The sequence below is a fragment of the Corallococcus aberystwythensis genome, assembly GCF_003612165.1.
Classification (GTDB): Bacteria; Myxococcota; Myxococcia; order Myxococcales; family Myxococcaceae; genus Corallococcus; species Corallococcus aberystwythensis.
On the sequence record NZ_RAWK01000024.1, the window covers coordinates 1 to 50,819 of the forward strand.

General features: G+C 66.9%; 34 protein-coding genes. 24 read left to right on the forward strand and 10 right to left on the reverse strand.

Annotation, left to right across the window (positions count from 1 at the left end):
• Positions 1-239: hypothetical protein (locus tag D7W81_RS05980; protein WP_147445355.1), on the forward strand; the 239-nt coding region annotated here is incomplete at its 5' end.
• Between the two features lie 159 nt (positions 240-398).
• On the forward strand, positions 399-1,160 hold the full coding sequence (locus tag D7W81_RS05985; protein ID WP_244226998.1) for a hypothetical protein: 762 nt from the start codon (positions 399-401) through the stop codon (positions 1,158-1,160).
• Positions 1,161-1,246: 86 nt separating this feature from the next.
• On the opposite strand, the gene D7W81_RS05990 is transcribed toward D7W81_RS05985, so the two are convergent.
• From D7W81_RS05990 to D7W81_RS06010, 7 genes are all read right to left on the reverse strand, one after another.
• On the reverse strand, positions 1,247-3,409 hold the full coding sequence (locus D7W81_RS05990) for a right-handed parallel beta-helix repeat-containing protein (protein WP_147445356.1): 2,163 nt from the start codon (positions 3,407-3,409) through the stop codon (positions 1,247-1,249).
• Positions 3,410-3,449: 40 nt separating this feature from the next.
• The gene (locus tag D7W81_RS05995) at positions 3,450-4,190 is read right to left on the reverse strand and encodes a phytanoyl-CoA dioxygenase family protein (protein ID WP_120554352.1); all 741 of its coding nucleotides are present in this window, start codon (positions 4,188-4,190) and stop codon (positions 3,450-3,452) included.
• Positions 4,191-4,218: 28 nt separating this feature from the next.
• Positions 4,219-5,328 carry an N-6 DNA methylase gene (locus D7W81_RS44365; protein WP_120554353.1) on the reverse strand — a complete coding sequence of 370 codons (1,110 nt, stop codon included), beginning with the start codon at positions 5,326-5,328 and terminating at the stop codon, positions 4,219-4,221.
• Positions 5,325-5,939, reverse strand: coding sequence for a hypothetical protein (locus tag D7W81_RS41830; RefSeq protein ID WP_147445357.1), 615 nt, complete (start codon positions 5,937-5,939; stop codon positions 5,325-5,327). The genes D7W81_RS44365 and D7W81_RS41830 overlap by 4 nt, the downstream gene beginning before the upstream one ends.
• Positions 5,940-6,277: 338 nt before the next feature.
• A complete protein-coding gene (locus D7W81_RS06005; RefSeq protein WP_208721186.1) occupies positions 6,278-8,185 on the reverse strand; it encodes an ORC-CDC6 family AAA ATPase in 1,908 nt (635 codons plus the stop codon).
• The gene (locus tag D7W81_RS41835) at positions 8,158-9,078 is read right to left on the reverse strand and encodes a phosphoribosyltransferase-like protein (RefSeq protein ID WP_147445358.1); all 921 of its coding nucleotides are present in this window, start codon (positions 9,076-9,078) and stop codon (positions 8,158-8,160) included. Before D7W81_RS41835 ends, D7W81_RS06005 begins: the two co-directional genes overlap by 28 nt.
• Before the next feature lie 23 nt (positions 9,079-9,101).
• Entirely contained in the window at positions 9,102-10,763 is a 1,662-nt protein-coding gene (locus tag D7W81_RS06010; protein WP_120554354.1) for an acyl-CoA dehydrogenase family protein, read from the reverse strand.
• 66 nt (positions 10,764-10,829) lie between these two features.
• On the opposite strand from D7W81_RS06010, the gene D7W81_RS06015 reads away from it, so the two are divergent.
• On the forward strand, positions 10,830-12,734 hold the full coding sequence (locus D7W81_RS06015; RefSeq protein WP_120554355.1) for a DUF8689 domain-containing protein: 1,905 nt from the start codon (positions 10,830-10,832) through the stop codon (positions 12,732-12,734).
• Here D7W81_RS06015 and D7W81_RS06020 read toward each other — a convergent pair.
• On the reverse strand, positions 12,683-13,522 hold the full coding sequence (locus D7W81_RS06020) for a WbqC family protein (RefSeq protein ID WP_120554356.1): 840 nt from the start codon (positions 13,520-13,522) through the stop codon (positions 12,683-12,685). The genes D7W81_RS06015 and D7W81_RS06020 overlap by 52 nt on opposite strands.
• Before the next feature lie 20 nt (positions 13,523-13,542).
• A complete protein-coding gene (locus tag D7W81_RS06025) occupies positions 13,543-14,352 on the reverse strand; it encodes a phytanoyl-CoA dioxygenase family protein (protein WP_244227002.1) in 810 nt (269 codons plus the stop codon).
• Between the two features lie 112 nt (positions 14,353-14,464).
• Between D7W81_RS06025 and D7W81_RS06030 the strand changes: the two genes are divergently transcribed.
• The 21 genes from D7W81_RS06030 to D7W81_RS06135 all read left to right on the forward strand — a co-directional run bounded on the left by D7W81_RS06030 (position 14,465) and on the right by D7W81_RS06135 (position 49,838).
• Complete coding sequence (locus tag D7W81_RS06030; protein ID WP_120554380.1) at positions 14,465-15,427, forward strand: alpha/beta fold hydrolase; 963 nt, start codon at positions 14,465-14,467, stop codon at positions 15,425-15,427.
• Between the two features lie 137 nt (positions 15,428-15,564).
• Complete coding sequence (locus tag D7W81_RS06035) at positions 15,565-17,535, forward strand: lamin tail domain-containing protein (RefSeq protein WP_120554357.1); 1,971 nt, start codon at positions 15,565-15,567, stop codon at positions 17,533-17,535.
• 86 nt (positions 17,536-17,621) lie between these two features.
• Positions 17,622-18,407 (forward strand): exodeoxyribonuclease III, encoded by a 786-nt coding sequence (locus D7W81_RS06040; RefSeq protein WP_120554358.1) that lies wholly within the window; start codon positions 17,622-17,624, stop codon positions 18,405-18,407.
• A gap of 28 nt (positions 18,408-18,435) precedes the next feature.
• A complete protein-coding gene (locus D7W81_RS06045; protein ID WP_120554359.1) occupies positions 18,436-19,215 on the forward strand; it encodes a lysophospholipid acyltransferase family protein in 780 nt (259 codons plus the stop codon).
• A 145-nt stretch (positions 19,216-19,360) separates the two neighbouring features.
• Positions 19,361-20,917: an ATPase domain-containing protein gene (locus tag D7W81_RS06050; protein ID WP_120554360.1), complete on the forward strand. Its 1,557-nt coding sequence runs from the start codon at positions 19,361-19,363 to the stop codon at positions 20,915-20,917.
• 2 nt (positions 20,918-20,919) lie between these two features.
• The gene (locus D7W81_RS06055; protein ID WP_120554381.1) at positions 20,920-21,288 is read left to right on the forward strand and encodes a response regulator; all 369 of its coding nucleotides are present in this window, start codon (positions 20,920-20,922) and stop codon (positions 21,286-21,288) included.
• A gap of 1,688 nt (positions 21,289-22,976) precedes the next feature.
• Positions 22,977-28,304 carry an RHS repeat-associated core domain-containing protein gene (locus D7W81_RS41840; RefSeq protein ID WP_158621462.1) on the forward strand — a complete coding sequence of 1,776 codons (5,328 nt, stop codon included), beginning with the start codon at positions 22,977-22,979 and terminating at the stop codon, positions 28,302-28,304.
• 7 nt (positions 28,305-28,311) lie between these two features.
• Positions 28,312-28,686 carry a hypothetical protein gene (locus D7W81_RS41845; RefSeq protein ID WP_147445360.1) on the forward strand — a complete coding sequence of 125 codons (375 nt, stop codon included), beginning with the start codon at positions 28,312-28,314 and terminating at the stop codon, positions 28,684-28,686.
• A 497-nt stretch (positions 28,687-29,183) separates the two neighbouring features.
• A complete protein-coding gene (locus D7W81_RS06075; protein WP_120554363.1) occupies positions 29,184-29,933 on the forward strand; it encodes a hypothetical protein in 750 nt (249 codons plus the stop codon).
• Positions 29,934-29,981: 48 nt separating this feature from the next.
• Positions 29,982-31,208: an ROK family transcriptional regulator gene (locus tag D7W81_RS06080; protein WP_120554364.1), complete on the forward strand. Its 1,227-nt coding sequence runs from the start codon at positions 29,982-29,984 to the stop codon at positions 31,206-31,208.
• Entirely contained in the window at positions 31,205-32,068 is an 864-nt protein-coding gene (locus D7W81_RS06085) for a glycoside hydrolase family 16 protein (RefSeq protein ID WP_120554365.1), read from the forward strand. Before D7W81_RS06080 ends, D7W81_RS06085 begins: the two co-directional genes overlap by 4 nt.
• Positions 32,065-33,708 (forward strand): ABC transporter substrate-binding protein, encoded by a 1,644-nt coding sequence (locus tag D7W81_RS06090; RefSeq protein WP_120554366.1) that lies wholly within the window; start codon positions 32,065-32,067, stop codon positions 33,706-33,708. Before D7W81_RS06085 ends, D7W81_RS06090 begins: the two co-directional genes overlap by 4 nt.
• A gap of 4 nt (positions 33,709-33,712) precedes the next feature.
• On the forward strand, positions 33,713-34,696 hold the full coding sequence (locus D7W81_RS06095) for an ABC transporter permease (protein ID WP_120554367.1): 984 nt from the start codon (positions 33,713-33,715) through the stop codon (positions 34,694-34,696).
• Entirely contained in the window at positions 34,689-36,452 is a 1,764-nt protein-coding gene (locus tag D7W81_RS06100) for a dipeptide/oligopeptide/nickel ABC transporter permease/ATP-binding protein (RefSeq protein ID WP_120554368.1), read from the forward strand. The genes D7W81_RS06095 and D7W81_RS06100 overlap by 8 nt, the downstream gene beginning before the upstream one ends.
• Positions 36,449-37,444, forward strand: coding sequence for an ABC transporter ATP-binding protein (locus D7W81_RS06105; RefSeq protein WP_120554369.1), 996 nt, complete (start codon positions 36,449-36,451; stop codon positions 37,442-37,444). Before D7W81_RS06100 ends, D7W81_RS06105 begins: the two co-directional genes overlap by 4 nt.
• The gene (locus D7W81_RS06110; protein ID WP_120554370.1) at positions 37,425-38,795 is read left to right on the forward strand and encodes a GH1 family beta-glucosidase; all 1,371 of its coding nucleotides are present in this window, start codon (positions 37,425-37,427) and stop codon (positions 38,793-38,795) included. Before D7W81_RS06105 ends, D7W81_RS06110 begins: the two co-directional genes overlap by 20 nt.
• The gene (locus tag D7W81_RS06115; RefSeq protein ID WP_120554371.1) at positions 38,792-42,109 is read left to right on the forward strand and encodes a glycoside hydrolase family 2 TIM barrel-domain containing protein; all 3,318 of its coding nucleotides are present in this window, start codon (positions 38,792-38,794) and stop codon (positions 42,107-42,109) included. Before D7W81_RS06110 ends, D7W81_RS06115 begins: the two co-directional genes overlap by 4 nt.
• Before the next feature lie 13 nt (positions 42,110-42,122).
• Positions 42,123-42,677, forward strand: coding sequence for a hypothetical protein (locus tag D7W81_RS06120; protein WP_208721187.1), 555 nt, complete (start codon positions 42,123-42,125; stop codon positions 42,675-42,677).
• Positions 42,674-43,345: a putative glycoside hydrolase gene (locus D7W81_RS06125; RefSeq protein WP_120554373.1), complete on the forward strand. Its 672-nt coding sequence runs from the start codon at positions 42,674-42,676 to the stop codon at positions 43,343-43,345. The genes D7W81_RS06120 and D7W81_RS06125 overlap by 4 nt, the downstream gene beginning before the upstream one ends.
• A gap of 321 nt (positions 43,346-43,666) precedes the next feature.
• A complete protein-coding gene (locus D7W81_RS06130) occupies positions 43,667-48,070 on the forward strand; it encodes a galactose-binding domain-containing protein (RefSeq protein ID WP_244227003.1) in 4,404 nt (1,467 codons plus the stop codon).
• Between the two features lie 100 nt (positions 48,071-48,170).
• Entirely contained in the window at positions 48,171-49,838 is a 1,668-nt protein-coding gene (locus tag D7W81_RS06135) for a M1 family aminopeptidase (protein ID WP_120554375.1), read from the forward strand.
• Between the two features lie 67 nt (positions 49,839-49,905).
• Here D7W81_RS06135 and D7W81_RS06140 read toward each other — a convergent pair whose 3' ends face one another.
• Entirely contained in the window at positions 49,906-50,553 is a 648-nt protein-coding gene (locus D7W81_RS06140; protein ID WP_120554376.1) for an SRPBCC family protein, read from the reverse strand.
• Positions 50,554-50,819 lie beyond the last annotated feature (266 nt).

Sequence of the window (50,819 nt, forward strand, 5' to 3'; positions counted from 1 at the left end):
GGGTGAAGGTGGGGGGGATGATGATCTGCCGGCAGATGCCGCCCACGGCGAAGGGCATCTGCTTCATCTCGCTGGAGGACGAGACGGGGATCGCGAACCTGGTGGTGCCCTCGGAGGTGTATGCGCGGTGCAGGCAGGAGATCCACGGCGCGCTGTTCCTCGTGGGGGAGGGGATGCTGGAGCGCTCGGGGAAGGTGACGAACGTGAAGACGCGCAGCGTGGTGTCCGTGCGGCAGTGAGGCATTGAGGTCCCGCGTCACATCTGCACGTCTGTTCCCGTACGCCGCCGGCACAGGGGTGTAGCGACCTGCAGGGGCATGGAACAACCCGTATTGCAGGCGATATAGGTTGCGTTTGTCCGGAGTGTAGTAGCGTGGATCAGAACGGGAGGGTTCTCAGTGCGCAACAGTCTTCGGTGGTTGGGGTCGCTGCTCGATCGCGTTGGCCTGTCGGAAGTGGTGGAGGAGGCGAGCGATTGGGTGCGGTACTACGCGCAGGGGAAGCCGCCCGTGAGCGAGCCGCAGTCGACCCGGGTCTCCCGGCCGGTCCACTCCGAGCCCCCGCGTGCGTCCATGCATGAGGTGATCGAGTCGCTGCGCAACGCGATGCCGGAGCGACAGGTGGACGCGACGGTGGTGGAGGTCCCTTTCGAGGGCCGCATGGAGCTGGCGCAGGCCGCTCGCCGCAAGACGGCGCCCAAGGCGAAGAAGGCCGCGGGCAAGAAGAGCGCTGCGGCGAAGAAGGCTCCGGCGGCGAAGAAGGCCGCCCCCGCGAAGAAGAAGAGTGCCGCGAAGAAGGCGCCCGCCGCCGCGAAGAAGGCGGCTTCGTCCGGAGGCGCGAGCGAGGACGCGGTGTCGGTGCTGGAAGCCGCGCTGCGAGGCCACGCGCGCCAGAAGGACCTGGTCTCCGCCGGCAAGGAGAAGGATCAGCTCCTGCGGTCGCTGATCCCCCTGTACCTGGCGAAGGCGCTGGACGTGGAGGTGACGTCCGGAACGACGTCGCGCTTCTGGAGCGGGCTGGGCGTGACGTACGCCGCCCCGAACGCGGCCAAGGCCCTGCGCCTGCATGCCGGCTACGCCCAGGACACCAAGAAGGGCAAGGCCATCACCGCCAAGGGCGTCCGCTACGTGGAAGACGCCCTTGCGCAGGCCGCGAAGTAGTCCAGCCAGACGCCTCAAGTCTTGAAGGACCACGGGCGCTCCCGGGATGACCCCCGGGAGCGCCCGCGTCGTATGGCGTCAGTGTTTCAGTACGCGAAGCACTGCGTGCCCGCGTCGTTGGGGAACGCCGGAGAGGGAATGGACGCGGGGTCCGCGCAGTAACCGTTGTGGTAGGCGACGTTGCAGGCCGTGCCGCTGTCGGGCTCCGTACTGCTCCCCGAGAAGGCGTTGGGATAGGAACCCCACACCGGGCAGCCATAGTCGCTGCAGTACGTGTGGATGCCGTTGTAGCAGGAGCCCAGCGTGGACTGATGCCCGGGCGACCCGGAGATGTCGATGGCGTGGCGGAAGTTGCGCAGCTGGTTTCCGTAGATCCAACTGTTGAGGGTGTTGGACGTCACCACGCCCATGTCCCCCGAAGCCGGAGACCCCTGGGAGTCGAAGATATTGAACCCCACGAAGCCCCAGTTGACCCGGTACAGCGTCATGCCCAGCTCATTCTTGTAGAAGCGGTTGTCCCGGACGTAGACATGGTCGATGAAGCCGCGCAGCGGGTCCGTCTGGGCGAAGTAGGACTGCGCCCAGTCGAACATGTGCTGCCGCAGGTCCAGCACGTGCTGGAAGCTCTGGAGCTCCGCGGGGTGGTAGCCCGTCAGTCGCTGGAAGGTGCAGTCATCCGCGTGGGCGTACTGGCTGCCGTCCGTCAGGAAGCCCAGCTTGAAGCCCGACACGAAGTTCTCCGTGTAGGTCGTGGACTGCGAATAGGGCAGGTGTCCGTCGGTGCTCATCCCGAAGAAGTTCTCAGCCGCGGTGGGGGTGCGGACCGCGACGTTCTTGAACACGTCCGTGTGACCGCCCACCACGTTGACCGCCACCTTCACGTCGCAGATGGAGTTGTGGTGGACCTGGGAGCGCGCGTTGGGGTTGCCCAGGAACTCGTACGGATGGACCGCGCAATAGCTCGGCGTGCCCCACTCCGTCGTCGGCGCCACGCTCACGCAGTAGGCGTTCTCGGGCCGCACGCCTCCGTCGTCCAGCTTGTCATCGGTGCCCGCGTCGCCTGTCTGGAACACGTCCGGCGCGGGGCATCCCGCATCAGGAGGCGGGGTGGTGCCATCCGCGTTGCAGGTCTGTGGACGGCAGTACTGCGCGTGCTTGCTGAAGAGCATGTTCTTCTCGAAGAGGCCGGGGCCGGTGGGGCACCCTCCTGCCGGCTTCGGCGTCAGGGTGAGCTTCAGCCCGGGCACCGTCTGACACTGCGGGTCTTCCTTGATGTAGACGGTGTTGAAGCCAAACGAGATGGCTCCACCCACGTGGGCGATCTTCAGGTGGTGCAGGTTGATGGGGGCGCCCGTGGTGTTGTTGGATTGCTGGACTCGCACGCCCACGGTCACCAACCGGTGATCCGTCAGGAAGTTCGTGGGCAGCGTCGCCGCAGTGGGCTCGTTGCCATCCAGCTCGAGGATGGAGTTGAGCGTGTGGCCCCGGGACTGACAGTCCTGGGCCAGGTTGTAGCCGGCCTGCGTCGTGCCCGACAGGGTGAGGTACGACACGCTGACGTTCGCCAACTGCTGGGCCGCGGGAAGGGTGGGGTCGTCATCCACCAGGACCAGGGCCTCGAGCTTCACGGCGCCCGGAACGTTGATGACGGTGGGAGCGGCCTCGTAGATCTGTGAGCCCTCCAGGTGGATGCCACTGGGGACATGGAGGCCCACGCCCTGGCTATCGATGCCACTGATGGGATAGTTCGGAGCCGGGATCTTGGTCTGATTGGTGATGGTGATGACGCCCGGATCGAGCAGGACCTTCGGATGGCCGGACTGCTTCGCCCAGTCGATGGCCTTCTGGTACCAGATGCCCCGGGGGCCCGTGACGACGACGGGGCCCGTGTTGTCGTCGGTGCAGACAGTGGTTGAATCACCGGCACGGCAGGTCACGCCCAGCTGCCCCGTGGCGCAGAATGCGTTCTGGAGTGCTCCGGTCGCGTCGTAGACCCGGGCGCACATCGTGCCCGGGAGGTTGTTCGGATACGGAACCCCTGCGTCGCTCGAACTTCCCGGGTTGCCCGGTTGGTTGGGGATCTCCGGCTCCTCCATGGCGACCACGACGCGGCTGTCGGTGCCGCCGTCGGAGACAGAGCTGGGTTGGGACAGGCACCCGGACGCGAGGAACAGGGGCAGGGTGCAAAACAGCGCCTTCCCCAGGGACTGGCGGAAGGCAACAAGAGGAACAGGCAAGGCCATTGGCATTGCCGGCCTCTTATTTCAAACACCTGTCAAAAGCCAGACGTCAGCCTTCGCGCTCGGAACGGCTGCCAGGAATCGCCGGGTTGTCCGTCCTCCGGTACGTGGCCACCACGGAGTACTTCGTGTCCGCCGTGTGGTTCCGGCTCGCCGCGTGGAACAGCCGCGCGTGGAAGAGCAGCACATCTCCGGGTGACAGCCGCACGTACTGGGTGTCCTTGATGAGCGCCGCGTTCTCCGGCAGCTCCGGCCGCAGGAACAGCTTCGCGTCGTAGCGCTCCGGCGCGAACTGCATGCGGTGCGTTCCGGGCAAGACCTTGAGCCCGCCGTTCTCCGGCGTCTCCGCGCCCAATGCCAACCATGTGGAGATGAGCTCCGGCCGCGTGAAGGCCCAATACCTCACGTCCTGGTGCCAGCCCGTATCCGACGAGAAGCGCGGCTGCTTCGTCATCACGCAGTTGTGATGCGCCCGCGCCTGCACCACCGGCCCGTCCAGCAACTGCTCCAACGCCTCCACCATCCGCGCGTCGTCGAACCACGCCGCGAACAGGGGCGAGCGGCCATGGGCCCTCAACAACCGCCGCACCGTCCGGCCACCTTCGTCCATCAGGCTCGCCGGAGAACCCGGGTAGGCCACATCGGCCTCGTATTCCACGGGCCCGTCACCGGACGCGAGCTGCTCCTGGATGGCGGCCCGCATCCGCTCGCATAGTTCTATATCTACAAAAGAGCGGATGACTAAATAACCTGTTTTCGCAAAAAACTGAATAGCTGTGAGAGGGAGCATGGCTGGACTGTCGGCAGGTCGGTAGAGTTCACTTGCCGTTACTAATTGGGAAAGATGCTCCTGGCGGGCTTCCGGGCAAGATAGATGAGTGTATTCCAATCATCCTCAATGCTTCGGAAATTTTCTTAACTGTCGTGTATTTTGCTCCGGTTCCGGCATATAGCGACTGGAGGAGCGGCCAAGATTTTTCGATCCTTGTAACAATCTCGTCTTCCTGATCGGGCGAAAGCAAGATCGAAACAACACAGTCCGACAGCTGCACTGGATTTTTAAAAGTCACTGGCGGGGGCATGTGCCTAGGGGGAAGGCCCACTCGTGGCATCAGTAGCGCATTGCCTTGAATTACGCCTCTGATGAGGGGGCTGACTACGGGTAACGATGGGAGGTTCCCAGGGAGACCCGAAAGGGCGGTGCTGTGGATGAGAGGCAAGCCAATCCGAGGGCGTTTGCTGCCGATCCTATGGATCGGCAGTCCCCCACGTACCACATGGCAACTCAGATCTGCCTGCATCGGTTGTTCGGTGAGCGCTTTCTGAGGCTTGCGGCCATCTCGCTCGAAAGTCACCAAGAGTGAAGATGCTCGGGTACCTCTAAATGTCGAATCTTTCCATTTCCTAATCACCTGGATTTTATAGGAACCAGAAAGTAAACTTAGCGACTCCGCATCCAAATGCGAGTGCATAAGAGATTCTGGCACGAGAGCTACAATAGCAATGCGGGGGGTTAGGATCTCGGCAGCAGTCAGGATGTGGGCCATCGCGGGACTGCATTTTCTTGATGTTGCACTGAATGTGGTTGAACGCCAGTCAACACCGCGCATGCTGAATGGGGGGTTTGCAACAACTAAATCAAAAGAGCTCAGACGTGTGAGCACTTTTGTCGATGCGCGAGATCGGCGATCGAGAAAATCACCAACGGAAAGAATCCAATCAGGATGGCTTGAGCGCAGAGTAGCTATGGCGCTGGTATCGATGTCGATCCCATATATCGAGATCTGGGGGTTCTTTGCTTGGACGGCGCGAAGAAGGCTGCCTCCTCCACATGCTGGGTCGATGCACGTTTCTGCCTTGGTGAGATCAATAGCGTTTGCAACGTAAGAGGCGACCTGTGGAGGGGTATAGTACTGATCCAGGCTCAACGAGGCAGTTCCGGTTGTGAGTGGTTTTCTTTAATTCTGTAGATGTGAATGGGGCCTACTCCACTGGATCTCTGTGGGCTCCGGACAGGATGGTCGTATACAATCTCGACACTCTGCGGGTTCTCTAGTGCAAACAGGATTGCACCTAGTGCATGGGGCTTGGTCCCAATCGGCGCTATATACATATATGCGGATGGGTTTTCGTCCTGCACTGTTTTAAGAGCCTCATATGCTTCGAAGGGGCAGCTGGCCTTGGCAAACTGAATGTCAGTGTGTGCACGGGCCTCCTCAAGAAACTCCCAGTTGCAGGAAATCGCATGGGCTGGGAATTCCATTTGGAATCCAGGGATGCCAAGAACCGGCACTGTCTTGGGGACGGACTCCAGTGTGATTGCGATTTGGCTCGCGCGCATGCCTTCGAACCCAAGAAATACAATGAATATTGGTTTCGAGTTCTCCTCGGGCCCTTGCAGTTTCGCAAAGCCTGGAAGAGGCGATACGCCAAGAAAGCTGTCGCTGAGGTTGAAGATTGTCGAGGAGGCGGGACTTGAGTGAAAACGGTACTGATGGGGCTCTGCGTAGACTATGTCAACCGTATCGACATGGTCCAAGCAACTCCTAATCAGGGGGGCCCATACGTGGTGAGACATTCCAGTAATGTCGACATATGCATGGTTTTTGTTTTACCAGACTTGCTGGAGCGCCTCAATGTTTCGTAACTGCAGCGTGAGACTCCCTTTGGATGTCGCAACCCTGATTTTGTCAGCCTGTTCATCAACAATGGACACACACTGTTCAGGTGCGGTGGACTCCAGTTCTTTCCAGGTGGGCAGGCTGCTCCTGTCGTCAAGACTTAAGGCGGAATAAAGATAAGTCGCGGTATTTGACAGGGCTTGGGGGGCTAGTGTTGAGTAGGTTCTTGTTTTTATTGCGTAATCAATATAGCTGCTCACGTGGCTTGCCCTCCGCTAAAAAACGCTGAAAAGAGAGCAAGTTGTTCGGGAAGATCCTCCTGAGGTGTCTGAGAGCGATCTTGAAGCAACTGAGAAATGGCTTGACGAGGAGCGTCCTTGAGCCTCTCTAGTGCTTCTGCGCTGAAAGTTATTCGGCGTTTGCGCCGATGTGAGAACTCGAAGAAGGGGGAAAATATTGGATGCAGTCGATACTCATCCTCCTTTGTCTCTAGCGTACTCGTCGCTTTGGTTCTTGGGGTAGCCTCAAACGCAAGGTGTCCTACGCCGTCTTCAAGCAGCTTAATTATATTTACTTTGGCAGAATTCGAGCCTGCCAAAACAAAACTGTTAATCTCTGGTGAGTGCCCCTCGGGATTTCGTGCGAGCTCGAAAAAGACTTTTCCAATGGCTAGGACCATGCGCTTGATTTCGCGCCCATGCTCACTAAGCCCTTCCAACTGATCAAGGCGACGCTTGCCAACTGTCTTGCAGGCGGCCGTTTGGATTTTCGGGTCAATCTTCAAGGCTTTTGCTGCAGACTCCTCCGTAGAAGCAAAGGCGAGGCTCAAGCTCTCGTGGATTAGCTCAAGAAAATAGCGAATGTTCCCGGATGAGATGCCTAAGAATGTGCGTGTGCCACAATAGTATTTTCTAACTCTGACACCGCGGTGGCCCTTGGTTATCCAAAACAGGCTGGCGTAACCGTGGTTGTTGAGGCGTTCGCTCCACTTGTCGGGCGATTTAAACCAGTCGTTAGCTAGGCTAGGAACTGGCTCGTGGGAGCTTTCTGACCAGTACTGCAGGAAGTAGAGATCTTCTGGGGGAATGCTCTTGATCCAGTTGGTGACCTCTGGCCTGCATGCTTCACTAACCTCAGTCAAGACTTCCTCGGCATGACTGAGTGCGCCGAGTCGGTGGGCCTCCTCCCTGCGACTCAAGTCAGGAAGTAAATCGTCAAGGGTGTGGACTGGAGCGCCTACTTCTCGGGCATGCAAGATTCGCTTTTCCGCGACATGCATTGCAAAAGTTTCGAAATTCTCCTCGTTTGAGATATCCACCTCAAGCAGATCATGGGGACTGCCGAGCATGTCACTTGAGTCGATTGTTTGGCGACACCTAAGTCCGTTTCGGCGCACCCCGATTTTGTATGATAAAGGAGGGGCCGAATGTTTTATGTATGTATTTACTACCGCCTGCTGGTAGTCGAGAAGGTTTTCGTACTCGTCGACTGCGCAGAATATGGTTCTGTTCTGTATTGGGTCTTGCTCCTGAATCGTCTCTGCGAATAGCCGTACGGGGCTCTCTGCGATGGATAGGTCGATACTTCCTTGGGTATTGATGTTGTTGACGTGAAATTCCAAGGCAATGATTCCGGTGCGGACTGCATCGGACAGACCGGCGAGGTCGTCAGCTGTGGCCAGAGCTAGACTTTTGCTAAGATCGCGAATAGTTGATTGCCGTAGTGTCGACCAACCTTCATTCTTGATGAGCCATGCGTAGAGCCGACAGAACTCTTGGCAAACCAAGAGATTGAAGTAGTGGGAGAAAAGTTTTGACCATCGTCTGGGATCGGTTGCTTCCCCATTGAATGCGTGTGATTGGTTTTTGTTAATTTTGATGTAGATGCCTAGGTAGGGGAGCCTTTCAGGGGCGGAGTGTTGATGTGGCATCCGCACTCGCGTCGCGTCGAAGCGCAATGACTTTAGCGCTGTCGTCTTCCCTGTTCCTCGGCCACCAACAAGCAGTGTTGGCCGTGGGGCCTCAAGTTTCTTGAAGTAATTGGGCTCAATAAAGAGTGTGCCAAACAAGTCTTGACGCCATTCAGACCGAAATTCCCCAAAGAGCTCTGTGAGGATTTTTTCAGGGTTTGCTGCTCTCAGAGGCGCTCGATCAATGGTGTCCATTTCGGACCTCCCTGTGCCCAAAGAAGCGGAACTGTTGAATCAGGAACGGAATGTTCAAAGGCGATGGCTAGGGCCAAATTGTGGAATCCATACTGGCGATATGTGTTTTTCATTAAGTAGTCATCGACAATCAATCCTTGCGCATACTTATTTATCAGCAAGTCAATCTTCTTGATGGCGTCGGCTTGTTCTGTTGGCTCGCAGATGGTTTCTGGGTGAAGAGAGTATTTGTGGTCCAAGAGGTGAGTGGTATGGATATTTATTTGGGGGATTTCTTTCCCTATCCGCAGAACTCCATAGAGCGTTGCGACTGGACATACGTAGTGGGCTTTGAATTGAGACACCTTGAATGCTTCATCGAAACTCCTGGGGTGGCTCGAACGGTATGGGCGATGCCAGGTTTTTATAAACTGCTCTCCTGATCCTATGAAGTCGTCTATGAATATGATCGGCTTTCCATGGACTGCCTCAAGAACTGCTAGCGCAGGATCGATAATTTTCTCTCCATCCAGCCTCAGGACTTGACGTGCCTTCCGACAGAAGAGGTTTCCAGACTCAGCAGGATTCGGTTCTTCTTTTTCGGTTCTTGTTATGTAGGCAGAATTTATTAGTTTGTTGTAGTTGATCCAGCGGCTGTTTGTTGTTGCCTGTGCCGAGGCGAGTGACTGAACAAGCAAGGCGTAAGCTGACTTCAGGAGTCTGTCTGTCACTTCGTCTGAGAAGAATGTGAATCTGTCGAGCAGCAGCGCGGCTGCGGCTCGGTCGTTATCTTCAAAGTTTCTGAGCCATGCCTGAGGCCTAATTCTGGGCTCCTTCTTCCAGAGTCCAGATTTCTTGAGTGCTTCGAGTTTTCTCGTTGTGTTCGCCAGTATTTGGTTTTCGTCGATAGGCATAGATTTTCTTTTTGGTGTTGTGCTCAGCCCAACAGCCGCGAGTCATCCAGGTCGATTTCATCCTGGATGAGGTCCACGCCGTTCTGCCGGAACCGCCGCGCCGCCGCCCGGCTGCGCGGCCCGTGCCCGTGCTCCAGGCACCACTGCGCGTGCTCGCTCAAGAGCGCCAGTTCCAGCGTGCGCCCCAGCGTCAGCGAGAAGCGCCGCGCCCCGGCCTCCATCGTGGTGGGGTTCGCCATCGCGCCGGACACCCACGCCCGCGCGTGCTCCAGCGCGTCGTGCGCCGTCTGGACGCAGGGGCGGAGGCCCGCGTCCGTCACCTTCGACAGCCGGCCCTCCACCTCGTGGAAGAACGCCTCCAGCGTGCCTTCCTTCGCCAGCGCGCGCAGCGAGTCCAGCGACAGGACGTTCGTCGTGCCCTCCCAGATGGACAGCACCTGCGCGTCCGCCTGGATGCGCGGCAGGCCCGTGTCCTCCACGTAGCCCGCGCCGCCAAAGGACTCCGTCGCCTCCGACGTGACGTGCACCACCTGCCGGCCCGTCGTCAGCTTCGCCAGCGGCGTCACCAGACGCTGCAACAGCTGCTCCTGCTCCGTCGCCGTGCGCGTCTCCAGCTTGCCCAGCAGCTCCACCCCGCGGAACGCCAGGAGGAAGCCCGCCTGGAACTCCGCCTCCAGCCCCGCCAGCGTGTCCACGTGCAGCGGCTTCTCCGACAGCGGCGCGCCGAACTGCACCCGGCGCTTCGCATAGTCATGCGCCAGCGCCAGCGCGCGGCGCATGGCCCACGTCGCGCCCATCGCGTTCCAGGTGCGCGTCACGTTCAGCATCATCGCCATGTTGCGGATGCCGTCCGTCAGCCCCGCCACCGGCGTCGCCAGCGTCCCGTCCAGCGTCAGCTCCGCCGTGGGCACCTTCTTCGTGCCGAACTTGTCCTTCAGCCGGTTGATCTGGATGCCATTGAGCCGGCCCTGCGCGTCCCGCGTCTCCACGAAGAAGAGCGCCAGCCCCTTGCCGCCGGGGCCGTTGCCCGTGGGGCGCGCCAGCGTCAGCGCCATCTGCGCCGTCGTCGCGGACGTGAACCACTTCGTGCCGTACAGCCGCCAGCCCTCCGCGGACTGCCTCGCCTCCGTCAGCGTGAGCCCCACGTCCGAGCCGCCCGTGCGCTCCGTCATCCACTGGCCCGACGTCCAGAACGTCGCCGGATCGCGCGACGTCAGGCGGGGCAGGGCGTGGTCGATGAGGGCCTTGTTCCCCAACGACAGCAGCGACCGCGCCGCGCCGTCCGTCATCGCCAGCGGACACGAGTAGACGTCCAGCGACGGCTGCACCAGGTAGTTCAGCGCGAACTGGTGCACGCGGCTGAGCGCGCCGCTCTTCTGCTCGTAGGCCACCGCGACCAGGCCCTTCTTCGCCGTCAGCGCCTCCGCTTCCTTCCACAGCGGCGTCACCTCGATGTGGTCGATGCGCTGACCCCACGGGCTCCACTGCGTGAGGACGGGCTCGTTCAGCCGGTCGCGCTGCTGGAACTCGTAGAAGTACTTGCCTCCCAGCTCCCCCAGCTCGCGGAAGTCATCCTGGAGCGAGCGGAACATGTCCGGCGGAAGGGTCCGGGCCAGGTAGCCCTGCAGGAACGCGTCGTCGTCGTACTGGTTGCCAAGAACGGGTGGCGCCTGGAAGAAGCTCATGGCCCGAAGTTAACACCCCTGCCACAACGGTGGGGTAGAGTGGTCTCCCCCTCCGCCGGAGCCGTGATGACCGACTTCTTCCGCAGGCCCCCACCTGGCCCAGGTCCGTCTTCTTCCGACGCCGAGCAGGATCCGAATCGCAGCATCACGCCGCTGGAGACGCCCGCCTCGCCGGCGAGCCCTGTCTTCGCGCCGCCGCCCCGTCCGCGTGCGCCCAATACGGCCGGGGTGCCGCTCGGCGGACAGCAGCCCCCGGAGCCCAGCCGCTCCAGGCCCGCGCAACCCGCGCCGCTGCCCTCCGTCATCTTCGACCCGATGCCGCGCCCCCGCGTGCCACCTCCCGCCGCGGGCGGAGGTGTCGCACCGCCCGGAGCGCCGCCGCCCTTCAGCGAGGAGATGCTGGACGTGCAGACGGAGCGGCGCACCGCGCCCCCCGGCCCGCCTCCACATCCCACGGAAGGCGACCGGCGGGGTGGGGCCTCCTCCGCCTCCTCGCAGGACTCCGAACGCCGCGCGGGCCCCGGTCCGGAGCGCCGGGGGCCCCCGGATGCGGACCGCCGCGGACCGAGCAGCCCTCCCGGCCCCGAACGTCGCACCGCGGCCTCTGTAGCCCCACAGAACTACGCGGGCCCGGAGCGGCGCGGCCCGCGACGCGGTGACGCGCCGGATGCCCCGGCGGCGAACCGCTTCTGGCCCGCGCAGCCGAAGACGCTCCAGGAGGCGGGGCTCAACGCCACGTTCGTGGAGGAGCTGGTCCTCAAGGCCATCTTCTTCGCGGGCGAGATGCGCGGCATGGACGTGGCCACGCGCCTGCAACTGCCCTCCGCGCTGGTGGACGAGGTCATCGAGGGCCTGCGCCGCCAGAAGTACGTCGACATCCGCGGCGGTGGCGGATCCGGCGTGGGCCGCTCCACGATGATCTACCAGCTGACGACCTTCGTGACGGACGTGCTGCGGCAGATCCTGGACCGCAACCGCTACAACGGCCCGGCGCCCGTGCCGTTCAACGAATGGGTCGCCGCCGTGAAGCAGCAGACCGTGCGCGGCAATCGCATCACCCGCCAGCGCATGGAGGACAAGTTCGGCGACCTGATCATCCGCGACTACATCTTCGACGGCATCGGGCCTGCGCTGAACTCCGGTCGCGCCATCTTCTTCTATGGCCCCCCGGGCAACGGCAAGACGGCCATCTGCCAGGGCATGGTCAACTGCTACGACGGGGACATCTTCGTCCCCCACGCGCTGCTCATCGACGACTTCGTGGTGAAGATGTTCGACGCGAACATCCACCGCGCAGTGGAGGACGAGCCCGGCATGCCTTCGTATGACCGCCGCTGGGTGCGCTGCCGCCGGCCGCTGGTGGTGGTGGGCGGTGAGCTCACGCTGGAGATGCTCGACCTCGTCTACACCCCGGAGGTGAAGTACTACGAGGCGCCGTTCCAGATGAAGGCGTCCAACGGGATGCTCCTCATCGACGACTTCGGCCGGCAGAAGGTGTCCCCCAAGGAGCTGCTCAACCGGTGGATCGTCCCGCTGGAGAGCGACGTGGACATCCTCACGCTCCACACCGGCAAGAAGGTCCAGGTGCCCTTCGACGTGTTCGCCGCGTTCTCCACCAACCTGGACCCCAGCGAGCTCGTGGACGACGCCTTCCTGCGCCGCGTCCGCTACAAGCTGGAGGTGCGGCGCCCGGACGAGGAGCAGTTCCATGAGATCTTCCAGGTGATGTGCAAGAAGCGCGGAGTGCCCTACGACGCGCGCGCCGTGGACTACCTCATCGACGAGCACTACCGCCCGCATCAGCGGCCCTTCGCCGCGTGCCAGCCTCGCGACCTGTTGGATCAGGTCATCGACATGGCGAACTACCAGGGCACGACGCCGCGGCTGGACCCCACGCTGCTGGACGCCGCCGTGCGCAGCTACTTCGTGCGCTTCGACAAGCCCGAGGCGTCCCCGCCCGCTTCCCGCTGAAGCGGCTGGGGGCCGTCCCCCGCGAACGGCCCCCACGGCGACGGCTGGAGCCACGTGCGCACCGTCTCCACGGGCACGTTGGCCAGCACGTCCACGATGGACAGCCCCGTCACGAAGCGCCCCTCGCGCCCCTGCGCGTAGTCCGGGTGGCGGAAGCGCTGCCACAACAGGCGCACGTCCACCGCGCGGAAGCGCTCGGGCTTCAGGTACACCGTGGAGCCCGTCCCCGAGTAGTACGTGTGCGCGCCCGTCTGGAGGCAGTACTCCACCAGCCGCTGCGTCTTGTCCTCGCCCCGGCGCTCCAGCGTGGAGGAACACACCAGGTCCGGCGTGAGCCCCAGTGGCGCGTAGAACAGCGACATGCTGGACAGGAGCACGCGCAACAGCGACCCCGGTCCGGACTCGCGCGCGGCGGCGTCGTAGAAGGGCTCCAGCAGCGGCAGCACCTGCGCGCGGAAGTGGGGCCGGCCTCCGTAGAGCGTCACCAGCGTCTGGAGATGCTTGCGCGCCCAGGGCTGGCTCGAGTCCACCGCCAGGTCGCGGATGCGCGTGTCGCGGTGCGGATCCTCCAGCGGAATGGACAGCCACTGGAAGCCCGGCTCGGACGGCGGCGGCGTGGGCACGCCGTGGGGCAGGGCGACGCGCGTGCGGCGCTGCCACCCACGCCGGAGCCACTGCACGTCATCCAGCACCACGAGCGTGCCGGCGCGCGCCACCTGCTCGTAGAAGTCCACCCACGGCAGGTAGTGGGGCTGCTCGGCGACGAGGACTCCAGGGTGTCCGGACACGCCCCGGATGATAGGGCCTTTCAGCCGCCGCGCATCGGGTGGCGGAACACCGGCGGGAAGACGCGCGGGGCCTTCTTCTTGCGCACGCAGGTGGTGTCCGCGCTCATGTAGCAGGCGGAGAACGCGCGCCGCCGCTGACCGGGCCGGCCACGCCCGGAGCGGTGCCAGACGTGGTTGTGCACGAGCAGCGCCTCCCCGGCCCGCACGGGCAGGGGCACCACGTGGCCTTCCGCGTCCGCCGCCTCCACGCGGTCCGGCGGAATCACGCCGCCCAGCGCCGTCACCAGCCCCGCGCGGTGGCTGCCGGGGATGACCTCCAGACAACCGCCCCCCTCCGGCGCGTCGTCCAGCGCGGTCCAGATCTGGAGATCCGGTTCGCGCGTGAGGCCCCACAGCTTTCCGCCGTCCTGGTGGAAGGGCAGGTTGCTGCCGCCCGCCGGGCCCTTGTGGAAGAGGATGGCGCGGTACAGGACGATGTCGCCGGGGATGCGCGCGCGGGTGATCCGTTCGAACAGCGGGTTCTCCAGCCACGCGAGGAAGCGCGGATCCTTCTCCAGCTTCTCCAGCTTGCGGTACTCCAGGGACGGGCCCTGCCAGCCCAGCCCCAGGGGCGCGTCCTCGTAGCGGCCCGTGGTGGCGTCCGGCTGGAAGAACATCCCGGGATACACCACGCGGCCGAGCATCAGGTCGTCCGCCCGCTCGCGCAGGGACTCCACGCCCGCGTCATCCAGCACACGGCCCAGGCGCGCGTAGCCGTGCGCTTCGTAGTGGGCGAGCACGGCCGCCACGTCCAACCCTTCCGCCTCCACGCTGACCATCCGCCGCACCATTGCCTCAAGGCCCGTGCGCGTCCAGCCCGGACGTGCGGACGGGGGAGGGCGCCCTCGCGGGACGGTCCGCCAGCCCTTGCACCCGCGCCTGCCCGGTCGCATGGTGGGCTTGATGCCCTATCGCCGCGCCACGTACCTCGTCTCCGCCCCGGATGGCACCCGGGTGGCGGTCCACACCCACAGCTCGGGCATGCCGGAGGAAGGCCGCGACGCCGCGCTCGCGGACCGTCCCACGGTGCTGCTGACCAACGGCATCGGGACGTCGGAGAACTTCTGGCGTCACATCGTCGCCGACCTGGAGCAGGACCACCGCGTGGTGCACTGGGACTACCGCGGCCACGGCATGAGCGAGGAGTCGCGCGACGGGGACTACCGCGTGCAGGTGCACGTGGACGACCTGGAGCGCGTCACCGAGGCGGCCATGGTGCGCGGCAACGGCCGGCCCCCGCACCACATCGCCTTCTCCATGGGCGTGCGCATCCTGCTGGAGCTGTACCGCCGGCGCCCGGACCTGGTGCCGTCCATGACGCTCATCGCGGGGACGCCGGGCGTGCCGGGCTCGGCGGATCCGCGCTGGGGCTCCCGCGTCGCGCTGTCCACCGCCAGGGGAGTCCTGGCCGCTGGAACGCCCTGGGTGCCGGTGGTGGCGCCCGCGGTGAAGGCCTTCCTCGCCAGCCCGCTGGCGGATCCAATGGCCCGGGCCGTGGGTGCGCTGCGCGCTCGAGCCCCGCGCGAGGACATCGCCGAGTTCCTCGACGCGCTCTACCACATGAGCGCGCAGGCCTATTGGCGCACGCTGCGCGGCCTCACGGAGGGCCACGCCTGGGACGTCCTGCCCTCCATCCGGGTGCCCGTGTTGATCATCGCCGCGACGGATGACGTCCTCGTGCCCCTGTCGGAGGTGCAGCGGCTGCACCGCGCGCTGCCCCAGGCCGACTGGCTCCAGGTGGATGACGCCGGCCACGCGGGCCTCCTGGAGGCAGGGACGGAGATCGCCCAGTACGTTCGGGGCTTCCTGGATGCGCATGGATTGGAGGATTCAGCCTCCGTGCAAACCCCCGCCACTCCAGGCTGAAGCCGACGCGGTTCGGACGCCCCACCCGGACTGCCAGATCTTGAGAAATCCGTGGCCCGGAAGTCACCGGGCCGAGTTTGCGTCTCCCTGTAATTTTGTGGTTTGCAGGGGGGCTCAGTACTCAACACGGAGTCTCCATGTCCTGGTCTTCCCGGCACCTGCTGGTCCCATTGTCAGCGGTGCTGTTGGTTTTGTCGGCGTGCGGTGGCGATGACGACAAGAACCCTGTCTGCGGCAACGGCATCATCGAGAGCGGCGAAGCGTGCGACGACGGCAACCGCACGGAAGGTGACCGCTGCAACAACAGCTGTCAGGTGACCACGCCCACGGTCGATGCGGGCACCAACACGGACGCGGGCACGGGGACGGACGCAGGTACCGAGACGGACGCGGGCACGGAGACGGACGCAGGTACCGAGACGGACGCGGGCACGACGACGGACGCGGGCACGGAGACCGACGCCGGCACGACGACGGACGCGGGCACGGAGACCGACGCCGGCACGACGACGGACGCGGGCACGGAAACCGACGCCGGCACGGTGACGGACGCGGGCACGACGACGGACGCGGGCACGACGACGGACGCGGGCACGGGGACAGACGCCGGCACGACGACGGACGCGGGCACGACGACGGACGCGGGCACCGAGACGGATGCCGGCACGACGACGGACGGTGGCTCAGGGCCGGTTGATGCGGGCACGGACGCTGGCACCGAGACGGACGCGGGCACCATCGACGCGGGTACGGACGCGGGCACCGAGACCGACGCCGGCACCATCGACGCGGGCACGGACGCGGGCACCGAGACGGACGCGGGCACGGATGGCGGCGCCATCGACGCGGGTCCGGCTCCGGACGCGGGCACGGGCACCGATGCCGGCACGGACGCGGGCACGGGCACCGACGCGGGCACCACGGTGACGCTCAGCGCCCTGGAGCCGGCCGCGGTCTTCGCGCGCTCGGGCACCACGGGTGAGACGATTCCGGAGCCGCTCGAGGTCACGCTGAGCGCCGAGGCCACCACGGACGTCGTGGTCCAGGTCTCCTCGTCCAGCGGCTCGGTGGTCGTGGCCAACGGTGGCCAGGTGACGGTGCCGGCGGGCTCGCGCTCCGCGGTGGTCATCGTGACGGCGGACAACGCGGCGGGCGCCACCAAGGCGACGCTGACGGCCACGCTGGGTGGGGACTCGCGCACCGCCACGGTGCGCGTGCTCGGTGCGACCGATGCGGCCTCGCTGGCGTACCTGTCGCCGGAGACGGTGGTCCTGTCCTCCGGTCAGACGGCCAACGTCACCGTGACGCTCGACATCCCGGCCGCTGGGGCCACGGTCGTGGCGCTGTCCACGACGGGCAACGTGGGCTCCGTGCCGGCCACCGTGACGGTGCCGGCCAACGAGATCTCCGCGAAGTTCACCTTCACCGCCGGCGCGTCCGGCTCCACGGGCACCATCGTGGCCACGCTCAACGGCCAGTCCGTGTCCGCCCAGGCGAAGGTCACCGCCGCCCCGACGACGAACCACATCGTCATCAGCGAGCTCGCCGCCGCGGGCCCGGCCACCGGTGCCCCCGGCGACGACGACGAGTTCGTCGAGCTCTACAACCCGACGAACGAAGAGGTGAACATCGGCAACTGGAAGCTCCAGTACAAGAGCGCCGCCGGCAACGCCTACTCCGGCACCTACGTGCTTCCGGCGTCCGCCCGCATCGCCGCCCACGGCTTCTTCCTGATCGCCCGTGACACCTACCAGGGCCCCGGGACACCCGACACGAAGTGGGGCACTGCCTTCTCGATGGGCGCCAATGGCGGCCATGTGCGCATTGGCCCCAACAGCCTCTCGGACAAGCTCGTGGATCCCAACGTCGTGGACAAGCTGGGCTGGGGCACGGGTAACGACGGGGAAGGCGGGGCCATCAAGGGCACTCCGTCCAAGGCCGGCAGCTACGAGCGCAGGGCCAACGTCGGCGCGTCGGCCGCCACCATGGAGAGTGGCGCGGACGCGACGAAGGGCAACAGCCTGGACACGGACGTGAACAGCTCGGACTTCATCATCCGCACCACGCGCGGTCCGCAGAACAAGGCGAGCGGCACCGAGACGCCTTGACGCACTGAGCAGTGACCGGCCCCCACCGTCCTTCCAGGAACGGTGGGGGCTGGAAATACCCGCGCGCTTTCGCCATAAGCGGGGGCGTGCGAGTCGTCTCCTGGAACGTCAACGGTCTGCGCTCCATCCACCGCAAGGGGTTCCTCCCGTGGCTGTCCAAGGCCCGGGCGGACATCGTGGGGCTGCAGGAGGTGCGCGCCCGCGTGGAGCAGCTCCCCGCGGAGGTGCGCGCCCCCCGCCGTTGGAAGACCCACTTCGTGGCCGCGGAGCGCCCCGGCTACAGCGGCGTGGGCCTCTTCAGCCGCCACGAACCGGAAGAGCTCACCACCACCCTGGACGCGCCGGAGGTGGACGCGGAGGGCCGCCTCCAGTTCGCCCGCTTCGGCAAGCTCACCGTCGTCAACGGCTACTTCCCCAATGGCAACGGGAAGGACCGCGACCTGTCCCGCATCCCCTTCAAGCTGGACTTCTACCGCCGCCTCTTCGCGCGCCTGGAGAAGCCGCTGCGCGACAACCAGCGCGTGCTGGTGATGGGCGACTTCAACACCGCGCACCAGGACATCGACCTGGCGCGCCCGCGCGAGAACCGCGAGACGAGCGGCTTCCGCCCGGAGGAGCGCGACGAGTTCGACCGGTGGATCCGCGCGGGCTGGGTGGACACCTTCCGCCACTTCAACCCCGCGGGCGGTCACTACTCCTGGTGGAGCCAGCGCGCCGGCGTGCGCGAGAAGAACATCGGCTGGCGCATTGACTACGTGCTGGCCACCCCGGCGGCGCTCGCCTTCGTGAAGAAGGCCGCCGTGCATCCGGATGTCCACGGGTCGGATCACTGCCCCGTGAGCGTGGACCTGGACCCCTCGGTCCTCACCTGAACCCCCTCATGCCCAAGGCACCCCCCTCATGAACGCACTGCTCTCCATCTGGACCTGGGTCGAGGTGAGCCTCGTCGCCCTGGTGGGCTTCTTCGTCCAGCTCACCCTGCTCATCCTCACGTTCCTGTTCGACAAGCGCCGCTACGTGGTGGGCCGCTGCTTCCGCCTGGTGGGCGTCACCGCCGCGAAGCTCACGCCCTTCTGGCGCTTCGGCGTCCATGGCCCGGTGCCGGACCGCGTGGCGCCCAACACGGTGGTGGTGAGCAACCACGAGTCCAACGCGGACTGCTTCCTCATCTCCTTCCTGCCGTGGGAGATGAAGTGGCTGGGCAAGAGGAGCCTCTTCAAGGTGCCCGTGGTGGGCTGGATGATGGGCATCGCCGGGGACGTCCCGGTGGAGCGCGGCGACCGCGACTCGGCCACCGGCGCCATGGCGCGCTGCAAGGAGTGGATGCAGAAGGGGATGCCGGTGATGATCTTCCCCGAGGGCACGCGCTCCAAGACGGATGAACTGCTGCCGTTCAAGGACGGCGCCTTCCGGCTCGCCATTGAAATGCAGGCGGACGTGCTCCCGCTGGCGGTGAGCGGCACGCGGCTCGCGCTGCCCAAGCACTCGTGGCGCTTCGCCACGTCGCGCGGGCTGGTGACGGTGGGCACGCCCATCTCCACGAAGGGGATGACGTTGGATGACGTGGAGTCGCTCAAGAATCAGGCGCGCGCCCAGATTGAAGCCCTGCGCGCGACGCTCAAGCCGCTGACGGGGAGCGCTGCCCCCGTGCCGGCGACGGACGCCCGCGCCGCCCCCTGAGCAACCGGCGGACCGGCGCGTGTTGTCCAGGAATGCACGCGCCCCAGATTGTTGATCCTTCCAGGACGGCATGGACTAAGCAGTCTTTCCAGGTCCGTCCCCCACGGCCCGGCTCGGCGCGCGGCGCCCAGGAAGGTAGCGGCGGATGACCCCAGGCGGTCCACGTGAAGAGCAGCGGGTCTCCACGGGCATTCCCGGCCTGGACACCGTGCTGTGCGGCGGCCTGCGCAAGGGCCGCATGTACATGGTCCTGGGCCTGCCGGGGGCGGGCAAGACCATCCTCGCCAACCAGATCTGCTTCCATCAGGCGGCCCAGGGCCACCAGGTCCTCTACCTCACGCTCCTGGCCGAGTCGCACACGGAGCTGGTGAGCAACCTGCAGACGCTGTCGTTCTTCGACCCGGCCTGCGTGCCGGGGAAGATCAGTTACCTGAGCGCCTTCACCATCCTGGAGCAGGGCGGGCTGGACGCGCTCGCGGACCTGGTGCGCAAGGAGATCAAGTCGCACAAGGCCTCGCTGCTCGTGCTGGACGGGCTGCTGGCGGCGGAGGAGCTGGCCCCGTCGCGCCAGGCGCTCAAGAAGTTCATCCACGGCCTCCAGGTCGTGACGTCCCTCATCGGCTGCACCACGGTCGTGCTCACCACCGGCGGCACCAAGGGCCTGCGCGCGGAGCACACCATGGTGGACGGCCTGCTGGTGCTCCAGCAGCGCACCTTCGGCGTGCGGACGCTGCGCGAGCTGAGCGTGCGCAAGTTCCGGGGCAGCGCGTACAAGCTGGGGCAGCACGGCTTTGAAATCACCAGTGACGGGCTCACCGTCTACCCCCGCCTGGAGTCGATGGTGGACGGCAACCTGGTGCCAGGGGCGGGCAGGCGCGAGCGCGACGGCTTCGGTGTGCCGGGCCTGGACCAGATGCTCAAGGGGGGCGTGCCCGCGGGCTCCACCACCATCCTCCTGGGGCCTCCCGGCAGCGGCAAGACGCTGCTGGGCCTGAGCTTCCTGGCGGAGGGCGCCCGCCGGGGAGAGCGCTCCCACTACTTCGCCTTCTACGACGCGCCGGAGCGGATGCTCGCCCAGGCGGCGGGGGTGGGGCTTCACCTGCAGCCCCTGATGGAGCGCGGGGACCTGGAGGTGAGCTTCCGGCCTCCCACGGAGAACATCCTCGACAAGCTGGGCACGGAACTCTTGACCATCGTGCGCAGCGGCCGGGTGCGGCGCATCTTCCTGGACGGCTACGAAGCGCTCCGCCGGGCCTCCACACGCCATACGCGCGTGGCCCGCTTCCTGGCGGCGCTCGTCAACGAGTGCCGGGTGCGGGAGGTGACGCTCATCTACACCGCGGAGGCCACCGCCGCCTTCGGGCCGGAGGTGCGGTTCCCGCTCAAGGGCATCTCCATGGTGGCGGAGAACATCCTGTTCCTGCGCCTGGTGGAGCTGCACTCCGGGCTGCGCCGCTTCATCGCGGCGCTCAAGGTCCGCAACAGCGCCTATGACCCGGCCCTGCGCGAGCTGGAGATCACCGGCGAAGGGCTCCAGGTCGGCGACCCCTTCGCGGAGGGGCAGATGTTGATGACGGGGCTCGCGCGCACGCGGACCCCGGAGCCGACCCCGCTGCCAAAGCCGCGCGCGGGTAACACGTCCACCGCCAAGGCCACCCCGAAGAAGCCGCGCCGCAACGTGCGCAATCGCCGAGGCACGTGACCATGGGGCCCGTCCTCATCGTCGACGACGAATTCGGCATCGTGGAGGCGGTCCGCGACCTCTTGTCCGACGAAGGCTACCGCACCGTCACCGCGCTCAACGGCCGGGACGCCCTGGAGCGGATGGCGCAGGAGCGCCCGGCGATGGTGCTGCTCGACTACATGATGCCGGTGCTCAACGGGCCCGGCGTGCTGGAGTCCATGCAGAAGGACCCGGTCCTGCGTGACGTCCCGGTGGTGATGATGAGCGCCAGTCCACCGGAGTTCTGGCAGCACCTGCCGTGCGCGGCCTTCCTGCCCAAGCCCTTCGACATCGATCAACTCCTCGCCACGGTCCAGCGCATCATCGGCGCACCGCCGCTGCCGCACTGAGGCTGGGTAGGAATTGAGTGCAGGGGCCCACCTTGACATGGCAGGCATGAGCAATCTATGTCGCCGTGTTCACTGGGCAACAGTCTAACTATTGACGCCCTGGCATCCGTCATCGACTGGAAGGCGTCTTGAAATCTCTTGGATGTGTGTGGCCTCTGTCCCCATGGCTCCTGTGCGGGCTCATGGCAGGCGTACTGGCGTGTTCCGCGGAGCAGCCGGCCTCCACCCCTGAGCCATCGCCTGTCCTGGCCGAGCACCGCACGGCGCTGGCTGGGTCCGCATCGACTGACGTCGGAGAGGACTGCACGAAGCACGGTGCCTCCGGATGCAAGTCCGGCCTCTGCCTGCACACGGGGGCCTTGCCTGACGAGGGCTACTTCTGCAGCCAGACGTGCGCCGGTGAAGCGGAGTGCCCGGCACAGTGGAAGTGCTCGCGGCCGCATCCCGGGGCCCGGACCCGCATCTGCGTCCCCCCCGCGGAGTGGAAGGGCGCCGTGGCGCCCCCCCGCGGCTGATCCTCTCTCTTCATTTCCTTCAAGCATTCTTCTCCGTCGGAGACGGTGATGTCTTTGTCTGTCCGGATGTTGTTGTGCGTCCTTTGTCTGATTTCCTGGAGGGTGGCGGAGGCAGGTCCCACCTGCTCCTCCGGTGACACCACTTCATGCACCACCAGTGGAGGCTGCAAGGGCACCATGCAGTGCTCGGCGCCTCCAGGGGACGTGGGGGAGTGGGGCGAATGCATGGCCGGCACCCAGCCCCAGGCCTGCGGCGCGTGTGGCGCGGGTGGCACCGCGATGTGCCTGGACGGTGAGAACCTGGGGCCCTGCCAGCCTCCCACGGCCCGGTCGACGGACATCTGCGGCAACGCCTGCGACGACAACCGGGACGGCGAACTGAACGAAGGCTGCGCGGAAGGCACGTTCGACTACTGCGAGTACCGCTTGGGGACCGGCTATGTCCGCTGGACCTGCGGTTGTGAGGATGGACTGAACGTCGGCTACTGCCTGGGCTCGGGAGATTCCCAGAGTTCATGCAGCGGCCCGAATGGGTGTCTCAAGGCCCCGCTCGTTGGCCTCGGGGGAAGCCAGGCCGGAGGCAACTTCCAGTGCTGCGTGTCCAGCAAGTCCTGCAGCGAGCCGGGCTACATCGCGGGCGAGATGCACTGTGCCACGGGCGCCGCGGAAAAATTCCAATGCGCGCCCGGAGGGACCTCGTGTGAGGACAGCAACGCATGTGGCAACACCTGCGCGGGAATCTCGCCACAGATTGATCTCCTCACGGGAGCGAGGACCCTCAGTGGTACCTATTGCGCGGCAGGCCCCGTGTGCGCCTACGCCCAGGGAGGCTTTGGCAACCCCGGTGGAGGACCCAGCGCCAGCGAGGCGTCGGAGTGTTGGGCTGACGAGACCGGTAAGCCAAGTGGGTGCAGTGGTAGCACCACGGTGACCGCGCCCAGTAGCGGCGTCAGCGCTCCTCTGCCCGGGAGTACCCTGACGACCCCGCCCCCGGAGCATCTGCCAGGCCGGGATGGCCCTCCTCGTGGTGGCGGAGGTGGCGTTGGGGCCGGTGGTAGGGGAGAAGGCGCGGGGGAAGGGGAGGAGAGCAGCCCGGACCCCAAGCCGGACGTCTGTGAAAGCAGTGGCGCCACGGTCGCCACCGCGGGTGTCTCCTCCATGTCCGCCCCTCGCGTGAACCTGAAGGACTTCACCACGCGCTTTACCGCGACGGATGTGGGCATTCATGGGGAGCTGGGCGGCTTTAACTTCGTCCGCAAGTACGTCTCCACCGACAACTTCTGGTCCTACCAGTCGATGTTGGGCAACAGCACGGAGCCGTTCATCGCCAAGCCCTTTGGCTCCAGCCCGACCCGCCAGACCTCCATGCGCTGGTGGCACACCCTCTACAGCTTCGTTGATGTGCAGGGGAACGTTCCAGGGGTCAGCACCTGGGCCGTGCGCGATACGGAGGGCGAGGTCATCGAGTTCGCCGCCTGCCGGCACATCACCTCCGGTTGTTACGCCACGCTGCGAACCAACAGCCGCTGGTCCAATGCAAGCCTCTTCTGGTCCGGCGGTTACTTCATCCTAACCAAGCCAGGGGTAGGCCGTTTCATCTATGGCGCCAGGTGGACGGCGACGCCCGGCGGGCTGGTGCGGCGCTTCTTCCTGAACACCATCGAGGAGGATCGCCTGACGGGAACTCCGCGCGTCCGTCTCTCGTTGACGTACGCGAAGCCCCCTTCGTTCAATCAGAACGGCCAGCTGGTCGCCTGCCCGGGTGAAAGCCGTCTGGGCAACGGGGTCCCGTTCCTCTCCACGGTCACGACAGAGGAGAACAGCCAGCTGCGCCTGTCCTACCGGGCCGTCAGCACCGCCCCGGGAGTCACTCCGGCAATGGAGTGCGTCCTAGACACGGTGTACCTGCGCAATAGCCCCACCCCCCCCAATCCCAGCGAAACCACGGTCGCGGTCTATCACTATCCCCTGGCGTCGGGCTCCAGCGTCGAAAGGGCGGGGCTCCTGTCCCGGATTGACTATCCGGAAACCGGGGACAGCGTCTCCTACGAGGACACCACGGCGACCACCTCCACCGCCACGACGTGGAAGATCTCGGTCAACCAGTCGGCCCTGACAGGACACCAGTATCAGTCCGGCAAGGTGGCGTCGGTCAGCTCGGGCACGACCACCAGCATGGCCATGAGCGCGGGCTCCGGCAGCTGTGACGGTCCGGCCGCCATGGGGGGCGGACCCAACTGCGTCCCTCCCGCCGCGGAACCCACGTCCGCGACTTCAGGCGACTCCGCCGGCACGTCGGTCCAGTTCCGCCGCAGGTTCTTCTCCCGCAGCACCACCTTCGCGCCCTACGCCATCCTGGACGGAATCCAGGACACGTGCGTGTCGGGCAACTGCGCGAGCTTCGCGGCCGGAGACATCTCCTTCGAATACGCGACGCCGGCGGATGGCACGCTCTACAGGAGCTCCGTCCAGAACAAGCGCGGGCGTTACGACGTCATCCAGAAGACGTTCGCTCCTGCAGGGACGGGCTCTGTTCCCGGGACGGTCAACCCGGTGGAGCAGGTGTCCCGGGGGTACGGTCAGGACTTCTACGGCAATGGAGGCGTCACGGATGGAACGACGACCCAGGTGTTCGCCAGCTTCCCTGCCGGCTCAATCCCCAACCCCTGGAAGCCGGTGGAGTTCTCCACCAGCACCATGCCCTCCGTCTTGGAGCCGAATGGCCAGGTCGTCACGCGGACCACCTACGACACGTCGACACGGTTCGCGAAGTCCGTGATCCGCTCCGGTTTCACCCAGACGTTCAACGAATCCACGGGCACGTGGTCAGGCCCCGTGGCCCGCCATGTCGGCATCTTCTATTACAACCATCTCAAGTGCTCGGGAGAAGGCGACACGGGCGGCACCGTGCTGAAGGAGGTGCGGGGGCCTTGTCTCGTGAGCGGTCCAGCGGCAACGGGCTGCACGGGCTCTGACTACCCCATCACCCAGTATCGCTACTACGGGTCGCCCTCTGTGGAACGCACCAACAACGGGGGGCGCCTCTGGAAGGTGTCGCGCTACACCTCTCATCAGGGTGAGTCGAACAGCTGTACCTCGTCACCGCTCACGACCGAATACCGGGATTACGACGCACGCGGCGTCGCGACCAAGGTCATCACCCCGCAGGGCGGCACGACGACGATGACGTACCAGGGCGGACGCCTCGTGAGCGCCATCAACGAGGCTTATTTGTCAACGAACCTGCGCTACGACGGAGCACAGGTTCGCGCGGTGCAGAAGCCAGACAAGGTCTGGACGGTCTACTGCTACCGGACTGGAACCACCGGAGCGGGATGCCAGGGCGGGCAGAAGACGGACCTGCTCCAGTGGATGGCCGTGGCGAATGATGAGTTTGGAGCCGATTGGAGCGAAAAATCGGTCAGGACCTACTGGCCCAATGGCGAGTTGAAGACCGAGGAGCGGCGCTCCCGCCGCAATGGCGTCGAGGACCTCCGGACCCAGTCGACGCATCATCCGGATCCCCAATCGCGCCCCACCTACGCCCGGCAGGGCATGGGAACGGGGAGCTTCGCCGCGGTCAGCGGCTTCGACCTCAACAGCAACCTGATCGCGACCGGCCGGCCCTTCAATGCCGCCCCCGACTTCTGCCGCAATCCGGATGCGACCCTCTCCACGCTCTGCACCCAGATGGGGTACGACCCGGCGGACCGCCTCAACCGCGTCTCCGAGTATCCGTCCGCAGGTGTCGAACAGCACACGACGCTCACCTACGATGCCCAGGGCCACGTGAACGCCATTCGTGCGGGGTGCACCAGCGCGGTCGCGGGTTGCGGACTGCTGGCCTCGTACCAGTACGACGACTTCGGAAACCTCGTTCAGGCCCAGCTTCCGCACGCCACCGGACCGGTTCGCCAGGCCTTCAATGCGCGCGGCAACCTGCTTGTGAAGCAGACGGAGGCCATGCGCTTGGCGAACGAGTGGCTGGAGTACAGCTACGACATCTTGAGTCGGCCCCTGAACTCGAAGCGCAGGAGCGGCGGCACCACGCCCGGCAGCGAGACACTCTACCAGTTCGGCTATGACACGGACGGGACGGTGCCGATGAACTGTGGCAGCAACGTGATGCACTCCGAGGGCAGGTTGCGCTACCGCGACGACTCGCTGGGCCGCACCTGGTACCGCTACGACGTGATGGGACGGGTGGAGTCGGAGCCGAGGCAGCGGCAGGGCGAGGCGGATTGCACGCCGGAACTGGAGACGCAGTATCGGTATGACGGCATTGGCAGGTTGGCGGGCATCCAGTACCCGTACGGGCGCACGGTCACCTATGTCTATGGCACGCAGGCGAATGCGCATCGGGTCTCCGCCGTCGACGTCACCCTGTTCACGAGCTCCGGTCCGGAAACCCGACGGCTGGTGAGCAAGGTGGCCTGGGAGCCGTTTGGCGGGCTGCGGGGCTACCAGATCAACCCGTTGCCCGCTCAATCCACCCCGGCGGCCGTGGAGTACGCGCTGGGGGATGATGGCACACAGGCCCCCAGCGATTGCTCGGTGGCCTTCCCGTCCTTCGCGAGTTCAGATCTGACGGGACGGCTGCGCTCGTTGCGCGTGTACCGGGGTGACTTCATTCTGGGCAGCACCTTCAACGACGGCGGCATCTACAAGCGCACCTACACGTGGAACGCGGACCAGGTGGCTCGGACGGACACGTGTCTTCTGGGTGCGACGACGCCCAGGACGGAACTGTATGCCTATGACCGGACCCTGCGGCTGACGTCCGCGTCCCGGCCCACGGGCAACTGGGAGGCGACAGGAGGCGCCTTCTTGCAGCAGACGTTTGGCTACGATCGCCGGGGCAACCAGTCCCAGTTCAGCCAGTTCTACAACACGTACGCATACTCGCTCGCCTATGACACCGGGGCTCGCCCGGACCTGCTGATGTCCGTGACGCCACCCGGCGGCCAGTACAAGGAGACGAATTTCACCTACGACGCGGATGGACGCGCAGTGACCAAGGAGCAGGGCCACTACGTCTCGGGACAGCCCGCGAACCTGATGGAGTTCCGCTACGCGCCCTTCAGCGCGTCGGAAGGACAGGGGTCGGCGCGGGAGTCTGTCTTCCGCGCGGTGCGGGTCAACGGAATGACCTACAACTATTTCTACGACGCCCTGGGACGCAGGCGCGCCAAGGTCAATCCGTTCAATCAGCGGGATGAGTTCTTCCATGGGACCGGCAACGAGCTCTTGGTCGACCAGGGATGGAATGAGGTCTATCAACTGTCCCAGGGAAACTTCCGCGTGGTGGATGACTACATCTGGCTGGGAGGGCGCCCGGTGATGATCTTCCGGGGCCGGTTGGACGCGACGCAGAACGTCCGGGAGCCTGACTCGACCGTGGATTGCCGCCGTGACGGCGAAGCCGCGGCGTGTGGTGTCTACTTCCCCGTGACGGACATCCTGGGCAAGCCGGTCCTGATGTTGAACGGCGATGGACTGGTGGCGGGCGCGGCGGACTACCAGCCGTTCGGCCATGTCAACCGCCTGTCCACTCCGGACAGCTCCGCGCTCCCCTTCTCGGATGAGGATGGAGAGTCCTTCTCTGGCTTCCAGCAGGCCGCGGAGAACAGCAACGTCCAGGTACGGGCGCGGGCCCGGTTCCTGTTCATCGACCTCTATGATGACGAGGTGTCGGTCGTCCGCAATGACGACTCGACGCTTCTGACGACCTACTCGGACTGGGAAATGGACAGGGTGGTGACCCCTTGGTTCTCAATGCCCGCCGAAGGGATTAACGTAAACATCTCTGCGGGCCCGCTCAACAGCTCCGGACCCAATACGCACACAGGCGCCGCGATGGAAGGCTACGAGTACCAGCGCTATCAGACGGGCGCGCAGCCCTTCTGGACGCCCCTGCGCTTCGCGGGCCACTACTACGACGCGGAGACGGACCTCTTCGAGAACTGGAACCGGTACTACGACCCGAGCGTCGGCAGGTATCTCCAGCCGGAGCCAATGCTGGGGTGGGGGCCGTCAGCGCTTCCTGCGTATGCCTACGCCTTGAACAATCCGATGGCTTATGCGGACCCGAACGGAAACGATCCCATTGGTCTGAGCCCGGTTCCCTACCTGGCCGGATTGCTGAGCAAGCACTACGGGCGCAATGCAAGAAACCAGACCGTTCCCTATGCGGATCTCGCCGCCAACAACTGGCACAAGATGTCAGCCGCCGAGTCCGTCTTTCATCGCATGAGGGCTGGGAATGAAAACAACGAGAAATACATCTCAAGCGATGGAAAGTGCGAGGCGGTCTACAAGGATGGAAAACTCGTCACGGATCCGCTGAACGTGGGAACCTATAACTACATTGCGCCAGTTGATGACTTGGGGAGGGCTGGACACGGCCTGGTGGATGTGTTGCCGTATTTCATCTATGGCAATACCCCCTACGACATGTTCACCCTGGATCGGTTCTGGGCTCCGATAGGTGGCCTGTTCTGAGGATACAATGGACGCTTTGTCCGTGCACCGGGACGTCCGGCGACGACGAATCCTTGCGCTCCTGGTAATCACCCTCGGCGGGTTTGCCGGAGGAGTTTTCACAGACTACGTTACGGGTGGAGTTGAACTTTCGTTTGGGAACGTTCTGCTCTCGCTTGTTTTCTCACCTGTGTTCGTCCCGCTCGCGGGGAGGGGACTGGACGTCGGGGTCACCCGCCCGCTTTTCGCGGTGGGCGGACTGCTGTTCTGGCCCGGATACATCCTGCTGGTCCGGCGCTGGTTGCGGAGCGGGAAGCAAGGGGTGCTCTGGGCGCTCCTGGCATGGTGCGTGTTCGGCTTCTTCCAGGTGGTTCACAAGTTCGTAGCCGCGATGTCCGTCTGAGTCGCGGTGGTTTCAAGCGATGACGCCTCCCACCGTTCGGGTCCAAGCCTCGAAACGGTGGGAATGGCTCATGGCGTGTGTCCTGCTGGGCGCGGTCCAGGGCGTCGCGGGTGACTTCCTGCAATCCCCCGTGAGCTCGTCCATCGCCGTGGGCTGAGCCCGTCCGCGGAGCCCCTCCCAAACCACCACATCCCCATGCGCCACGGCGCACTGCATCAACCGCTTGACAGCGCGGAGCGCCCTGTCACGCGCTTGCAAATGGGTAAAGGGGGCTGGTATTTCTTCGTCAATCGAACGAACTCGCATGTTCGCGGTGGGCGGGGACGCGGGACGGCTCCAGGTGGCAGGGGCTCCGGCGGCAGGAGACGGCGGATTCTCCTCTGGCGTATGGCGGCGTGGGTGACGCGACGCGGCATGCGGGCGACGACTTCCAGCAGCTTCGAATTTCTTCGCCGTAAGAACGAAGTCATCCCAGCAAGACAACCTGGAGGGGATTCATGCTTCGCAACAAGCGTTTCGCGTGGACGTTGGCGGCCGTGGGCGTTTTCGCGGTCACGGGGCTCCTTGGCGCCTGTGACCCCGAGGATGATCCCACCCCCGACGCCGGCACCAACAAGCCGGACTCGGGCACGGTGATCACCGACGCCGGCACCAACACCGACGCCGGGACGACCACGGACGCGGGCACCACCACCGACGCGGGCACCACCACGGATGCGGGCACGGAGACGGACGCCGGCGTGGACGCAGGCGTGACGCTGCCCCTGGCGGTGGACGGCACCTGGGCGGCCAGCGGCCACATGGGTTCGGGCGGAGGCATGCAGGGCGGTCTTGTGGACGAACCCATCTGCCATACGCCGCGTCCGGGCGCGGGACTGGGCAACTGCCACAAGTTCACCGCCACCCAGAAGAAAGACGCCTGGGCCGGGGTCTACTGGCAGTTCCCGGAAGGCGCCTGGGCGGATGACCCCCGCCCGGGCTTCCAGGTGCCCGACGGCGCGAATGCCGTGACCTTCTATGCCTGGAGCGAGTCGGGTGGCGAGGTCGTCAAATTCTTCGTCGGCTATCCGGACAAGGATGGCTTCACGAAGGACCTCGAGGTCACGATGACCACCGAGCCCAAGCAGTACACGCTGGACATCAGCAAGGTCCGCTACGGCACGGTCGGTGGAGGCTTCGGCTGGTCGGCGGGCGGGCTGGACGTCAAGCCGCTCGTGCTCTTCATTGACGACATCCAGTGGCGCTGATCTCCACCCTGAGCGCCTGGCGCGCCAACAACGGAACGTGAGCGGACGATGAGAGCGGGTACGGCGGTGTTGACGGTCGATGCGGCGGGCATGCGCGCGCAGAACAGCGGCCTGTTGCTGAACATGATCTGGCGCGAGCGTCAGATCTCCCGGGCGGAGATCGCCCGGCGCACGGAGCTCAGCCCGTCGACCGTCTCCGCCATCGTCGCGGACCTGGAGCAGGCGGGCCTGGTGCGCAGCATCGGCGCCGGGGTCTCCCGCGGGGGCCGCCGTCCCACCCTCATCGGCTTTTGTGACGAGGCCTTCAGCCTGGTGGGCGTCGAGTTGGGCGCCTCCCATGTCACCGTCGTCCTCACGGACCTCCGCGGCCGCGTGCGCACGCAGAGCAAGGCGAGCCACGCGGTGCGCGGCGATCCGGAAGGGTCGCTGCAGAAGGCGAAGGAGCTCATCCACGAGTGCCTGGACGCCGAGCGTGTTCCTCGCCGCTCCGTGGTCGGCATGGGGGTGGCCGTGCCCAGCCCCGTGCACCCGGCAGCTCCCGGCAAGATGTCCCCGCTCATCCTGCCCGCCTGGAAGAACGTGGACGTGAAGGAGTGGTTCGAGACCACCTTCGACATGCCGGTGTTCGTGGACAACGACGCGAACCTCGGCGCGCTGTCGGAGTGCTTCTGGGGCGCGGGCTCCGGAGGCGAGGACCTCACGTACATCAAGCTGGCCACCGGTATCGGCGCCGGTCACATCATCCACGGCGACGTGTACCGGGGCGCCGGCGGAACGGCCGGTGAAATCGGCCACATCCCGGTGGACTCCAACGGGCCGCTCTGCGTCTGCGGCCTGAGGGGCTGCCTCGTCACCCTCATCGGCTCCACGGCGCTCACGGAGCGCGCGCGCGAGCTGATGGGCACCCGTGGCCGCAAAGGCCCCACGGTGCGCGACCTGGTGGAGGGCGCCCGCACGGGCGACGCCGCCGCGAAGCAGATCATCGACGGCATGGGTGCCTACCTGGGCATCGCCGTGGGCGGCCTGCTCAACCTGCTCAACCCCGCCATCGTCGTGCTGGGCGGGGAGATCTCCTCCGTGGGCGAGATGCTGCTCGACCCCTTGCGCGCGTCCGTGCGGCAGCGCGCCCTGTCCGTCTCCATGGCGGAGACGCGCATCGTCACGTCGGTGCTGGGGGAGCGGGCCATCGCCGTGGGCGCGGCCACCCTGGTGCTCCAGGCGGCGCTGCGCGACCGCTCCCTCTTTCCCACGCAGAACGTCGTGAGGACCGCATGACATCCCGCCGTCTTGTCTTCGCCCTGGCCCTTTCGGGCCTGGGGATGGCGTCGTGTGACCCGGCAGCAGGTCTGGATAATAAGCAAAACGAGCAACCCAAGCCCGTCACGGAGCAGCCGGGGACAGGCTGGGAAGTGGTCTGGCAGGACGAGTTCGACGGGCCGGCGGGCGCGCTGCCCTCGAAGGAGAACTGGGTCCCGGACGTGGGCGGGGACGGGTGGGGCAACGGCCAGTACGAACACAACACCGCGCGGGCGGAGAACGCGTCGCTGGACGGCGAGGGCCACCTGGCCATCACCGCGCGCAAGGAGCGCTACGGCGGCAATGACTACACGTCCGCGCGCCTGACGACGAAGAACCGCTACAGCAAGGCCTACGGCCGCATCGAGGCGCGCATCAAGCTGCCCACGGGCCGGGGCATCTGGCCTGCGTTCTGGCTGCTGGGCGCGGACGTGGACTCCGTCGGCTGGCCGGCGTGCGGCGAGATCGACATCATGGAGCACAAGGGGCAGATCCCCTCCGTCGTCAGCAGCGCGGTGCACGGGCCGGGCTACTCCGGTGGCGGGAACATCGGCCGGCAGCACGCTGTCTCCGGGCCGCCGCTCGCCGAGGACTTCCACCTCTACGCGGTGGAGTGGGAGCCGGAGCTCCTGCGCTTCATCGTGGACGACACCGTCTTCTTCGAGGTCACCCCGAAGAACCTGCCCGCCGGCCGGAAGTGGGTCTACGACCATCCGCACTTCATCATCCTCAACATCGCGGTGGGCGGCTCGTTCGTGGGGCCTCCGGACGCCAAGACGGTGTTCCCGCAGACGATGAAGGTGGACTACGTGCGCGTCTACGAAAGGGTCGCGCAGTGAGGTTCGCCCGCGCGCTCCTGCCGCTGGCGCTGCTGGTGGCGTGCTCGTCCGAGCCGCGCCCCCGGCCGCCGGGCGTGCTCTTCGTTTCCGTGGAGCAGCAGAGCGCGTGGGTGCGCAACTTCAACCCGCTGTTCGCGGGCGCCGGTGCGCGCTGGCCCACCCGGGCGGGCGTGTACGAGTGCATGGAGATCTTCAGCTCCGCGCAGGGCAAATGGGTGCCGTGGCTCGCCGCCGGCCACGCGTGGTCGGAGGACCAGCTCACGCTGCGCTTCACGCTGCGCGATGGCGTCCTCTGGTCCGACGGCAAGCCCTTCAGCGCGGACGACGTCGTCTTCACCTTCGGCCTGCTCAAGCAGCACCCGGCGCTGGACGCGGGCGGCGTGTGGCGCTTCCTCACGGACGTGAAGGCGGAAGGGAAGGGGACGGTCGCCTTCACCTTCTCACGCGTGTACCTGCCGGGCTTCAGCGACCTGGCGCATCAGATCATCGTGCCCCGGCACGTCTGGAAGGACGTCCCGGACCCGGTGACGTTCACCAACCCGGAGCCGGTGGCCACCGGGCCCTTCACCCAGGTGACGCTGTTCCGCAACCAGGTCTACGAGCTGGGCCGGAACCCGCACTACTGGCAGCCCGGCAAGCCCAAGGTGTCCGCGCTGCGCTTCCTGGCGTTCCCCACCAACGACCAGGCCAACATGGCGCTGGTGGAGGGGGAGGTGGACTGGGCGGGCAACTTCGTGCCGGCCGTGGACCGCACCTTCGTGTCGCGCGACCCCGCGCACCACGCGCGCTGGTTCCCGCTCTACGGCAGCACCGTCTTCCTCTACCCCAACACCACGCGCCCGCCGCTGGATGACGTCCGCGTGCGCAAGGCGCTGAGCATGGCGCTGGACCGCGACCGCCTGGTGGAGGTGGCCATGTATGGCTACACCCGCCCCGCGGACGCCACCGCCCTCAACGACGCGTACACGGGTTGGAAGGATCCGCGGGTCGCGAAGGACGCGTGGACGCACCACGACCTGGACGCGGCGAACCGGCTCCTGGACGAGGTGGGCCTCACGCGCGGCGCGGACGGGATGCGGCGCCTGAAGGACGGGCAGCCCTTCGCGCTGGACCTGGAGGTCGTGAGCGGGTGGTCGGACTGGGTGCGGGCGGGGCAGGTGGTGAGCCGCGACCTGCGCAAGCTGGGCATCGGCGTGACGCTCAAGACGTACGAGTTCGGCACCTGGTTCACGCGCTTGCAGAAGGGCGAGTTCCAGCTGGCCATCTCCTGGTCGCTGGACGGGCCCACGCCCTACAACTTCTACAAGTGGCTGCTGTCGCCGCGCACGGTGCGGCCGGTGGGCGAGGTGGCCGCGGCCAACTGGCACCGCATGGGCGATGCGCAGGCGGATGAGCTCCTGGTGCGCTTCGAGCGCGCCGGCACGCCGGAAGAGCAGCACGCGCTGATGTCCCAGGTGCAGCAGCGCTTCTCCGCCACCGCGCCCGCGATTCCCCTGTTCCCCAACCCGTCCTGGGGCGAGTCCAACTCCTCGCGCTTCACGGGCTTCCCCACCGAGCAGAACCCCTACGCGCGGCTCGCGCCGCACGCGGAGCCCGACAGCCTGCTGGTGCTGACGGAGCTGTCCCCGAGGGAGCGCTGACACCATGGGCCGCTACATCCTCCGGCGACTGGGCTTCTACCTCATCGCCGCGTGGGCCTCGCTCACGCTCAACTTCATCATCCCGCGCCTGGTGCCCGGCGACCCGGCGGCGTCCATGTTCGCGCGCTTCGAGGGCAAGGTCGCGCCGGAGGCCATGGGCGCGCTGAAGGCCGCCTTCGGCTTCACGGACGCGCCGCTCTACGCCCAGTACTTCACCTACCTGAAGCACCTGGTGCAGGGCGACCTGGGCATGTCCTACGCGTACTTCCCCTCGCAGGTGACGGAGGTCATTGGCACCGGCCTGATGTGGACGGTGGCGCTGGCCGGCGTGGCGGTCATCATCAGCTTCGTGGTGGGGTCGTTCCTGGGAGTGCTCGCCGCGTGGAACCGGGGCGGGTGGCTGGACTCGGGGCTGGCGCCCGCGCTCGCGTTCCTGGGGGCCTTCCCGTACTTCTGGCTGGCCATGCTGGCGCTGTACCTCTTCGGCTTCGTGCTGGGGTGGTTCCCGCTGCGCCACGCGTACGGGCACGACGTGGAGCCGGGGCTGTCGTTCGCGTTCGCCGCGGACGTGGTCCGCCACGCGGTGCTGCCCGCGTCCTCCATCGTGGTGGCCACGCTGGGCGGGTGGATGCTGGGCATGCGCAACACCATGGTGGCCACGCTGGGCACGGACTCCATCCGGCTGGCGCACGCGCGGGGCCTTCCGCCCCGGCAGGTGATGCTGCGCTACGCCGCGCGCAACGCGCTGTTGCCCAACGTCACCAGCTTCGGCATGGCGGTGGGCTTCGTGCTGTCCGGGTCGTTGCTCACGGAGATCGTCTTCTCCTATCCGGGCACGGGCTACCTGCTCATCCTCGCCGTGCGCAACCAGGACTACCCGCTGATGCAGGGGCTGTTCCTGGTCATCACCCTGGCGGTGCTCGCGGCGAACTTCGCCGTGGACCTCCTCTGCCTCTGGCTGGATCCGAGGACCCGCGCCCATGCGTGACTTCCTGCGAAGGCTCTCCCGCCACCGGAAGGCGGCGGTGGGCGGCAGCCTGCTCGTGTTCTTCCTCCTGATGGCGGTGGTGGGTCCCTTCTTCGTGATGGACCCCACGGACCTCGTGGGCCGGCCGCACCAGCCGCCCAACGCGGCGCACTGGTTCGGCACCACGGGCCAGGGGCAGGACGTGCTCGCGCAGACGGTGGTGGGCGCGCGCGAGACGCTGGCGATTGGCTTCGCGGTGGGCGCGCTCGTCACGCTGGTGGGCGCGCTGGTGGGCGTCACCGCGGGCTACCTGGGCCGCCGCGTGGACGACGTGCTGTCGCTCACCACCAACGTGTTCCTGGTGATTCCCGGCATGCCGCTGGCCATCGTGCTGGGCGCGTACCTGCCGTCCGGCCCGCTGCGCATGGTGGCCGTGCTGACGGTGGCTGGCTGGGCCTGGAACGCGCGCGTGTTCCGCGCGGAGTCGCTGGCCCTGCGCGGGCGCGACTTCGTGTCCGCGGCGGTGGTGACGGGGGAGAGCCACTCGCGCATCGTGTCGCGGGAGCTCTTGCCCAACATGGCGTCGCTGCTGGGCTCGTCGTTCATCGGGAACACGCTCTATGCCGTGGGCGCGCAGGTGGGCCTGGAGTTCCTGGGCCTGGGCGATGTCAGCGTGGTGACGTGGGGCACCAACCTGTACTGGGCCGGCAACGACGCGGCGCTCCTCACGCGCTCCTGGTGGATCTTCGTCCCCACGGGCATGTGCATCGCGCTCGTCGGCTTCGCGCTCACGCTGCTGAGCTCCGCCATCGACGAACTGACCAACCCCGCGCTGCGCGTGCACAAGCCCGCGGCGCTGCCCGTCGCCACCGTCCCGCGCGCGCACCTGGAGCGGCCGGTGCCCGGCGTGCTCCTGCGCGTGCAGGACCTGTGCATCGACTACGCGACGGAGAAGGGCGCTTCCCGCGTGGTGGACTCGGTGTCGTTCGACGTGGCGCCCGGCGAGGTCTTCGGCCTGGCGGGTGAGTCCGGCAGCGGCAAGTCCACCATCGGCTCAGCGCTCCTGGGCCTGCTGCCTGCTTCCGCGCGCGTCACGCAGGGGCGCATCCTCTTCAACGGCATGGACGTCACCGCGCTGGAGGGCCCGGCCCTGCGCGCGTTCCGCTGGCGCCAGGTGTCCATGGTGTTCCAGAGCGCCATGAGCGCGCTCAACCCGGTGCTCACGCTGGGCGAGCAGTTCCACGACACGCTCGCCGCGCACGGCCGCGTTTCGCGCGGCACGTCCTACGCCCGCGCGCGGGAGCTGCTGGGCATGGTGGGCCTGTCACCGGACCTGGTGACGGCGTGGCCGCACCAGCTCTCCGGCGGCATGCGGCAGCGCGTGGGAATCGCGCTGGCGCTGGCCCTGGAGCCCCGGCTGGTCATCATGGACGAGCCCACCACGGCGCTGGACGTCGTGGTGCAGAAGGAATTGCTCCAGCGCATGGTGGAGCTCAAGCAGCGGCTGGGCTTCGCCATGCTCTTCATCACGCACGACCTGCCGCTCTTGCTGGCGCTGTCGGACCGCGTGGGCGTGCTCCAGGGCGGCAAGCTGGTGGAGGTGGACACGTCCGCCAACCTGCGCGCCGGGGCCCGACACCCGTACACGCAGCTGCTCCTGTCCTCGTTCCCGCACCTGTCCGCGAAGGACGCCGCGCCCCAGGCGGTGCAGACGCCGGAGCTGTCCGTGTCCCGGCCGTCCACGCGCATCGCCGCCATCCCCGGAGGTCACCGATGAGCGCCCCCCTCCTGGAGGCGGAAGGGCTCACCCGCAGCTACCTGGCGGGCGGCTTCTTCTCCCGCGAGCGCAAGCCCATCCTCAAGGGCGTGTCCTTCTCCCTCCAGCCCGGGGAGATCGTCGCGCTGGTGGGCGAGTCCGGCAGCGGCAAGTCCACGCTGGCGCGGCTGCTGGCCCGGCTGGACATGCCGGACGCGGGGCAGCTGCGCCTGGCCGGACGCGACGTGCTCGCGGATGGCAGCGCGCAGGCGTCGCTCGACTACCGGGGCCGCGTGCAGATGGTGTTCCAGGATCCGTTCGCGTCGCTCAACCCCGTGCACACGGTGGCGTATCACCTGGAGCGGCCGCTCGTGCGCCACGGCCGGGTGCCGAAGTCCGGCCTGCGCTCGAAGGTGCTGTCGCTCTTGGAGTCCGTGGGCCTGACGCCCGCGGAGGCCTTCGCGAAGCGCTACCCGCATGAGCTGTCCGGCGGTCAGCGCCAGCGCGTGGCGGTGGCGCGCGCGCTGGCGGTGGAGCCGCAGGTCATCATCGCGGACGAGCCCACCTCCATGCTGGACGTGTCCACGCGCAAGGGCGTGCTGCAACTGCTTCGCGGCCTCACGCAGGAGCGCGGCATCGGCATCCTGTTCATCACCCACGACCTGGCGAGCGCGCGCCACCTGGCCGACCGCATCCTCGTGCTCTACGCGGGCACGGTGGTGGAGGCGGGCAGGGCGGACGAGGTGCTGCGCCAGCCGCGCCACCCGTACACGAAGCTGCTGCTGTCCGCGGTGCCGGACGGGGACGACTTCCTCCAGGCCGCGCTGCCGGTGCGCCCCGCCACGGGAGCGCCGCCGCTCGTGGGCTGCCCCTTTTCTCCGCGCTGCCCGGTGTCCGAGCCGCGCTGCTCCACCCTGACCCCTCCCGACATCCTCCCGGCCGCGAATCACCTCGTCCGCTGCCACCTTGAAGTTCCGAAAGGAGTTACCGCCGATGCGTCAGTTTCCTCCTGACTTCCTCTGGGGCGTGGCCACCTCCGCGTATCAGATTGAAGGTGCCACCCGCGTGGACGGCCGTGGCGAGTCCATCTGGGACCGCTTCGCCGCCACCCCGGGGAAGATCCAAGACAAGTCCGACGGCTCGGTGGCCTGTGAGCACTACCGCCGCTGGCCGGAGGACATCGAACTGATGCGCTGGATGGGGCTGAAGTCCTACCGCTTCTCCATCGCGTGGCCGCGCATCCTCCCGGATGGCCGCGGCCGGGTGAACGCCGCGGGCGTGGACTTCTACTCGCGCCTGGTGGACTCGCTCCTGGGCGCGGGCATCGAGCCCTTCGTCACGCTCTACCACTGGGACCTGCCGCAGGTGCTGGAGGACCAGGGCGGCTGGCCGGCACGCGCCACTGGCGACGCCTTCGTGGAGTACGCGGACGTCATCAGCCGCGCGCTGGGTGACCGCGTGAAGCGGTGGATCACCCACAACGAGCCCTGGTGCATCAGCTACCTGGGCTACGGCAACGGCGAGCACGCCCCGGGCCACAAGGACTGGTCCAAGATGCTGGCCGCGGCGCACACGCTGATGGTGTCGCACGGCAACGCGGTGAAGGTGCTGCGTGCCAACGTGCGGAACGCGGAGGTGGGCATCACCCTCAACCTCACGCCGGGCGAGCCCGCGTCGCCCAGCCCCGAGGACGCGGACGCGACGCGCGACTTCGATGGCGGCTTCAACCGCTGGTTCCTCGAACCGCTCTACGGCCGGGGCTACCCGCAGGACACGATTGAGGACCACGTGAAGGCGGGCCGCATCCCGTCCTCGCACCTGGACTTCATCCAGCCCGGCGACCTGGAGACCATCGCCACGCCCACCGACTTCCTGGGCGTGAACTTCTATTCGCGCGCCGTCCTGCGCAGCAACCGCATCCCGGAGGAGCAGAACGCGCCGCGCACGGTGTTCGTGCGCCCGGACAAGACGGACATGGACTGGGAGGTGTGCCCGGCCTCCCTCACGCGGCTGCTGGTACACCTGGAAAAGGAATACAAGCCCGGCCCCCTCTACATCACGGAGAACGGCTGCGCGTACTCCACCGCTCCCAGCGCGGATGGCCGCGTGCACGACGTGCAGCGCGTGGAGTACCTGCGCGGTCACCTGCAGGCGTGCAGTGACGCCATCGCCCAGGGTGTGAACCTGGCGGGCTACTTCGCGTGGTCGCTGCTGGACAACTTCGAGTGGGCCTACGGGTACACCAAGCGCTTCGGCCTGGTGTGGGTGGACTACGCCACCCAGCAGCGCATCCCGAAGGACAGCGCCCATCTCTATCGCGACGTCGTGGCCCAGAACGGCCTGGACGTGGAGCAGGCCGCTTGAAAAGGCTCTTCCTGACGACGTGTCTGGCGCTCTGCGGCACCCAGGCTTTCGCCCAGGTGTCCGGTGCGGGCGCTCCGCTCCAGTCGCCCCCTTCGGCGCAGCCGCCTTCCGCGGGCCCCGTGGATGCCGCCGCGCCCGTGCCAGGGCAGGCGACGCCCGAGCCGCAGGCCCAGCCGGCTCCGGCCGCGCCCGCGGACGCCCCCATCGCTGCTCCGGCGCCGCCGGCCTCCGCGCCTTCGGACGCGAAGCGCACGACGGTGACGCGGGTCATCCACGATGAGCGCGGCTTCAAGCTCCAGGTGGACGGGAAGGACTTCCCCATCCACGGCGTGAACTGGGGCTACACGCCCATTGGTGAGAACTACCGGTACTCGCTCTGGACGCAGCCGGAGGACTTCATCAAGCAGGTGCTGGCGAAGGAGATGGGGATGCTCCGCGACGCGGGGTTCAACGCCATCCGCCAGTTCGACGACATCCCGCCTGTCTGGGTCGAGTACATCTACCGGAACTACGGCATCTACACGCTGCTCAATCCGCTGATGGGACGCTATGGCCACCCGGTGAACGGGGTCATGGTCGTCAACATCGACTACTCGAACCCGGCGCACCGCAAGGCCATCCTCGGCGCGCTCGCGGAGAAGGTGGAGATCTACCGGGACGTGCCCGGCGTGCTCATGTGGCTCTTGGGCAACGAGAACAACTACGGCCTGCACTGGACGTCGTTCGAGATTGAAGCCCTGCCGGGCCACGAGGACGCCGCGCGCGCGGAGTCGCTCTATTCGCTGTATGGCGAAGCGGCCCGCACGGTGAAGAAGCGCGACACGAGCCACCCCGTTTCCATCGCCAACGGCGACCTCCAGTACATCGACCTCATCGCCAAGCACTGCCAGGACCTGGACGTGCTGGGCACGAACGTCTACCGCGGCCCCACCGCGCGCGACCTGTTCGCGGAGGTGAAGGCCAAGCTCAACAAGCCGGTGTTCTTCTCCGAGTTCGGCGCGGACGCCTATGACGCCCGCGCGGGCCGTGAGGACCACGTGGCGCAGGCGGAGTACCTGCGCACGCAGTGGGAGCAGATCTACCTGGAGGGCTACGGCCAGGGGCTGTCCGGCACCGCGCTGGGCGGCTTCGTGTTCCAGTGGGTGGACGGCTGGTGGAAGCATGGCCAGGAAGCGAACCTGTCCATCCACGACACCACCGCGACGTGGCCCAACGGGGGCTACGCGGCCGACTTCGTTCCCGGTCAGAACAACATGAACGAGGAGTGGTTCGGCATCGCGGCCCTGGGCCCGCCGGACTCCAACGGCATCAGCGGCATCCAGCCGCGCACGGCCTACTACGTGCTCCAGGCCGCGTTCCGCCTGGACCCGTACGCGCCCACCACCAACCCGGACGTCATCCGCGACTACTTCGCGGGCATCCGTCCCTCCGCGTACACCAGCGGCTACACGTCGTCGGTGGCCCTGGCGCGCACGGAGGAGCTCAGCGCGGTGCGCGTGTCCAACCTGCGGCTCTTGCTGGACAGCTCGCTGTCGCGCGGCAGCATCGCGACGGTGCGGCCCAACCAGAGCGCCGCGGACCACACCGAGTCCATCTTCTTCGACCTGGCGTTGCAGCCGGCCAGCGGCGTCTACGGCCGCGCGTCGTTCAACGTCGTGGGCAACGTGGCGCAGAACCGGCTCAACAACCTGTTCTACGAAAACCGCGGCACGCCCGCCACGCCCACCGTGGACGGAGTCCCCGTGGGCCCCGGCGCTCCGGCGCGCGAGCAGTCCCCGTTGGACCGCTTCGCCCTGTACCAGGCGGAGTTCAAGGTGGACCGCTCGGACTTCGCGCTGGAAGGCTACTACCGCACCGGCCACTACCACTGGGGCGAGGAGGGTGACTTCTTCAACCTCTACCGCGAGGCGAACTACGGGCCGAACCTGGACATCTACCACGGCAACGCGCCCTTCGGCGTGGTGTTCAGCGGCAAGAAGGCCATCGACGGGCTGAAGCTCGCCATCGGGCCGGAGCTGTACTGGGGCGCCAACCCCTCCGTGGTGGCGAAGTACCGCAACAACGTGGGTCCGGTGAACGTGACGCTCGTGCACCAGGAGGACCTGGCGCAGGGCTCGTCGTCCTCCACGGCCTCCGTGGTGCGCGAGCGCATCGCGCGCAGGACGGCGCTCAACTTCCAGTACGCCACCGGCAAGCTGGTGCTGGACGTGGGCGGCCTGCTCTCCGCGCCCCAGCGCATCGGCGAGACGTTCACGTACACGCGCAGCGTCGATGCGGGGTCCGCCAGCTACCGCAACAGCGGCTACGACGTGCTCCAGGACAAGGTGCAGTTCCTGGACACGCTGGGCGCCAAGGCGCGGCTCACCTACGACATGGGAGCGGTGCGCTGGCTGGTGCAGTCCTCCATCCGCGGGCTCGTCGCGGACAGCGGACCGGAGCAGGGCAACATCATCACCGGCTGGAGCCTGCGCGAGAGTGGCCGCGGCAACCACTACGCGGGCCAGTTGGGCGCGGCGCTGCAAATGGGCGCCATCCAGGTGTCCCCCAACATCCTGTACCAGAAGCCCCTCGTCGGGCCGAACCCCACCATCCCGGACGCGTACGACCCGGACTCCGGCCAGTACTACGCGGGCGTGCGGCCGCGCAGCGTGCTGTCGGATGCGTTCAGCGTGTTGGACAACCGCGAGACGCTGGGCGGCGAGCTGCTCATCACCTTCGACCCGACGCCGGGCACCTGGTTCTGGTCGTGGGACCGCGACATGCGCGAGGACGCGCCGTTCGCCGCGGGCCTGGACATCGTCTACCGGCACCAGCCCACGTCACGCGACGCGGGCATCGCCATCCTCGCGGACGGCAGCACCATCGCCTTCGGCAGCGCGCCGGTGGCCCGCGATGAGTGGGAGACGTCCCTGCGTCTGGTGGGCAACCCCACCCAGCGCCTGCGCCTGTATGGCACCGCGTACGTGGGCAGCCAGCAGTCCTCCGGCGAGGACAACCGGCAGATCCACCGCTTCGGTCTGGACGGCTCCGCGCTCTACGACACGCTGCTGCTGGCGGCCCAGCTGCGCTTCAACGACTGGGGCCCGTACGACTACCACCGCGTCTTCAACCTCACCTACCCGGTGCAGCTGGGCGGGGACCTGTCCTACGGCCTGAAGAAGCCGGTGCTGGGCGCGGTGTCCACGCGCTTCGGCCTTCGCGGACTGGTGCGCATGCTGAACGAGTACTCGGAAGGCCTCAACGACCGGGGCATCACCGAGGGCCTGAAGGGTCGCGAGTACGAGGTGGGCGCGTATGCCATCCTTTCTCTCTGAGGGAACACGCATCATGAGGACTGGTTTCCTGCTGGCCGCTGTCGCCGCGCTGTCCGGCTGCTACGACGACCCGACCATCATCTACGGCCGGACGCTGGAAGGGATGACCTTCACGGTCACCGACCCGGCCATGGGCATCTACCCGAACACGTCCGTGCTGGACGACCCGAACAACCCCTTCGCGTTGGCGGGCGTGGGCACGGAGACGAAGTGGGACATCCAGTCCGGCGCGGACCCGGTGGCGGCCTATTACTCGTGGGCCACGGTGCTCGCGAACGGGCCGTATGGCGAAGCGCAGTACTACGTGGCCCTCAACCTGGCCGCCATCTACCAGCGCGGCCTGGCGGATCAGGGCAGCCTGGCGCAGACGCGTGAGATGGCGGTGAAGGCGTACCAGTCCGTCCTCGACAACTTCCCGGACGCGGTGACGTACGACGCGTCCGGCACCATCGCCTATGAGCTGGTGACGCCCGCGTACAAGGGCGTCGTGGAGCTGGGCGGCACCGTGGCGGGCGGCTGGGTGATGGTGAAGACCTCCAGTGGTGCGGACCGGGCGGTGAAGCCATGAAGACGTCAGCGTGGGGTTTGTTGCTGCTGCTCGCCGCCTGCCGCCCGGATCCGGGCCCGGCGGACTACTCCGGCCAGGAGCTGCCGGACGACCTGGACCCGGACGGCGGGACGAACCCGGACCCGCAGCTGCTGCCCGGGCCGTTCCCCTTCGAGGCCGGTCAGCGCCGCCTGATGGTGGGCATCTTCTACGAGGCGGGCCGCTCCGAGGAGGTGGTGCTCGACAACGTCGACACCAACTTCTACCTCTACGACAACACCGTCTACGTGGAGTCCGACCCCGACCACGTGGAGGGCAAGTCCGCGGACCGCATCGTGCAGAACGGCAAGCCGTGGATGGGCTTCGGTGTGCACTGGAAGCAGACGCGCAACTTCGACGCCTGGAAGACGCTCCATGTCAGCATGAAGTCGTCCGACGCCGCGTTCGCCAACGTGAAGCTCGGCATGTCCAGCGGTCTGGCTCCCAATGAGAAGGGCGCTCCGCTCGTTGTCACGAAGTACGGCTGGGCGAACGATGGTGAGTGGCACCACCTGGCCATCCCTGTCGCGGACTTCGTCGCGGCGGGCCTGAAGCTCAACGACGTGTCGTCGCCGTTCACCTTCGCGGCCGAGGGTGGAACGGCCGGTCAGTCCCTCCTGCTCGACAACCTGTACTTCACCGCGAACTAGGCAGGAACGCAGTGCCAGGGAGGGTGGGCCGGCTGTCGCCATATGACAGCCGGAACGCCCGAGCCTTGTCCTGACGACAGCGTCACGCCCCCGCGTGCGGTGTCAGCAGGGAAGGGAAGCAGTCACTCCCGCCGGGCAGTCCCCCTTGCGTCCGCCGCGCGTCCTGGCGGTGCGTGCGAACGCGCGCGTCACGGTGTCCCTACTCAAGGAGTTGTTCCCCCAATGTCTGAATCCTTGCCGCAATTGTCAAGCAGGGGCGCAAGCCCATGTCTTCATGAAGCACCGCGTGTCTGGTTATTACAGGCCCTCGCCGCGGTGCTCATGCTGGTGTCCTTCCTGGGCGCGTCCAACGCCCGCGCGCAGACGAACGTCGCGCTGAACAAGACCACCTATACCTCCACTGCGGAGGTTCCATTCCTGGGCCAGTACGCGGTGGACGGCGACGGTGGCACCCGCTGGGCCAGCGGCTTCACGGCGAACGAGTGGATCACCGTGGACCTGGGCCAGACGCGCACGATTTCGCGCGTGGTGCTCACCTGGGAGGCCGCCTACGGCGCGGGCTACAAGATTCAAGTCTCCACCAACAACACGGCCTTCACGGACGCGCTGACGGTGACCAACGGCGACGGCGGGGTGGACGACCTGTCCCTGCCGGCCGGCACCACGGGCCGCTACGTCCGCATGCAGGGCGTCACGCGCGCGCTGCCGGCGTATGGCTATTCCCTGTGGGAGCTCGCCGTCTACGAGACGGGCGGCACGCCGCCTCCCACCAACACGGACCTGGCGAAGAACAAGCCGGCCACCGCGTCCAGCGTGGAAGCGGACTACGTGGGCCTGCGGGCGGACCTGGCGTTCGACGGTGACATCAACACGCGCTGGGCCTCCGTGCAGGGCGTGGATCCTCAGTGGATCCGCGTGGACCTGGGCACGTCCCAGGTCGTGGGCAAGGTGGTGCTGGAGTGGGAAGGGGCGTTCGCGAAGACGTACACCATCGACGGCTCCAACAACGACGCCACGTGGACGACGCTCAACACGGTGACCAATGGCGCCATTGGCCGCCGGGAGATTCCCGTCTCCGGCACCTGGCGCTACATCCGCATGCGAGGCACGGAGCGCGGCACGGTGGCCTACGGCTATTCGCTGTGGTCCTTCGAGGTCTACCAGAACGGGGGCACCACGCCGCCGCCCACGCAGACCACCAACCAGACCATCAAGCTGAACTTCCCGGAGCTGGCGTACGCGAAGATCAACGTGTCGCCCGCGCCGCTGTCGGTGTCGCCGGTGCCGGAGGAGGGCAACACCACGCCGTCCGTGCGCAACCCGCCCGGGCCCTTCACCTACCAGCTCACGTTCCCGCCCAACACGACGGTGACGCTGTCGAAGAACCAGTTCTCCCCCACGCAGCCCAACACGGACATCCGCCTGGCGGTGGTGGACGTGAACGGCGTGCAGCAGCGGGCGCAGTCCGTCACCGCGCTGGCGGTGCAGGGCGCGGACTGGAACGTCGAAATCTATTCCACGGGCAACGGCCCCACGGATCCGCGCGACCCCACCATCATCCCGGACCCGTACGTGGCGCCCGCGCCGCTGCCGGTGGCCGGAGCGTTCCGACTGGCCGCGCCGGCCAACAACACGATGGTCACCGCGACCCGCCGTCCCACGCTGTCGTGGGCCACCGTCACGGGCGCGACGAACTACAAGCTCTACGTCAACCTCACGCGCAACGACTACGACTGGATGGCGGCGGGCAACCTGTTGGATCGCTATACGCAGGTGGCGTCGCAGACGGGCACGTCCTTCACCTTCACGGAGGACCTGCCGGACCGCTGGACGTACAAGTGGTACGTCGTGGCCACGCTGTCGGGCGGCACCACGTCGCGCTCGGACATCGGCAACTTCAGCGTGTACCTGCCGGTGGTGGAGACGCAGGCGGACGGCGTGAACGTCATCAATGGCTCGCGCGACCTGAACAAGAACGGGACCATTGAGCCGTACGAGGACTGGCGCAACCCCATCTCCGTGCGCGTGAACGACCTGATGGGCCGCATGACGCTGCACGAGAAGGCGCTCCAGATGTTCTACGACGCCAAGACGTACCCGGAGGCGGGCTTCCAGATGGGGCCCCTGTCGCCCACGGACATCCCCATGTTCCAGAAGGCGTCCGCGGCCACGCGCCTGGGCATCCCGCACATCGACGCGGGTGACTCCATCCACGGCTACAAGACGAGCTGGCCCACGCAGCCGGCGCTGGCCGCCACGCGCGACCTGGACACCATCTACGAGATGGGCGACATCCAGCGCCGCGAGCAGCTGGCCATTGGCAGCCGCGGCACGCTGTCGCCGCTGGCGGAGGTGAACACCAAGGTCCTCTATCCGCGCATCCAGGAAGGCAACGGCGAGGACGCGGACCTGGCGGCCGGCATCACCCGCGCGCTCATCGCGGGCCTCCAGGGCGGTCCGGAGGTGAATCCGTCCTCCATCTGGGTGACGACGAAGCACTGGCCGGGGCAGGGCGCTGGCGGTGAGGCGGGCATCACCTACGACGGCACGACCATCCACTACCACATGCGTCCGTGGCACGCGGCCATCGAGGCGGGCACCAGCGGCATCATGCCGGGCTACGCGGGCAGCTGGCTGCTGGGGCCGGAGGGCTACGGCGCGGGTGACAACCCGGGCATCCTCAACTACCTGCGCACGAAGCTGAAGTACGACGGCGTCATCTGCTCGGACTGGCTGCCTTCGGGCGCGTGGGTGCGCTCGGCGACGGCGGGCTCGGATGTGATGGGCGGCGCGACGCCGCAGTACCTGGGCAACTTCGAGAACGAGGTGCCGCTCGTGCGCATCAACGACTCCGTGCGCCGCATCCTGGACCTCAAGTTCCGCCTGGGCATCTTCGAGGACCCGTACAAGCAGGGCCCGGCGGGCACGTCCCAGTGGCACACCGCGGACAGCAAGGCGGCGGTGCGCCGCGCCTCCCAGGAGGCCATGACGCTGCTCAAGAACGATGGCGCGCTGCCCATCCGGCTGCCGGCCGGCGGCAAGCTGGTCATCGCGGGCCCTCGCGCGGATGACATGTCCTGCATGGTGACCTGGCGTTCGGACTTCCACGGCTACGAGTTCGGCGACCCGACCATCTACGCGGCGGTGAAGGCGCGCGCGGAGGCCGCGGGGCTCACGGTCTACAAGGACAACGCTCCCGCGGGCGTGACGCCGGACGCGGCCATCGTGGTGGTGGGCGAGAGCTACTTCACGCACGGCACGGAATGGGACAAGGAGAAGCCGTACCTGCCGGGCGACCCGATTGGCCCCGCGCACGAGGCGAAGTGGGGCGACCAGTTCGGCGTCATCAACAGCTTCAAGTCGCGGGGCATCCCCACGACGGTGGTGGTCATCAGCCCCCGGCCCTACGTGCTGACGAACGTGATTCCCATTTCCAACGCGCTGATGCTGGCCTACCGCCCCGGCGACATGGGCGGCTACGCGGTGGCGGACGTGCTGTTCGGTGACGTGCTGCCGCGCGGCAAGACGCCGTGGCAGCTGCCGCGCTCCATGAGCCAGATTGGCACGGACGTGGAGAACAACCAGTTGGAGAAGTGGGACCTGCCGTACGACCTGGGCGCGACGGACGCGGAGCGCGCGGCCATCCGCCAGAAGATCGCGGCGGGCCTGCCGGTGCCTCCCACGTACGGCAACCCGCTGTACCAGTACGGCGCGGGCATCCAGGGCTTCGGCCTGACGGACGCGACGCCGCCCGCGGCGTTCACCCTGCTGACGCCGTCAAACAACCTTGTCATCACCGGCACGCGTCCGGCGTTCACCTGGACGGCGAGCAGCGACGCGCAGACGGGCATCCAGCGCTACGAGGTCTACCTGGACGGTGGCGCGATGCCGGTCGCCATCACCAAGACGCCGTCGGCGGCGCTGGACGGGCTGAAGCTGGCGAATGGGACGCACACCTGGTTCGTGAAGGCGTTCAACTGGGCGAACGGCGTCACGCAGTCCGCGACGTTCACCTTCACGCTGAACGACACGACGCCTCCGGCGGCCTTCGCGGCGCTGTCGCCGTCGGCCGGGCAGCCGGTGCCGGGCACGTCCACGCGCTTCATCTGGGAGCAGACGACGGACGTGGGCGCGGGCGTGGCGGAGTACGTCATCATCGTGGACGGCACGGACCGCACGCCCTCCATCCTGCGCAGCACGCCGGTGCCGGCGGGCACCAACCTGGCGCGGGGCAAGAACGCCTACGCCAGCTCCGTGGAGTTCGGCAGCGCGAACGACGCGGTGGACGGCAGCCTGACCACGCGCTGGTCCAGCGTGGGCACGGCGACGACGGGTGATACGGATTTCATCACGGTCGACCTGGGGGCCATCTACTCCCTCAAGCGCATCGTGCTGAACTGGGAGGCCGCGTACGGCCGGCGCTACGTGCTGGAGGCGTCGCTGGACGGCAACACGAACTGGGTGGCGCTGAAGACGGTGGACACCGGCGACGGCGGCATCGACGACTGGACGGTGGCCGGCGTGGGCCGCTTCGTGCGCATGCGTGGCGTGCAGCGCGCGACGGCGTATGGCTACTCGCTGTGGGAGTTCGAGGTGTACGGCGTGGGCACGGAGCAGACGACGCTGAACGGTCTGTCCACGGGCTCGCACACGTGGCGCGTTCGCGCGGTGGATGGCGCGAACAACACCACGCTGTCCTCGGGGCCCATCACCTTCACGAAGTAGGGTGAGCGCTTGAGGTGAGGGGAGGGGCGGCCGGAGCAGGGCCGCCCCTCTTTCTTTTTCATGGGCGACCCGTTCGGGGGCTCGGGTCCGTATCCGGGGCGTGCGCCCGCTCCTGTTCTTGCTGTGTTTCGTCCTGTGCATGGCGGGCTGCGAGCCCGGAGCCCCGCCGCTCGGGCCGCCGGAACCGCCGGACGCGGGTGGCACCTCGCTGGCGTACACGGTGGACCGCTATGACTTCGCGTTCGACCTCACGACGCGGGAGGCGGCCTCCCGGCTCTGGTTGAACGTGGAGGCGGACGCGCCGGGCTGCGTGTCCCTGCCGGCTCGCGCGGAGGTGACGGACGTGCGGTGGGGCGGGACGCCTGCCGGGGGCTTCCGCGTGGCGGACGGGCGCATGGAGGCCTGTGGCACGACACCGCCGGACGGACCGCTGTGGCTGGACAGCCGGGTGGTCATCCCAGAGGCCACGACTCCGTACACGCAGGTGGGGTTCTCCCGCAGGCTGGACATCCAGGCCCGTCCCTTCACGTATCTCCTGGGCTGGGTGGAGTCCTGCGACCTCTTCGGGCCCTGTGACACCGCTGCCGGCCGGCTGGCGCACTTCACCTTCGACATCACCCATGCGCCCGGCGCGATGGTGCTGTGTCCGGGAAGCCTCTCGCGGCGGGATGAAACCCATACGCGCTGCGAGCTCCTGGGCACGCGGGCCCCCACGTACTCCGCATTCATGGTCGCGTCACATCCGGCCTGGGTGCGGACGCGGCTGGTGGACACGGACGTGGGGCGCGTCGAGCTGTACGAGCCTCCGGGTGGACTGCTTGGGCCAGCACTGGACGCGGGCGCGGTGGCGGACTTCCTGGCATGGATGACGGCCCGCTTCGGGTCACTGCCCTATGGCCCCGAGCTGCGGGTCGCCAGTGGGCCCACGGAGTGGCTGGGCATGGAGCATCCGGCGAACATCGTCCTGCGCGACAACCTGCCGTTGCTTCCCAAGTCCTACGCCAACATGACGTTGCACACGTTGATGCACGAGATCGTGCACCAGTGGGCCGGCGACCGGACGACCCTGGCGAGCGCGGAGGACTACCCGTGGAAGGAGGCGGTGGCGGAGTACCTCACGTATGTCTTTGAAGACGAGCACCGGAGCGACGAGGCTGCCACGACGCTTGCGTACTGGGACCGGCTGGCCCGGACGTCCTCCTACCATCTGCGCCCGCGAGACACGCCCGCGCCGCCCTTCCTCTCCTTCGTCAATGACATCTACGGCACGGGCCCGATGATCCTCCTGGTGCAGCTGGAGTCACTGCTGGGACGGCCCCAGGTGATGGCGGGGCTCCAGGCGTTCCTCGCGGAGCCGGGAGTCCGGAGCCTCGAGGACCTGCGCCGGGCGCTCGAAGCCGCGTCGGGAAAGAACCTCCAGCGCTACTTCGACACCTGGGTGGACGGGGCAGGGGAGCCGGACTGGCCCTACTTCCAGGTGGAGTGGAGCCGGGAGGATGCGCTGAAGCTGACCGTGACGCAGCGGACGCAGACCGGGAAGGTGTATCCCTGCGAGGTGGAGCTGGAGCTCCAGGGCGATGCGCCAGAGGAGCGGCGGCGGGTCACGGTCTCCTATGGCCTGGAGCCGGAGTCCGCGACGGCCCGGCTCACGGTGCCGGGAGTGGATTGGACGGTCCGCCAGGTCGTGGTGGATCCACGCAATCGCCTGGTCAATCGCAGGAGCCTGGGGCTGGCGCGGGAGCCCGCGCCTCACGCCTGGAGGTTGTGAGGACGAGAAAGCCCCTCGGGCCTGGGGAGGCGCGAGGGGCCGGGAGCAACAAGGTGCGTGTCGCGGGCTACGGGGTGGGCGCGGCGACGGCGGGCGCGCCTTCCGCGGGGACGGCGGCGGCGGCCTCCTCGGCGGCCTTGGCCTCGGCGACCTTGCGGGCGGCTTCGGCCTCGGCGCGCTTGGTGGCCTCGGCCTGGGCGGCGGTCTTCAGGCTGGCGAGGCCCTTCTCGAAGTCCTTGCCGATCATCTGGTCCATGTCCATGAACAGGCACATCGCCTTGCTCATGAAGTTGTGGTCGCCGGCCATGGTCCAGGTGACGGTGGTGCCGTCGTCGTCGGGCTTGAACGTGAAGCTGGTGATGCTGGTGTCTTCGAAGGGCTTGATGAACTCCAGCTTGATGCGGACGGACGCGTTGGCGGTGGCCTCCAGGATGGTCATGCGGCCCTCACCCACGTCGTTGTTGCCCGTCCACCCATAGGTGGCGCCAACGCCCGACGCCGGTTCACCAAAGCTCCGCTTCATGTTCGGGTCGAGGTTGTCCCAGGGAGACCACTGGCTCCACTGGTGGAAGTCATTGACCAGACCGAACGCGATGTCAGGCGTTCCCGGCACCGTGGCGGTGCGCGTGACGGTGTAGGTATCGGGGCGGGTGGTGATGAAGCCGGCGAACAGCGCGAGCACGGCGACAACGCCTGTGGCGATCTTCTTGAACATGGAGGTCCTCGGAACAGCGGCCCCGGACGGGGAGGCCGCGTCTTAGGCCGCCGGTTCGGTCCGGCTCAAGCCCCCCAGCGCACGGCCTGGCTTGACGCAGCGTGCGGAGAATCCGCTTCAAGCCCCGCCCTCGAGCGGCTAAGAGCCTATTTCGGTAGGGAAGAAGGTCGGCCACCTGCCGGGTTGAAGAGGCAGGAGGACGCGGCCATGGGGTAGTGAAGAAGGACGACGGCTGGCGAGTGCCGGATGAGCTGTGGCGACGCATC

What these genes read in the sequence shown, in the direction of transcription:
- D7W81_RS05990 (WP_147445356.1), bottom strand. Translation starts at nt 3,409, where the DNA reads ATGCCAATGGCCTTGCCTGTTCCTCTTGTTGCCTTCCGCCAGTCCCTG.
- D7W81_RS05995 (WP_120554352.1), bottom strand. Translation starts at nt 4,190, where the DNA reads ATGCTCCCTCTCACAGCTATTCAGTTTTTTGCGAAAACAGGTTATTTA.
- D7W81_RS06005 (WP_208721186.1), bottom strand. Translation starts at nt 8,185, where the DNA reads ATGGACACCATTGATCGAGCGCCTCTGAGAGCAGCAAACCCTGAAAAA.
- D7W81_RS41835 (WP_147445358.1), bottom strand. Translation starts at nt 9,078, where the DNA reads ATGCCTATCGACGAAAACCAAATACTGGCGAACACAACGAGAAAACTC.
- D7W81_RS06010 (WP_120554354.1), bottom strand. Translation starts at nt 10,763, where the DNA reads ATGAGCTTCTTCCAGGCGCCACCCGTTCTTGGCAACCAGTACGACGAC.
- D7W81_RS06015 (WP_120554355.1), top strand. Translation starts at nt 10,830, where the DNA reads ATGACCGACTTCTTCCGCAGGCCCCCACCTGGCCCAGGTCCGTCTTCT.
- D7W81_RS06025 (WP_244227002.1), bottom strand. Translation starts at nt 14,352, where the DNA reads ATGGTGCGGCGGATGGTCAGCGTGGAGGCGGAAGGGTTGGACGTGGCG.
- D7W81_RS06030 (WP_120554380.1), top strand. Translation starts at nt 14,465, where the DNA reads ATGCCCTATCGCCGCGCCACGTACCTCGTCTCCGCCCCGGATGGCACC.
- D7W81_RS06035 (WP_120554357.1), top strand. Translation starts at nt 15,565, where the DNA reads ATGTCCTGGTCTTCCCGGCACCTGCTGGTCCCATTGTCAGCGGTGCTG.
- D7W81_RS06045 (WP_120554359.1), top strand. Translation starts at nt 18,436, where the DNA reads ATGAACGCACTGCTCTCCATCTGGACCTGGGTCGAGGTGAGCCTCGTC.
- D7W81_RS06050 (WP_120554360.1), top strand. Translation starts at nt 19,361, where the DNA reads ATGACCCCAGGCGGTCCACGTGAAGAGCAGCGGGTCTCCACGGGCATT.
- D7W81_RS06055 (WP_120554381.1), top strand. Translation starts at nt 20,920, where the DNA reads ATGGGGCCCGTCCTCATCGTCGACGACGAATTCGGCATCGTGGAGGCG.
- D7W81_RS41845 (WP_147445360.1), top strand. Translation starts at nt 28,312, where the DNA reads ATGGACGCTTTGTCCGTGCACCGGGACGTCCGGCGACGACGAATCCTT.
- D7W81_RS06075 (WP_120554363.1), top strand. Translation starts at nt 29,184, where the DNA reads ATGCTTCGCAACAAGCGTTTCGCGTGGACGTTGGCGGCCGTGGGCGTT.
- D7W81_RS06080 (WP_120554364.1), top strand. Translation starts at nt 29,982, where the DNA reads ATGAGAGCGGGTACGGCGGTGTTGACGGTCGATGCGGCGGGCATGCGC.
- D7W81_RS06085 (WP_120554365.1), top strand. Translation starts at nt 31,205, where the DNA reads ATGACATCCCGCCGTCTTGTCTTCGCCCTGGCCCTTTCGGGCCTGGGG.
- D7W81_RS06095 (WP_120554367.1), top strand. Translation starts at nt 33,713, where the DNA reads ATGGGCCGCTACATCCTCCGGCGACTGGGCTTCTACCTCATCGCCGCG.
- D7W81_RS06100 (WP_120554368.1), top strand. Translation starts at nt 34,689, where the DNA reads ATGCGTGACTTCCTGCGAAGGCTCTCCCGCCACCGGAAGGCGGCGGTG.
- D7W81_RS06105 (WP_120554369.1), top strand. Translation starts at nt 36,449, where the DNA reads ATGAGCGCCCCCCTCCTGGAGGCGGAAGGGCTCACCCGCAGCTACCTG.
- D7W81_RS06110 (WP_120554370.1), top strand. Translation starts at nt 37,425, where the DNA reads ATGCGTCAGTTTCCTCCTGACTTCCTCTGGGGCGTGGCCACCTCCGCG.
- D7W81_RS06120 (WP_208721187.1), top strand. Translation starts at nt 42,123, where the DNA reads ATGAGGACTGGTTTCCTGCTGGCCGCTGTCGCCGCGCTGTCCGGCTGC.
- D7W81_RS06125 (WP_120554373.1), top strand. Translation starts at nt 42,674, where the DNA reads ATGAAGACGTCAGCGTGGGGTTTGTTGCTGCTGCTCGCCGCCTGCCGC.
- D7W81_RS06130 (WP_244227003.1), top strand. Translation starts at nt 43,667, where the DNA reads ATGCTGGTGTCCTTCCTGGGCGCGTCCAACGCCCGCGCGCAGACGAAC.
- D7W81_RS06140 (WP_120554376.1), bottom strand. Translation starts at nt 50,553, where the DNA reads ATGTTCAAGAAGATCGCCACAGGCGTTGTCGCCGTGCTCGCGCTGTTC.